Source organism: Amycolatopsis orientalis DSM 43388 (assembly GCF_000411975.1).
Classification (GTDB): domain Bacteria; phylum Actinomycetota; class Actinomycetes; order Mycobacteriales; family Pseudonocardiaceae; genus Amycolatopsis; species Amycolatopsis orientalis_D.
In genome coordinates this window covers 1-54,728 of the sequence record NZ_ASXG01000021.1, presented here as the reverse complement: position 1 = coordinate 54,728, position 54,728 = coordinate 1, and the positions used below count along the sequence as shown (strand labels likewise).

At 69.1% G+C, this 54,728-nt stretch carries 59 protein-coding genes and 1 tRNA gene (1 of these 60 running past the window's edge); 28 read left to right on the top strand and 32 right to left on the bottom strand.

What is annotated here, in order from left to right; all coding sequences use genetic code 11:
* The 6 genes from L942_RS03210 to L942_RS03185 form a co-directional block, all read right to left on the bottom strand.
* Window positions 1-130 carry the 5' end (the start) of a hypothetical protein gene (locus L942_RS03210; protein WP_037354646.1) on the bottom strand. It extends 404 nt beyond the left edge of the window, so the window shows 130 of its 534 coding nt (coding positions 1-130); the start codon lies at window positions 128-130; the stop codon falls past the left edge of the window.
* A gap of 131 nt (window positions 131-261) precedes the next feature.
* Window positions 262-2,796 carry a trehalose-phosphatase gene (otsB, locus tag L942_RS03205; RefSeq protein ID WP_037354826.1) on the bottom strand — a complete coding sequence of 845 codons (2,535 nt, stop codon included), beginning with the start codon at window positions 2,794-2,796 and terminating at the stop codon, window positions 262-264.
* A gap of 41 nt (window positions 2,797-2,837) precedes the next feature.
* Window positions 2,838-4,289 (bottom strand): alpha,alpha-trehalose-phosphate synthase (UDP-forming), encoded by a 1,452-nt coding sequence (locus L942_RS03200; protein ID WP_037354644.1) that lies wholly within the window; start codon window positions 4,287-4,289, stop codon window positions 2,838-2,840.
* An 84-nt stretch (window positions 4,290-4,373) separates the two neighbouring features.
* Window positions 4,374-5,879, bottom strand: a complete 1,506-nt coding sequence (locus tag L942_RS03195; RefSeq protein ID WP_037354641.1) for a threonine/serine ThrE exporter family protein — start codon at window positions 5,877-5,879, stop codon at window positions 4,374-4,376.
* 194 nt (window positions 5,880-6,073) lie between these two features.
* A tRNA-Thr gene (locus L942_RS03190) sits at window positions 6,074-6,149 on the bottom strand.
* A 76-nt stretch (window positions 6,150-6,225) separates the two neighbouring features.
* Window positions 6,226-6,723, bottom strand: a complete 498-nt coding sequence (locus tag L942_RS03185; RefSeq protein ID WP_037354638.1) for a flavin reductase family protein — start codon at window positions 6,721-6,723, stop codon at window positions 6,226-6,228.
* A gap of 310 nt (window positions 6,724-7,033) precedes the next feature.
* On the opposite strand from L942_RS03185, the gene L942_RS03180 reads away from it, so the two are divergent.
* Together L942_RS03180 and L942_RS03175 are read left to right on the top strand one after the other, a co-directional pair.
* Window positions 7,034-8,293: a styrene monooxygenase/indole monooxygenase family protein gene (locus L942_RS03180; protein ID WP_037354636.1), complete on the top strand. Its 1,260-nt coding sequence runs from the start codon at window positions 7,034-7,036 to the stop codon at window positions 8,291-8,293.
* Window positions 8,293-8,595, top strand: coding sequence for an EthD family reductase (locus tag L942_RS03175; protein ID WP_037354634.1), 303 nt, complete (start codon window positions 8,293-8,295; stop codon window positions 8,593-8,595). The genes L942_RS03180 and L942_RS03175 overlap by 1 nt, the downstream gene beginning before the upstream one ends.
* On the opposite strand, the gene L942_RS03170 is transcribed toward L942_RS03175, so the two are convergent.
* A complete protein-coding gene (locus tag L942_RS03170; RefSeq protein ID WP_051165682.1) occupies window positions 8,574-9,599 on the bottom strand; it encodes a helix-turn-helix domain-containing protein in 1,026 nt (341 codons plus the stop codon). The two genes, L942_RS03175 and L942_RS03170, sit on opposite strands and share 22 nt — an antisense overlap.
* A gap of 152 nt (window positions 9,600-9,751) precedes the next feature.
* Window positions 9,752-10,672: a LysR substrate-binding domain-containing protein gene (locus L942_RS03165; protein ID WP_037354632.1), complete on the bottom strand. Its 921-nt coding sequence runs from the start codon at window positions 10,670-10,672 to the stop codon at window positions 9,752-9,754.
* An 88-nt stretch (window positions 10,673-10,760) separates the two neighbouring features.
* On the opposite strand from L942_RS03165, the gene L942_RS03160 reads away from it, so the two are divergent.
* On the top strand, window positions 10,761-11,951 hold the full coding sequence (locus tag L942_RS03160; protein WP_037354823.1) for a cytochrome P450: 1,191 nt from the start codon (window positions 10,761-10,763) through the stop codon (window positions 11,949-11,951).
* Between the two features lie 13 nt (window positions 11,952-11,964).
* A complete protein-coding gene (locus L942_RS03155; RefSeq protein WP_037354629.1) occupies window positions 11,965-12,288 on the top strand; it encodes a 2Fe-2S iron-sulfur cluster-binding protein in 324 nt (107 codons plus the stop codon).
* Window positions 12,289-12,315: 27 nt separating this feature from the next.
* On the opposite strand, the gene L942_RS03150 is transcribed toward L942_RS03155, so the two are convergent.
* From L942_RS03150 to L942_RS03105, 10 genes are all read right to left on the bottom strand, one after another.
* The gene (locus tag L942_RS03150; protein ID WP_037354627.1) at window positions 12,316-12,594 is read right to left on the bottom strand and encodes a hypothetical protein; all 279 of its coding nucleotides are present in this window, start codon (window positions 12,592-12,594) and stop codon (window positions 12,316-12,318) included.
* 171 nt (window positions 12,595-12,765) lie between these two features.
* Entirely contained in the window at window positions 12,766-13,380 is a 615-nt protein-coding gene (locus L942_RS03145; protein ID WP_037354624.1) for a DUF4190 domain-containing protein, read from the bottom strand.
* A gap of 72 nt (window positions 13,381-13,452) precedes the next feature.
* A complete protein-coding gene (locus L942_RS03140; protein WP_037354622.1) occupies window positions 13,453-14,022 on the bottom strand; it encodes a helix-turn-helix domain-containing protein in 570 nt (189 codons plus the stop codon).
* A gap of 44 nt (window positions 14,023-14,066) precedes the next feature.
* Window positions 14,067-15,392 carry an MFS transporter gene (locus L942_RS03135; RefSeq protein ID WP_037354619.1) on the bottom strand — a complete coding sequence of 442 codons (1,326 nt, stop codon included), beginning with the start codon at window positions 15,390-15,392 and terminating at the stop codon, window positions 14,067-14,069.
* Between the two features lie 181 nt (window positions 15,393-15,573).
* Complete coding sequence (locus L942_RS03130; RefSeq protein WP_037354617.1) at window positions 15,574-16,530, bottom strand: PDR/VanB family oxidoreductase; 957 nt, start codon at window positions 16,528-16,530, stop codon at window positions 15,574-15,576.
* A gap of 21 nt (window positions 16,531-16,551) precedes the next feature.
* Entirely contained in the window at window positions 16,552-17,295 is a 744-nt protein-coding gene (locus L942_RS03125) for an SDR family NAD(P)-dependent oxidoreductase (RefSeq protein WP_037354614.1), read from the bottom strand.
* On the bottom strand, window positions 17,292-17,795 hold the full coding sequence (locus L942_RS03120) for an aromatic-ring-hydroxylating dioxygenase subunit beta (RefSeq protein WP_037354612.1): 504 nt from the start codon (window positions 17,793-17,795) through the stop codon (window positions 17,292-17,294). The genes L942_RS03125 and L942_RS03120 overlap by 4 nt, the downstream gene beginning before the upstream one ends.
* Window positions 17,788-19,053 carry an aromatic ring-hydroxylating oxygenase subunit alpha gene (locus tag L942_RS03115; RefSeq protein ID WP_037354610.1) on the bottom strand — a complete coding sequence of 422 codons (1,266 nt, stop codon included), beginning with the start codon at window positions 19,051-19,053 and terminating at the stop codon, window positions 17,788-17,790. Before L942_RS03115 ends, L942_RS03120 begins: the two co-directional genes overlap by 8 nt.
* Before the next feature lie 12 nt (window positions 19,054-19,065).
* The gene (locus tag L942_RS03110; RefSeq protein WP_037354607.1) at window positions 19,066-19,446 is read right to left on the bottom strand and encodes a hypothetical protein; all 381 of its coding nucleotides are present in this window, start codon (window positions 19,444-19,446) and stop codon (window positions 19,066-19,068) included.
* Between the two features lie 32 nt (window positions 19,447-19,478).
* Window positions 19,479-20,600 (bottom strand): acyl-CoA dehydrogenase family protein, encoded by a 1,122-nt coding sequence (locus tag L942_RS03105; protein WP_037354604.1) that lies wholly within the window; start codon window positions 20,598-20,600, stop codon window positions 19,479-19,481.
* 136 nt (window positions 20,601-20,736) lie between these two features.
* On the opposite strand from L942_RS03105, the gene L942_RS03100 reads away from it, so the two are divergent.
* From L942_RS03100 to L942_RS03085, 4 genes are all read left to right on the top strand, one after another.
* Window positions 20,737-22,194: a PAS domain-containing sensor histidine kinase gene (locus L942_RS03100; protein WP_037354602.1), complete on the top strand. Its 1,458-nt coding sequence runs from the start codon at window positions 20,737-20,739 to the stop codon at window positions 22,192-22,194.
* Between the two features lie 96 nt (window positions 22,195-22,290).
* Window positions 22,291-22,797, top strand: a complete 507-nt coding sequence (locus tag L942_RS03095; protein ID WP_037354601.1) for a flavin reductase — start codon at window positions 22,291-22,293, stop codon at window positions 22,795-22,797.
* Between the two features lie 22 nt (window positions 22,798-22,819).
* Entirely contained in the window at window positions 22,820-23,068 is a 249-nt protein-coding gene (locus L942_RS03090) for a hypothetical protein (RefSeq protein WP_051165686.1), read from the top strand.
* A complete protein-coding gene (locus L942_RS03085) occupies window positions 23,065-24,279 on the top strand; it encodes an amidase (protein WP_037354596.1) in 1,215 nt (404 codons plus the stop codon). Before L942_RS03090 ends, L942_RS03085 begins: the two co-directional genes overlap by 4 nt.
* Here L942_RS03085 and L942_RS03080 read toward each other — a convergent pair.
* Window positions 24,269-24,883, bottom strand: coding sequence for a response regulator transcription factor (locus tag L942_RS03080; protein ID WP_037354593.1), 615 nt, complete (start codon window positions 24,881-24,883; stop codon window positions 24,269-24,271). The two genes, L942_RS03085 and L942_RS03080, sit on opposite strands and share 11 nt — an antisense overlap.
* The gene (locus tag L942_RS03075; RefSeq protein ID WP_200862688.1) at window positions 24,880-25,497 is read right to left on the bottom strand and encodes a nuclear transport factor 2 family protein; all 618 of its coding nucleotides are present in this window, start codon (window positions 25,495-25,497) and stop codon (window positions 24,880-24,882) included. The genes L942_RS03080 and L942_RS03075 overlap by 4 nt, the downstream gene beginning before the upstream one ends.
* Before the next feature lie 1,166 nt (window positions 25,498-26,663).
* On the opposite strand from L942_RS03075, the gene L942_RS03070 reads away from it, so the two are divergent.
* Window positions 26,664-27,209: a TetR/AcrR family transcriptional regulator gene (locus L942_RS03070; protein ID WP_037354591.1), complete on the top strand. Its 546-nt coding sequence runs from the start codon at window positions 26,664-26,666 to the stop codon at window positions 27,207-27,209.
* 414 nt (window positions 27,210-27,623) lie between these two features.
* Here the strand turns inward: L942_RS03070 and L942_RS03065 are convergent, their stop codons facing one another.
* Complete coding sequence (locus tag L942_RS03065) at window positions 27,624-27,836, bottom strand: hypothetical protein (RefSeq protein ID WP_037354589.1); 213 nt, start codon at window positions 27,834-27,836, stop codon at window positions 27,624-27,626.
* 326 nt (window positions 27,837-28,162) lie between these two features.
* Here L942_RS03065 and L942_RS03060 point away from each other — a divergent pair, with 326 nt between their 5' ends.
* A complete protein-coding gene (locus L942_RS03060; protein ID WP_037354587.1) occupies window positions 28,163-28,717 on the top strand; it encodes a hypothetical protein in 555 nt (184 codons plus the stop codon).
* A 20-nt stretch (window positions 28,718-28,737) separates the two neighbouring features.
* Here the strand turns inward: L942_RS03060 and L942_RS03055 are convergent, their stop codons facing one another.
* Window positions 28,738-29,562: an acyl-CoA thioesterase gene (locus tag L942_RS03055; RefSeq protein ID WP_037354583.1), complete on the bottom strand. Its 825-nt coding sequence runs from the start codon at window positions 29,560-29,562 to the stop codon at window positions 28,738-28,740.
* 21 nt (window positions 29,563-29,583) lie between these two features.
* Window positions 29,584-30,312: an alpha/beta fold hydrolase gene (locus L942_RS03050; protein WP_037354582.1), complete on the bottom strand. Its 729-nt coding sequence runs from the start codon at window positions 30,310-30,312 to the stop codon at window positions 29,584-29,586.
* Between the two features lie 47 nt (window positions 30,313-30,359).
* Between L942_RS03050 and L942_RS03045 the strand changes: the two genes are divergently transcribed.
* Window positions 30,360-31,631 (top strand): cytochrome P450, encoded by a 1,272-nt coding sequence (locus L942_RS03045; RefSeq protein ID WP_037354580.1) that lies wholly within the window; start codon window positions 30,360-30,362, stop codon window positions 31,629-31,631.
* 5 nt (window positions 31,632-31,636) lie between these two features.
* On the opposite strand, the gene L942_RS03040 is transcribed toward L942_RS03045, so the two are convergent.
* Both L942_RS03040 and L942_RS03035 read right to left on the bottom strand, forming a co-directional pair.
* Window positions 31,637-32,395 (bottom strand): maleylpyruvate isomerase family mycothiol-dependent enzyme, encoded by a 759-nt coding sequence (locus tag L942_RS03040; RefSeq protein WP_037354578.1) that lies wholly within the window; start codon window positions 32,393-32,395, stop codon window positions 31,637-31,639.
* 86 nt (window positions 32,396-32,481) lie between these two features.
* Window positions 32,482-33,480, bottom strand: coding sequence for a small ribosomal subunit Rsm22 family protein (locus L942_RS03035; RefSeq protein ID WP_037354575.1), 999 nt, complete (start codon window positions 33,478-33,480; stop codon window positions 32,482-32,484).
* 135 nt (window positions 33,481-33,615) lie between these two features.
* On the opposite strand from L942_RS03035, the gene L942_RS03030 reads away from it, so the two are divergent.
* The 3 genes from L942_RS03030 to L942_RS03020 are packed head-to-tail and all read left to right on the top strand — an operon-like array spanning window position 33,616 to window position 35,729.
* Window positions 33,616-34,041, top strand: coding sequence for a YciI family protein (locus L942_RS03030; protein ID WP_037354572.1), 426 nt, complete (start codon window positions 33,616-33,618; stop codon window positions 34,039-34,041).
* On the top strand, window positions 34,041-34,397 hold the full coding sequence (locus L942_RS03025; protein ID WP_037354570.1) for a YciI family protein: 357 nt from the start codon (window positions 34,041-34,043) through the stop codon (window positions 34,395-34,397). Before L942_RS03030 ends, L942_RS03025 begins: the two co-directional genes overlap by 1 nt.
* Before the next feature lie 54 nt (window positions 34,398-34,451).
* On the top strand, window positions 34,452-35,729 hold the full coding sequence (locus L942_RS03020) for an RNA polymerase sigma factor (protein WP_037354568.1): 1,278 nt from the start codon (window positions 34,452-34,454) through the stop codon (window positions 35,727-35,729).
* Between the two features lie 231 nt (window positions 35,730-35,960).
* Here the strand turns inward: L942_RS03020 and L942_RS03015 are convergent, their stop codons facing one another.
* The gene (locus L942_RS03015) at window positions 35,961-36,740 is read right to left on the bottom strand and encodes an IclR family transcriptional regulator (protein WP_081654918.1); all 780 of its coding nucleotides are present in this window, start codon (window positions 36,738-36,740) and stop codon (window positions 35,961-35,963) included.
* A 242-nt stretch (window positions 36,741-36,982) separates the two neighbouring features.
* On the opposite strand from L942_RS03015, the gene L942_RS03010 reads away from it, so the two are divergent.
* Genes L942_RS03010 through L942_RS02995 form a run of 4 tightly spaced genes read left to right on the top strand, consistent with a single transcriptional unit; the run spans window position 36,983 to window position 40,998 of the window.
* Window positions 36,983-38,209 carry a MurT ligase domain-containing protein gene (locus L942_RS03010; RefSeq protein WP_037354566.1) on the top strand — a complete coding sequence of 409 codons (1,227 nt, stop codon included), beginning with the start codon at window positions 36,983-36,985 and terminating at the stop codon, window positions 38,207-38,209.
* Complete coding sequence (locus L942_RS03005) at window positions 38,202-38,909, top strand: type 1 glutamine amidotransferase (RefSeq protein WP_037354564.1); 708 nt, start codon at window positions 38,202-38,204, stop codon at window positions 38,907-38,909. Before L942_RS03010 ends, L942_RS03005 begins: the two co-directional genes overlap by 8 nt.
* Window positions 38,910-38,968: 59 nt before the next feature.
* Window positions 38,969-40,327, top strand: coding sequence for a HAMP domain-containing sensor histidine kinase (locus L942_RS03000; RefSeq protein WP_037354561.1), 1,359 nt, complete (start codon window positions 38,969-38,971; stop codon window positions 40,325-40,327).
* Window positions 40,328-40,329: 2 nt separating this feature from the next.
* Entirely contained in the window at window positions 40,330-40,998 is a 669-nt protein-coding gene (locus tag L942_RS02995) for a response regulator transcription factor (RefSeq protein WP_037354559.1), read from the top strand.
* A gap of 111 nt (window positions 40,999-41,109) precedes the next feature.
* On the opposite strand, the gene L942_RS02990 is transcribed toward L942_RS02995, so the two are convergent.
* The 3 genes from L942_RS02990 to L942_RS02980 are packed head-to-tail and all read right to left on the bottom strand — an operon-like array spanning window position 41,110 to window position 42,665.
* On the bottom strand, window positions 41,110-41,511 hold the full coding sequence (locus tag L942_RS02990) for a CoA-binding protein (RefSeq protein ID WP_037354557.1): 402 nt from the start codon (window positions 41,509-41,511) through the stop codon (window positions 41,110-41,112).
* 41 nt (window positions 41,512-41,552) lie between these two features.
* Window positions 41,553-42,119 carry a hypothetical protein gene (locus L942_RS02985; protein WP_037354555.1) on the bottom strand — a complete coding sequence of 189 codons (567 nt, stop codon included), beginning with the start codon at window positions 42,117-42,119 and terminating at the stop codon, window positions 41,553-41,555.
* Between the two features lie 42 nt (window positions 42,120-42,161).
* Window positions 42,162-42,665, bottom strand: coding sequence for a VOC family protein (locus tag L942_RS02980; RefSeq protein WP_037354553.1), 504 nt, complete (start codon window positions 42,663-42,665; stop codon window positions 42,162-42,164).
* A 152-nt stretch (window positions 42,666-42,817) separates the two neighbouring features.
* On the opposite strand from L942_RS02980, the gene L942_RS02975 reads away from it, so the two are divergent.
* Window positions 42,818-43,615, top strand: a complete 798-nt coding sequence (locus L942_RS02975; RefSeq protein ID WP_037354551.1) for a 2-keto-4-pentenoate hydratase — start codon at window positions 42,818-42,820, stop codon at window positions 43,613-43,615.
* Window positions 43,612-44,373 carry a 2-keto-4-pentenoate hydratase gene (locus L942_RS02970; RefSeq protein ID WP_051165680.1) on the top strand — a complete coding sequence of 254 codons (762 nt, stop codon included), beginning with the start codon at window positions 43,612-43,614 and terminating at the stop codon, window positions 44,371-44,373. Before L942_RS02975 ends, L942_RS02970 begins: the two co-directional genes overlap by 4 nt.
* Here the strand turns inward: L942_RS02970 and L942_RS02965 are convergent.
* Both L942_RS02965 and L942_RS02960 read right to left on the bottom strand, forming a co-directional pair.
* Entirely contained in the window at window positions 44,363-45,220 is an 858-nt protein-coding gene (locus L942_RS02965) for an alpha/beta fold hydrolase (protein WP_037354549.1), read from the bottom strand. The two genes, L942_RS02970 and L942_RS02965, sit on opposite strands and share 11 nt — an antisense overlap.
* Before the next feature lie 4 nt (window positions 45,221-45,224).
* On the bottom strand, window positions 45,225-45,695 hold the full coding sequence (locus L942_RS02960; protein ID WP_037354547.1) for a DUF1579 family protein: 471 nt from the start codon (window positions 45,693-45,695) through the stop codon (window positions 45,225-45,227).
* A 52-nt stretch (window positions 45,696-45,747) separates the two neighbouring features.
* Here L942_RS02960 and L942_RS02955 point away from each other — a divergent pair, with 52 nt between their 5' ends.
* From L942_RS02955 to L942_RS02930, 6 genes are all read left to right on the top strand, one after another.
* Window positions 45,748-46,182 (top strand): MarR family winged helix-turn-helix transcriptional regulator, encoded by a 435-nt coding sequence (locus L942_RS02955; RefSeq protein WP_037354545.1) that lies wholly within the window; start codon window positions 45,748-45,750, stop codon window positions 46,180-46,182.
* A 62-nt stretch (window positions 46,183-46,244) separates the two neighbouring features.
* Window positions 46,245-46,682 carry a hypothetical protein gene (locus tag L942_RS02950; RefSeq protein WP_051165679.1) on the top strand — a complete coding sequence of 146 codons (438 nt, stop codon included), beginning with the start codon at window positions 46,245-46,247 and terminating at the stop codon, window positions 46,680-46,682.
* Window positions 46,683-46,714: 32 nt separating this feature from the next.
* The gene (gene boxC / locus L942_RS02945; protein WP_037354543.1) at window positions 46,715-48,352 is read left to right on the top strand and encodes a 2,3-epoxybenzoyl-CoA dihydrolase; all 1,638 of its coding nucleotides are present in this window, start codon (window positions 46,715-46,717) and stop codon (window positions 48,350-48,352) included.
* 4 nt (window positions 48,353-48,356) lie between these two features.
* Entirely contained in the window at window positions 48,357-49,778 is a 1,422-nt protein-coding gene (boxB, locus tag L942_RS02940; RefSeq protein WP_037354541.1) for a benzoyl-CoA 2,3-epoxidase subunit BoxB, read from the top strand.
* A 10-nt stretch (window positions 49,779-49,788) separates the two neighbouring features.
* Window positions 49,789-51,351 carry a benzoate-CoA ligase family protein gene (locus L942_RS02935; RefSeq protein WP_037354537.1) on the top strand — a complete coding sequence of 521 codons (1,563 nt, stop codon included), beginning with the start codon at window positions 49,789-49,791 and terminating at the stop codon, window positions 51,349-51,351.
* Between the two features lie 13 nt (window positions 51,352-51,364).
* Window positions 51,365-52,219 (top strand): amidohydrolase family protein, encoded by an 855-nt coding sequence (locus tag L942_RS02930; RefSeq protein ID WP_037354534.1) that lies wholly within the window; start codon window positions 51,365-51,367, stop codon window positions 52,217-52,219.
* A 1-nt stretch (window position 52,220) separates the two neighbouring features.
* Here the strand turns inward: L942_RS02930 and L942_RS02925 are convergent, their stop codons facing one another.
* Window positions 52,221-52,862: a dihydrofolate reductase family protein gene (locus L942_RS02925; RefSeq protein WP_037354532.1), complete on the bottom strand. Its 642-nt coding sequence runs from the start codon at window positions 52,860-52,862 to the stop codon at window positions 52,221-52,223.
* Window positions 52,863-52,939: 77 nt separating this feature from the next.
* Here L942_RS02925 and L942_RS02920 point away from each other — a divergent pair, with 77 nt between their 5' ends.
* Together L942_RS02920 and L942_RS02915 are read left to right on the top strand one after the other, a co-directional pair.
* On the top strand, window positions 52,940-53,434 hold the full coding sequence (locus L942_RS02920; RefSeq protein WP_037354530.1) for a winged helix-turn-helix transcriptional regulator: 495 nt from the start codon (window positions 52,940-52,942) through the stop codon (window positions 53,432-53,434).
* A 253-nt stretch (window positions 53,435-53,687) separates the two neighbouring features.
* Complete coding sequence (locus tag L942_RS02915) at window positions 53,688-54,191, top strand: sigma-70 family RNA polymerase sigma factor (RefSeq protein WP_037354810.1); 504 nt, start codon at window positions 53,688-53,690, stop codon at window positions 54,189-54,191.
* The last annotated feature ends 537 nt before the right edge of the window (window positions 54,192-54,728 follow it).

Genomic DNA, 54,728 nt, shown 5'->3' with positions numbered 1-54,728 from the left:
TCCCGAAAATGAGCAGCGTGCCGATCGCCAGCGAAATCCCGACGACTACGGAGGCGGTGCGTACCCGGGCGGCGAACAGCCTTGGTAACGGGGCGTATTCCGTGGCCTGCTGCCCGTAGTACTGCTTCACCGCACCACCTCCGCGCCGGCAAACCCGAACGAACGTGCAAATGCTCGTGAAGACCACCTTAACGGAATGCGATTCCGGCAAGGCGGCCTTCACGGCACTTGTCACCGAGGCGTGCTAATGGGCTTGCCTGATCAAGCCTTCTCGGCCAGGAGATTCGCGCACCGGATCAGGCCGATGTGCGAGTACGCCTGCGGGTGGTTGCCGAGCGAGCGCTCCGCGACCGGGTCGAACTGCTCGGGCAGCAGCCCGGTCGGGCCCGCCGCGTTGACGATCTGCGCGAACAGCTCCTCGGCCTCGTTGCGCCGCCCGGTGCACAGGTACGCCTCGATCAGCCAGGCCGCGCAGATGTGGAAGCCGCCCTCGCCGCCGGGCAGCCCGTCGTCGCGCCGGTAGCGGTACACCGTCGACCCGCTGCGCAGTTCGGCCTCGATCGCCGTCACCGTCTTCTGGAACCGTTCGTCCGCCGGGTCGATGAGGCCGGTCAGGCCCACGAACAGGGACGCCGCGTCGAGGTCGGTGCCGTCGTAGGCGGTGGTGAACGCCTGCACCTCTTCGTTCCAGCCGTGCTCCAGCACGTCGGCCTTGATCTCGTCGCGCAGCTTCGGCCAGGCTCCCGGGACGTCGCGGCCGTACTCGTCGCCGAGCCGGACCGCGCGGTCGATGGTGACCCAGCACATCACCCGCGAGTAGACCCGGTGGCGCGGCACGTGCCGCTCTTCCCAGATGCCGTGGTCCGGCTCGTTCCAGCGCCGCGTGACGGCCTCGGCCATCGCGCGCACCAGCTGCCAGTCCTCGTCGCGCAGTTCGCCGCGCACCTGCGCCAGCGTGGCGACCAGTTCCACGACCGGACCGAACACGTCGAGCTGCACCTGGTGGTTGGCCAGGTTGCCGACGCGCACCGGCCGCGAACCGGCGTACCCGGGCAGCGATTCGATGACCGCCTCCGCGCCGATGACGCTTCCGGCCAGCGTGTACAGCGGGTGCAGCCGCTCCGGGCCGGCCAGCGTGGCGAGCACGCCGTGCAGCCACTTCAGGTAGCCCTCGGCCTCCTCGTGCGAACCGAGGTGCACCAGTTCGCGCACGGTCATCGCGGCGTCGCGGATCCAGCAGTAGCGGTAGTCCCAGTTGCGGACGCCGCCGATCTCCTCCGGCAGCGACGACGTCGCCGCGGCCAGCACGCCGCCGGTGTCGGTGTTGACCAGTCCGCGCAGGGTGAGCGCGGAACGGCGCACCAGTTCGGTCTGCACGGTCGGAAGCTTGAGCTTCGCCGCCCAGTCGCTCCAGTACCGGCCCGCCCGGTCGCGACGGTCCACTTCGGACAGTTCGTGCGCGGAGAGATCCGTGGTGCCGCACCGCAATTCGAGCACGACCGGCTCCTCCGGCGTCGGCTGGACGAGTGCGGTCGCGGTGTCCTGCAGGCCGTCGGAGGCGATCGACCATTCGACGCCCGGCGAGCGCAGCACGAACGGCTCCGACGTGCCCAGCACGCGCAGGCCCTCGTCCTCGGCGACCAGTTTCACCGGCACGCCGCCGAATTCCGGCCGCGGCGCGAACACGACCTGCGCCACCGCCTCGCCGGAGATCACGCGCACGAGGTCGGTGCGGTGCCCGGGGCTTTCCGGTTCGAGGTAGTCCGTGACGAGCAGCCGCGACCAGCGCGTCTCGACCGTCATCGTGTTCGGCAGGTACCGCTGCCCGAGCGGGAGCCCGTTGCGGTGCGGTTTGATCGAGAAGTGCCCGGCTCCCGGGCCGCCGAGCAGGTCGGCGAACACCGCGGGGGCGTCCGGGCCGGGGTGGCACAGCCAGGTCAGCTTCGCGTCCGGCGTCACCAGCGCGACCGAGCGCTCGTTGGCCAGCAGCGACAGCCGCTCGATCGGCGGCGCGGACTCGCCGTAAAGCCAGTTGCGCCGCTCTTCCAGGAGGAACGCGAGCACCATCGCGACGTCGACGGTGTCGGGCACGCGGTATTCGGCCAGCGATTCGCCGTCGCCGACCTTGATGCCGAGGTCCGGGCCGGCGAGCCGGGCGAACGCCTTCTCGTCGGTGACGTCGTCGCCGAGGAACACCGCCGCGGTGGCCCCGACCTGGTGGCGCAGCGTGTCCAGCGCGTTGCCCTTGTCGGTCTTGACGACCGCCAGCTCGACGACCTCCTTGCCGTCGGTGGTCGTGACGCCTTCCCAGGTCGCCGGGCCCTCGTGCACGGCGGCGAGAACGCGCCGGCCGGCGTTGTGCTCGGCGCGGCGCACGTGCACCGCGATGCTCGCCGGCTTGACCTCGAGCGACACTCCGGGCACGTCGAGCACCAGCTGTTCCAGCTCGTGCTCGAGCCGCCGGTGCAGTGCCTTCGCGTTCTCGTCGAGGGCGTGGATGAAGCCGATGTCGAACTCGGACCCGTGGCTGCCGACCAGGTTCACCTCGGACGGCAGCCGCGACAGGGTCGCGAGGTCGCGCAGGGCCCGGCCGGAGATCACGGCGGTGGTCGTTTCGTGCAGGCCGGCGAGAGATCTCAACGCACCCACGGACTCGGGCAGCGGCCGCGCCTCGTCCGGGTTCGCCGTGATGGGGGCCAACGTGCCGTCGTAGTCGCAGGCGACCAGCAGGCGCGGGGTACGGGCGATCTGCACGATCGCGCGCCGTAGCTCCGCGGGCAACGCCTCGGCGGTCAACACTCCTCCTCAGGAGGTCCAGCGCGGTACGGGGGAGGGGGTCAGTCGGCCGGTTCGGCACCCAGCGCCTGGAGGAACGAACGCGCCCACCGGTCGACGTCGTGGGTGAGGACCTGGCGACGCATGGCGCGCATCCTGCGTCGGCCCTCGGCGGGGTCGAGCGTAATGGCAGCCTCCAACGCGTTCTTCACCCCGTCCAGGTCGTGCGGGTTGACCAGGAAAGCGCTGGTCAGTTCGGCCGCCGCGCCGGCGAACTCGCTGAGCACCAGCGCGCCGCCGAGATCCGGCCGGCACGCGACGTACTCCTTGCAGACGAGATTCATCCCGTCGCGCAGCGGAGTCACCACCATGACGTCGGCCGCGGAGAAGAAGGCGGCCAGCTCGGTGCGGTTCACGGATTGGTGCAAATAGTGCACGACCGGGTGGCCGACTCGGGAGAACTCGCCGTTGATCCGGCCGACCATCTGCTCGATCTCGCCGCGCATCCGCTGGTAGTGCTCGACGCGCTCGCGGCTCGGGGTGGCCAGCTGCACGAACGTGACGTCGTCCGGTTCGAGGCGGCCCTCGTGCAGCAGCTCGTGCAGGGCCTGCAGCCGCAGGTCGATGCCCTTGGTGTAGTCGAGCCGGTCGACGCCGAGCAGGACCGCTTTCGGGTTGCCGAGGTCGCGGCGGATCTGCTTGGCGCGTTCCGCGACGCCCTTGCTGCGGGCGAGCGAGTCGAGCCCGGTCGCGTCGATCGAGATCGGGAACGCGCCGACGCGCACGGTGCGGTCGCCGACCTGCACCATGCCCGGCCGGGACCGGACGCCGACCGCGCCGCGGGTCGGTTCGAGGCCGACCAGCTGCCGGGCCAGCCACAGGAAGTTCTGCGCGCCGCCGGGCCGGTGGAAGCCGATCAGGTCCGCGCCGATCAGGCCGCGCACGATCTCCGCGCGCCACGGGAGCTGCATGAACAGCTCGACCGGCGGGAACGGGATGTGCAGGAAGAACCCGATCCGCAGGTCAGGACGCAGTTCGCGGAGCATCCGGGGCACCAGCTGCAGCTGGTAGTCCTGGATCCACACGGTCGCCCCGTGCGCCGCGACGGCGGCGCTGGCCTCGGCGAACCGGCGGTTGACCTTCACGTAGCTGTCCCACCACGACCGGTCGAAGACCGGCCGGGCGACGACGTCGTGGTACAGCGGCCAGAGCGTGGCGTTGGAGAAGCCCTCGTAGTAGTCGCGGACCTCGGCCGAGGTGAGCGACACCGGGTGCAGGACGAGCCCGTCGTCGTCGAACTCGTCCACCTCGACGTCCGGCACGCCCGGCCAGCCGACCCACGCGCCCTTGCGGGACCGCAGGAACGGCTCGAGCGCCGAGACCAGTCCGCCGGGACTCGCGGTCCAGCGTTGTCCCCCGTCCGCGGTCCGTTCGAGGTCGACGGGCAGCCGGTTGGCCACCACGACGAAATCCGCGGACGGTGCGCTGTTCCGGTCGGCGATCGCGTCAGTCACTCCAGCTGCTCCCTCGTCATCGGCGGGTCGCGGCCCCAAGAGAAACCCTAGCGCGCGCGGAGTGACCGGCAGGTGTTCAGCCAGTTACTCCAAACGCCGTTCGGTCGGTTCCATCGGCCCGGCGAGCCGGGGCCCGGACAGCCTGCGCTCGAGCCTGCCGAGCCCGGTGCGGACCGGCTGGGCGAGGTATTCGCCCAGTACAACGCCCGCCGCGAGGGCGAGCCCGATGGCGACCGCGGTCATCAGGGTCGAGATGTTCCCGCCTGGCGAAACCGCTAATTGGTATAGACCACGATAGGTGGAGAGGCCGGGGAGCAGCGGAGTGATCCCGGACACGGCGACCACGAGCGGGGTAACCTTCAGCCGCCGGGCCATCACACCGCCGCAGAACCCGACCAGCGTCGCCGCGATCGCCGAAGCACTTACCGCGTCCAGCTGCGCGATGATCAGCGCGCCGTACACGAGCGCCCCGATCGCCCCGGCCGCCGCGGCGACGAGCATCGCGCGCAGTTTCGAGTACGACGCGAGCGCGAAGCAGGCGGCCGCGCCGGCCCCGCCGACGACGATGATCGGCAGGTGCTGCGCGGTCGAGGCCGGAACGTCGGGCAACGGGGTGCGCGGCAGTTCGAGCATCACCGCGATCCGCAGCGCGAGCACGACGCCCGCGATCAGCCCGGCACTCATCAACGCGGTTTCCATCGTGCGGCCGGACGCGGTGACGTAATACCCGGTGATCCCGTCCTGCACCGCGGAAACCGTGGAGAGCCCGGACAGCAGCACGGTGACCGCCGCGGCGACCACCAGCGTCGGCCGGTCGGTGGTGAGGATGTTGCTGCTGACGATGATCATCGCCGACAGCGTCGCGAACAGCCCGCCGACCACCTGCTGGAAGAAGAACGGCAGGTTGACCTTGTTGAGCAGCCTGCCGATCCGGTCGACCGCGGCGGAGATGACCAGCGCGACGAGCGCGATGTCCAGGCCGCCGCCGAGCAGCAGCGTGATGAACCCGGCCAGCCCGCCCCAGGCCGCGGTCGCGGTCCAGCGCGCGTACGGGTGCGGCGCGGACGTGATCCGGTCCAGTTCGGTGACGGCTTCCTCGGCTCCGGTGCGGCCGCGGACGATCTGGCGCACGAGCGCCTCGGTCTCGGTCAGCCGGGTGTAGTCGAGGCTGCGCGAACGGACCACTCGCAACGCGGTCACCGGCGCGAGGTCGGTGCCGCGGTGACAGGTGACGGTGATCGACGTGAAGATGACGTCGACCTCGCAGTGCGGCAGCCCGAGCGCGGACGTGAGCGCGAGGATGGTAGCGGTGACGTCGGAGGCCCCGGCGCCGCTGGCCATCTGCACTTCGCCGATCCGCAGGGTGAGGTCCAGAACGAAGTTGACGGTCGCGTCGTCCGGCGGCTTGGGCCCGATCGCCTCCTCGGACTCGACGGCGGGCTGTTCGGCCGTCGGCGCCTCGAGAATGTGCCAAGCGCGGCGGCGCAAGAGATTGGGCCGGTGCCGCTGGTTCGACCGCGGCTGCGGGGGCTCGAGAATCGGCCACCGTCTGCGCGCTGCCCCCTGGCCGGCACGCTCGTTGATCTTCATGATCGATCCCCACCTCCTCGCTCGTTCCCGGGGACCATCGGCCGCGCCGCCCCAGCTGTTGCAGTGGTGTCCGACACACCTGGGCACGATCGTGCCGCACTCTCGTCGATCTTGCCAAAATCCGGCTTCGACCTGGGGTTTTGGGAACGGATCGCACGCCGTGGGCGGTGCGGATAAGGGAGGGGGTAACCGCGTGGAGCCGGCAAGGGGACTTGAACCCCTGACCTACCGCTTACAAGGCGGTTGCTCTACCAACTGAGCTATGCCGGCGTCGCCTGTACCAGGCACCGGGAAGTGTATCCGGGCGGCGGGGCGTCCGGGCTTTCGGGCACGGGCCGGGCCGGGGCTATCGAGCGCTGTCGATGGTCACGAACGAACCGTCCACGAAGCCGAGGCAGGCGCCGTCCCGCTGGCTGAAGCGTTCCACCGCGCCGACGAACAGCGTGTGGTCGCCGCCGTCGTATTCCTTCCACGGGGTGCATTCGAACCACGCCGCGGTATTCGCCAGCCGAGGGGCGTATTCGCCTTCCACCCATTCCGGCTCCACCGCCGGCTTGCCCGCGAAGTGCAACGCCACCGCGCGTTGTTCGGCGCCGAGCACGTTCACGGTGAACGGCCTTCCGGCGAGCAGGGCGTGCGCCCGGACCGAACGCTGGATCGCGACCAGCACGAGCGGCGGATCCAGGGAAACCGAGGTGAAGGAGTTCACCGTGAGCCCGTGCCGCTTCGCCGCGCCGGTGTCGTCGACGCCATCGAAGGTCACCACGGCGACACCGGTCGCGAACCGGCCGAGACAGCCGCGGAACTGCGCGGGAAGCCGGGGGAAGTCGTTGGTCACGGTCATCTCCGAACGCTCCTGTGTCACGTCGTCGGGGCCGGCCGCCGTGCGGGCCAGGCGAGTGCGGACGACGGTAGGAACTGCCAGAAACCCGCGGCAACGGCCTGACCAGGCAAACCATGCGCTGTGCGGGGATTGCACAGACTCCTGCGCGCCTTGGCCATTCGCGGTCTCCGCCGAGTTGACACCCAGCGCAACGGTTCTGGAACCACAGCGAACAGCGGCGCCGCGCGCTACCGCCGGTCCGCGCGCCGGGTCACCATGACCGGGCCGACCGCGCTGTCGGCACGTCGCACGCCTCAACGAGGAGACGCAGATGCCAGACATCGGGATCATCGGAGCCGGCACCGCGGGCCTGCACCTCGCGCTCCTGCTCCAGCAGGCCGGGATCCCCACCCGGATCTACTCGAACCAGACCGCCGAGCAGGTGGCGGCGGGGCGCCCGCAGAACAGCGTCTCGCACCACGCGCCGACGATCGCGCGGGAGAGCGCGATGGGGGTCAACTTCTGGCCCGCCGAGGAATACGGCTACCAGGTGCACTTCCACCACCTCAACGTGCCGGACGGGCCGCCGGTCTTCCGCGGCGATTTCCTGCGTCCCTCGCGCGTGCTGGACTACCGGATCTACCTGCCGCGGCTGATGGCCGAGTACGAGGACCGGGGCGGGACGATCGAGCAGCGCGCGGTCGAGCCGGGCGATTTCGAGCAGCTCGCGCGCCGGCACGACCTGATCGTGGTGGCGGCCGGGAAGCGGTCGTTCGCCGAGTATTTCGGGGAACGACCGGAGATTTCCCCGTACGCGAAGCCGCAACGGCATCTGGCGGTCGGGTTCTGGGACGGCGTCGCGCAGACCGATCCGCGCGCGGTGACCATGAGCATCTCGCCCGGCCACGGCGAACTGCTCGACCTGCCGATCACGACGTTCGACGGCTGGGCGAGCGCGCTGCTGTGCGAGAACGTGCCCGGCGGCGACCTGGAAGTGCTGATGACGCAACGGGAATCCGACGATCCCGAGGCCTATCGCCTGCTGATGCTGGAGAAACTCAAACAACACCATCCGACCGTCTACGAACGCATCGACCAGTCCCGGTTCCGGCTGATGCGTCCCGGAGACATCCTGCAGGGCGCGGTCCGGCCGGTGGTGCGGGAGGACTACCGGCTGCTCGACGACGGAACCGTGGTGCTGGCACTCGGCGACGCGCATTCCACGGTCGACCCGATCACCGGACAGGGTGCCAACTCCGCGTCCTTCGAAGCACAGGTGACCGCGGACGCGGTGATCGAGGACGGCGTGGTCGACGAGCGCTTCGCGCAGAAAGTCGCGCTGCGCCGCCGTGAACGGGTCGACGGGCTGAGCACGTGGGTCAACACGATGATCGCCACGCCGACTCCGCCGCACGTCCAGGAACTCCTCGGCGCGATGTCCGGAATGCGGACGCTGTGCGACGAGTTCACGGAGAATTTCAGCTATCCGCACCGCAACGGAGATATGCTCGCCACTCCGGAACGGGTCGCCGCGGCGATCGCCCGGCACGCCGCGATCGGAGCCGATCCCACCGAGCTCAAGGGAGAATGATGCACAAACTCCTCGTCCTCTACCCGCCTCCGGTGGACCCCGCGGCCTTTTCCGCCCATTACGAAAATCAGCATCTGCCCTTGGTCCGGCAATTGCCGGGGCTGCTCGGCTGGCGATACAGCCTGCGGGTGCACGCTGAACCGGAAAGCCCGTATTTCGCGGTGTTCGAAGCGGAATTCGCCGACGCGGACGCCTATGCCGCGGCGATGGCTTCCCCGCAGGGCGTCGCGGTCCGCGAGGACGTGCCGAACTACGCCACCGGCGGCGCGCTCGTGCTCGACTACCCGGTCGCCGAGGCCTGACCCCGCCGCCTTTCGCCGCGCCGCGCGTTTTCCAGCGAGGCGCGGCGAAACGCGCTCGGCGCCATGCCGACTTGCTGCCGGAACGTGCGGGAGAAATGCGAGGCCTCCGGGTATCCCCAGGCCGCGGCGATTTCCGCGATGGCCCGGTGCGCGTGCAGCGGATCGCTCAGTTCCCGGCGGATCGCCTCGATGCGCCGCTCCCGGATCCAGGCCGACACGGTGGTCCCCTGGTGCTGGAACAATCCGTGCAAATGCCGGGTGGAAATGAACACCGCGCGGGCGATGCGGTCCGGATTCAGGTCGCTGTCGCCGAGGTGGTCCAGAATGTACTCCCGGATGCACAGCATCAAGGACAAATGTTCGCGGTCGCCTTCGGTGGTGCGCGCCAGCGCGGCGGTGCTCAGCAGCGCGGAAATCAAGTCCACCGCGGTGTGCACCACGCGTGCGGCCGCGGGGCCTTCCAGGGACGCGAAATCGTGCGAGATCTCGGTGAGCAACGGCGTGACGAGCCGGGTCAGCGATTCCTCCGGGCCCAGCGAGATCGCGGTGATCGTCTTGATCTGGTCCGGGCTCGGGCTGACCAGGTCGCGCGGGAACATGATCACGACGGTGTCGACGGGACTGGCGAAGCGCAGGTCGTAGGGGCGCGCGGTGTCGTACACGCTGATGCTGCCGGGCAGCATCAGCGCGGTGCGATTGTCCTGCACCAGCTCGCCGGTGCCTTCGATCATCAAGGTGATCTTGTAGAACAGCCGGCGGGACACGTCGATGAGCGCCTGGGTCCGGTGCACCTCGTGCGGGGTGACGCGCAGCCGCGAGAAGAACACGTCGTCGAGGACGCGGCCGCGGATGGTGCCCGCGAACTGGCCGTCGCTGAGGTCGTCGACCATCAGCGGCACGAACGAGGACGACACCACGCGCTGCCAGGCAAGCGCGGATTCGGTCGCGAACGCGACCGGCGGCAGGAGGGTGGCGCTCCGTTTCCTGGTCGCCGGGGTTGCCATGGATCCTCCTCCGACTTCAGTGTCGAATGGCCTGCTTAAGAAGGTAAACGGCGGGCGGAAGCCGCGCACGGACGCCGCGTGCTGATTCTCGCCAGCGAAGCGGGTGCCTCGCTTGTCCGGGCGCGCACAGCACTGCACTCCGCCCGCAGGATTCAGCCGCGGCGGCGCGGGTCCAGCAGCTCGGCGTTGCGGGTGGCGAAGGCGGCCAGCGCCGCGGCGCGATCGTTGAGCCGGACCTCGCGGGGCCACATCATCAGCACGTTCGCGACCGGGTCCGCCGGCGTGATCTCGCACAACGCGAGCGGCAGGTCCTCGTAGGACCGGTTCACCGTGGGGCGCTGGATCAGCACCGAATAGCCGAAGCCGCGCGCGACGAGCGAGCGGGTCAGCTCGAAATCGGTGGTCCGCTGCTCCACCCGGGGCTCGGTGCCGGCTCGCTCGAACAGCATCCGGGTGTGCTTCGCGGCGGGCGGCAGATCGAGCATGATCATGGGTTCGTCGGCCAGTTCGGCGACGGACACGGTCTCGCGGTCCGCCAGCCGGTGTCCGGCGGGCAGCAGCGCATACGGCGGCGCGCTGTAGAGCCGCACGGAATGCAGGCCGTCGGGCAAGGCGATGTCGTAGCCGATCGCCAGGTCCAGTCCGCCGGCGAGAAGCCGGTGCGGCAGTTCGGCCTGATTGCCGGTGACGACGGACAGGTCCACGCGCGGGTGGTGGTCGCGGACCCATTTCATCAGGATCGGGACCACTGTCGGGGCCACCGTCGAATAGCAGCCCAGCACCAGCGGCCCGGCGAGTTCGCCGTCGCCGCCCGCGGCCGACCGTTCGAGCTCGTCGGCCTCGCGCAGCAGCGCGGCGATCCGTCTCCGCAGGTGCTGGCCGGTCGGCGTGAGCGTGATGCCGTGGGCCTTGCGGCGGACCACGAGCTGGCTGCGCAGCACGCGTTCCAGTTCGGTGAGCGCGGAGGCCACCGCGGTCGGCGTGACGTGCAGGGCGGCGGCTGCCGACGAGATCGATTTCGCCTCCGCGACGGCGGCGAAGTACTCGAGCTGGCGCAGGGTGTAGCGAGGCATAACCAACCTCTGCTGTGGTTATTGGCAGGTTATTTGAACTTTACCTGCGGTGGTGGGCTGGATCACGCTGATCGGCGAGGAGGTCGAGATGACAACCGACAGCACGACGGCCCAGGAGATCCCGACCGCGGAGTGGGTGGAGATCCCCGCCCTCTACGCCGATCCGTACCCGATCTACCGGCGATTGCGCGAACTCTCGCCCGTCCACTGGATTCCGGCGGTCGGCCGTTGCCTGGTCGTGGGCTACGAAGCCTGCCACGAGATCGAGGTGGACCAGGAACGCTTTTCCGCCGACGAGGACCAGTCGCTGATGAAGCGGTCCATGGGGCACAGCATGCTGCGCAAGGACGATCCCGAACACGCGACGGACCGGAAGGCTTACGGCGGCGTACTCCGGCCGAAAGCGATCAAGCAACAGTGGGAAGCGGTCTTCGAACGCAACTACCGCACCTGCGCGGAACGGTTGCGTGCGGCGGGCCCCGGCGCGGACCTGGTGGCCGAGTTCGCCGCGCCGTACGCCGCGGAAAACCTTCGGGATGTTCTCGGTTTCGCCAACGCCGCCCCGGAGGATTTGCAGCGCTGGTCGCAAACCCTCATCGACGGCACCGGAAACTACGCCGATGATCCGCAAGTGTGGGCCGCTGCGGAGCGTTCGTCCCGCGAGGTCGACGAGGCAGTGGACGAAATGCTGCCGGTGTTGCGCGACCAGCCCGACGGCTCCCTGTTGTCCGCCCTCGGAGCTTCCGGGATGCCGCTGGAAGCCTTGCGGGCCAACGTGAAGATGACCATCGGCGGCGGCCTCAACGAGCCACGGGACGCACTCGCGACCACCGCGTGGGCATTGCTGACCCACCCCGATCAACTGGCCGCGGTGCGGGAACAGGACCGTTGGCAGGACGCCTTCGAGGAATCGATCCGCTGGATCGCGCCGATCGGCATGTACCCGCGGCAGACGACGCGGGACACCGAGGTGGCCGGAGTGGCGATTCCGCGCGGCACCCGGCTCGGCGTCGTGGTCGGCGCGGCGAACCGTGATCCGGCGGTGTTCGCCGACCCGGAGTCCTACGACATCGACCGGCCCCGCAAACCGCATCTCGCCTTCGGCGGCGGCAACCACTTCTGCGCCGGCGCCTGGGTCGCGAGGACGTCGGTGGTCCGGGTGGCGTTGCCGCGCCTGTTCGCCGAGTTCCCAGAACTGCGCCCGGATCCGGTCCATCCCGCGACGGTCGGCGGCTGGGTCTTCCGCGGGGTGTTGAGCCTGCCCGTGCACTGGAACTGACGAGGAGCTTCGGATGCCCAAGGTCACTTTCCACTACGACGGCGCCGCCAGCACGGTCGTCGCGAAGGACGGCAGCAACGTGATGCGCGCTGCCGTGGAGAACGGGGTCGACGGGATCGTCGGCGAATGCGGTGGGCAAGCGATGTGCGCGACTTGCCACGTGTACGTCCGCGCGCCGTATCTGTCTGTGTTGCCGCCGCTGTCGGAGGAGGAAGACGAGATGCTGGAGTGCACCGCGGCGGAGAGAGACGGGGAACGGAGCCGGCTGGGGTGCCAGCTCACGTTAGGCGGGGCGCTTGAGGAGATTGAGGTGGACTTGCCGGAGACGCAGATCTGAATCGTCCGTTGTCGCCGAGCACGGTGGTTAGGCCGCGGACCGCGGGACGTCGGCGGCGGGCAAATCGATCGCGGCTCGACCGGCGTCGGTCAGGAGCGCCGGGACGCGTTCACCGCGTCGGCCCGCGCGCTGCGGGACCACCAGGGCGAATCGGGCGAGGCGGTGGGCGGTGAACTGGTCACAGCACGGGACGCCGTCGATGTAGAGGTCGGGTTCGCAGCTGCAGGTCATTTCGGCGCGGCCGAGGCCGACGGCGGTGAGAGTGGCTCGCTCGCGGTGGTTCAGCGGGAGGATCTGGGCCGACATGACTGCCTCGCTGGTGGGTTCGCTCAGTGCTTCCCTTCACTGTCCGAGATCAATCTGGTGCCAGCCAGATCCAGTTTCCGGCCAATTTCGTGGTACCAGCAGCGGTGCTCGCGGCGGCGCCGGACGTTCCCTCAGTCCGGGGTGCGCCGCCGCGAGCGGGCGGTCTCGGGATCAGAAACCGTCACACGAGGCGGTCGCGAAGTTGCCCGACGCCTTCGCTGTCTTGGCTTCCTTGCCGTCCACGATGACCTTGCAGGTCACCTCTCCGCCCTCGGTGCCGGTGGTCACCATGAGGCTGCCGCCCTTGAACAGGCCCTTCGTGGAGATGTCTTTCGACCACGGGAGGGCCTGCGGGTGCTCCTGGTTGGTGGACGTGCTGCCGTCGCCGAAGGTGGTGTAGGTGATCGAGGCGTCCTTCGCGGTGCCGGTGACCTCGTAGTGGACCGTCACGGAGCGGTTGGCCTCGTTGTTGACGTCGTTGACCACCTTGGCGGCCGTCGCGAGCCACACGATGCAGATCACCAGGCCGATCACCGACAGCACGAGACCGGCGATCGAGAGGCCCTTGTTCGTGGCCTTTCCGGAACGGGTCCGGACGAAGCCGAGTGCGGAGAAGATGATCCCGAGGATCACCAGCGGCCACGCGACCAGCCCGACGACCGGGATGAACGAGAAAATCAGGCCGATCAGTCCGAGCACGAACCCGGCGGTGCCGAGACCGTTCTTCGGCGGGGCGGGCGGGGCCGGATACGGCGCGGGCGGCGGAGGATAGTCAGGGGCGGACATGCGAGCCTTTCGTGATCGAACGTGCACAAGCAGGTCGCGCAAATCGCCGCCGGTGTTACGCGATGTCCGAAATCACTGTGCGCGCGGCGCCACGTGCACCCGCTCGCCCTGCAGTCCGAAGAGGATCAGCAGCTCGACCGCGCCACCGTCGGCCGAGCCGAGCCAATGCGGTTCGGTCGTGTCGAACTCCGCGGCTTCGCCGGGCGGGACGGTCAGGTCCTTCGCGCCCACGATCAGCCGGAGACGGCCATTGAGGACGTACAACCATTCGTAACCGTTATGCGTTTTCAGCGCGGGTTCGGCGAGGCAGCCGGGGATCAGCATCTTGTACGCGTGCACCCCGCCCGGCCGGCGGGTGAGCGGCACGTAGGTCATCCCGTGCTGGTGGATCGGGCGCAGGTGCACCCGCGGGTCGCCGGCCCGGGGCGCGCCCACCAGGTCGTCGATCGGCACGTCGTAGGCGCGGGAGAGCGGGAGCAGCAGTTCCAGGTTCGCTCGGCGCTGACCGTTTTCCAGCCGGGACAGAGTGCTTTCCGAGATGCCGGTCTCCGCCGACAGATCGGCCAAAGTGATGCCGCGCCGGTTGCGCAGGGCTCGCAGCCGGGGGCCGACCGCGTCCAGGACTTCGTCGATATCCCGCATGCGCCCCAGTCTCGCCGAAGCGGCGGGACTGGGGCGCGTCCGCGTCAGCTGACCAGTTCGGCAGCCGGTTTCGCGGCACGGCGCGCGGGGGCGGTTTCCGGGAGAAGGAGCAGGCAGACCAGGCTCAGCACGAGCAGCGCGGCCAGGTAGTAGCCGACCGCGATCGCGTCTCCGGTCGCGGCCACGATCCGGTTGGCGATCATCGGCGACAGGCCGCCGCCCAGCACCGCGCCGACGTGGTAGCCCACGCCGAGGCCGGACTGGCGCTGCTCCCGGGGGAACAGTTCGGCGAACCAGGTGTACATCGGTCCGAAGAGGATCCCGGTGGCGGTGAAACCCAAGAGCAGCGCGAGGAAAACCGAGCTGATGGCGCCTGCCGACGCGATCGGGAACATCACGAGCGCGGCGACGATCGACAGGGCCGAGCCGGTCAGCATCACCGGTTTGCGGCCGATTCGGTCGGACAGCCAGGCGGATCCGACGTTCGCGGCGGCGTGGCAGAGCAGGGTGATCGTCGAAATGGTGACGATCGGGGCGCGGGGGAGGCCGAGCCCTTCGGGAGCGGCCGCGGTCGCGTAGGACAGCATGAACGTGACGAGCGCGAAAGTGCTGGCGGTGAGGCCGAGGTTCGCGCCGGCGATCAGCAGCAGGCGTCGCCAATTCGAACGGAGGACGTCGGCGAGCGGCTTTTTCGCCCGAGTTTCCGCGGCGGCCATTTTCTCGAATTCCGGGCTTTCCGAAACGCCCCGGCGGACCCAGATGCCGATCGCGAGCACGACGCCGCCGGCCAGGAACGGGAGACGCCAGCCCCAGTTCAGGACGTCGTCGTTGGGCAGCAGGAGGACCAACGCGAAAGCCAGGTTCGCCAGCACGACGCCGATCGGCGAGCCGAGTGCGACGAAGGAACCGTAGAGGCCGCGTCGTTTTTCCGGCGCGTGTTCGACGGCGAATACGGCCGCGCCGGCGCTTTCCCCGCCGCGGGCAGCGCCGTGCAACAGGCGCAGCCCGACGAGCAGCAGCGGCGCGGCGATGCCGAGCACCGCGTACGGCGGGAGCACGCCCATGCCCAGCGTCGCGAAGCCCATCAGCAGGAACGCGGCGTACAGGGCGGTCCGGCGGCCGCGCCGGTCGCCGAGCCAGCCGAAAAGCGCCGCGCCGAGCGGGGCCATCACGAAACCGATGGCGAAGGTCGCGAGGCTCATGAAGGTGCCGAACCAGGCATTGCCGGTTTTGAAGAACACCGATCCGAATACCAGCGCCGCCGCGGTGCCGTAGATCGAGAAGTCGTACATTTCCAGGGAAGTGCCGACGCCGGCGGCGAATCCGAGCCGCAGCACGCCGGGAGAATGCGCTTCGTCGCGCTTGGCCATAGCCGGCCTTTCGTCTTCTCGCGCCAACTGCGCGGAGTGTCCGGTGGGGATAAATGGTGGACACAGTTTAGGGAAAACGTGACGAAGGAGGCAAAGCCTGATTTACGGCGGATTGATAAACAAAATCTATCAATTAATCGACGCCGCGGCCGGAATCGTGAGGATTCCGGCCGCGGAAGACTCAGTACAGTTCGATCACCAGTTTTTCCGAACGGGCCCGCGACACGCACAGCGCCATCTGGTCGCCGGAAGCCTTGTCACTGGCCGAAAGGCACTGGTCGCGGTGCTCCGGCGTGCCCTCCAGCACTCCGGAAACGCACGAACCGCAGATGCCTTCCTCGCACGATTTGAACACCTCGATCCCGTTTTCGGTCAGCACCGACAGGATCGACCGGTCGGCCGGGATCTCGAACACTTCGCCGGTGTCGAGTTCGACGGTGAACGCCCGGTCGCCACTCGGGTCGACCTCGGCCGCGGTGAAATGTTCGACGTGCACCTGCGATTCGCCGACCACCGGCGCGAACACGCCGGTGACCTGCTCCATGAACCCTTCCGGACCGCACGTGTACACGTGTGCGGAGGAACCGAGCCCCGCCGCCACCTCGGTGAGCACCGCGGGCTGTGCACCGCGCGGCACGCCGAAATACAGCAGTACCCGATCCCGGAATTCCGCGTGTTCTTCCAGCAGTGAAACAAAAGCCGCCGAGTCCCGGTTGCGCGCGAAGTAGTGCAGTTCGAATTGCGCGCCGTCCGCGTGCAGCTGATAAGCCAGGCTCAGCAGCGGAGTGATGCCGATGCCGCCCGCGATCAGCACGTGCCGATCAGCGTCCGGAGCGAGCGAAAGCAGGTTCCGGAACTCGCCGATCTCGAGCTTGTCGTTCTCCGCGACGGTGTGCAGCGCCTCGGAGCCGCCGCGCGAGCCCGGCTCCCGTTTCACCGCGATGAGCAGCGACGACGTGTCGTCCGGCCGCCCGCACAGCGAATACTGACGCAGGATCCCGGTCGGGCCGGTGACGTCGACGTGCGCGCCGGCGGGATGCGGATCGAACGGCAGGCCGTCGGCGCGCACGAGGCGAAGCGCCCGGATCCCGGGCGCTTCCTCGACGACCTCGGCCACGCGGACCACGGTGTTCGGCATCGGCTCTCCGTTTCAAGCGGTTCAGCGCAGGTAAAGGCCGCCGTTGGCGTCCCAGCAGGCCCCGGTGACCGAGGCCGCGCCTGGCGAGGCGAGCAGCGACACCATCCGCGCGATGAACGCCGGGTCGCCGAGCCGTCCGACGGGGATGTTCTTCGTGAAGGCCTCGAGGTTGTCCTCGCCGACGATCGACCGCACCATCGGGCTGTCCTGCGGCCCGGGCGACACGGCGTTCACGGTGACGCCGCGCGGCGCGAGTTCCCGCGCGAACACCTTCGTCGCGGACATGATCGCGCCCTTGGACGACGCGTAGTGCCCGCCGGTCGCGGTGCCGCCGTTCTGGCCGGCCAGCGACGCCATGTTCACGATCCGCCCGTAGCCCTGTTCGGCGAAGTACGCGCCAAAAATCTGGCAGGCGGTGAACGTGCCGGTGAAGTTGACCGCGAGGACCTCGTCGAGGTCTTCCGGCGTGATCTCCATCAGCGGCCGCGCTTGCGTGCGGGCCGCGTTGTTGACCAGCACCTGGACGCTGCCGAAATCGCGGACGACGTCGTCCTTCAGCCGCGCCAGCGCCGCTCGGTCCCGCACGTCGACCGCGTAACCGCGGCAGTTGCGCAGTTCCGCGGCAAGCCTCTCGGCCGCTTCGCCGTCGACGTCCACGATCGCGACGCGGTACCCCTCGTCGTGCAGCTGACGCACGATCGCTTCGCCAAGCCCGTTCGCGCCGCCGGTGACTACCGCGACGTGCGGTTCCGCGGGCGCGCTCACAGCAGGAATCCCGCGGCCGGAACGGCGTCGTCGCTGTTGACCAGCCGGACGACCTTCAGCGCGATCCGGTCGCCTTCCGGACCGTCGGGGGAGAACCGGATGCGGTGCACCAGATCTGCCGCCCACAGGTCGTGGTTCCCGCGCTTGTACGCGACCAGGATCTGTGCCGAGCGCAGCACGACTTCTTCGTCGGTAACGGTTTCCGGCACGAATCGGGACACGGTGCGGACCGTGCGAGCGGAATCGACGGCGGCGAGCGCGTAGCCCTCGGTCATCCGCGCGACGCGCATCTGCCGCATCCGCGCGTCGTCGTAGACCATGTTCAGCGAGCCGGCGAAATCGTCGGTTTCCCGGTCGATCGGGATGACGTAGATCCCATCCTCGGCGAACAGCTTTTCCCACTCGTGGTATTCGGTGCGGTCCAGCAATTCCGCTTCGCGGTTGACGAGGTCGACCGCACGCGCGACCCGGGGGTCAGTGGTGGGGATGGTTTCAGTCATCGCCCATCATCTCCTTCCACTGGGCGTACGCGGCGCGCATGCCGGTTTCGTCGGTGACGTGCGAGGTCGGCCAGCCTTCCGGGCTCGCCTTTTCCCGCGCCAGCCCGCGGTTGACCAGGATCGGCAGGTCTGGACCGCCGTGCGCCCCGCGCTGCACCCGGTCCCAGCCCTCGGCGTCGTCCGGCGTGCCGAAGCCGAACGGGCCCTGGAAATGTTCGTGGATGCGCAGCCGTTCGCGGTTGACCACGTCCAGTTCCGGCGGTCCGTCCGGGCCGATCGCGACGTGTTCGATCAAGGTTTCGTTGACCGAAATCGGCCGCAGCACCCGGAAAAACGCCGCGGACATCGAGACGTTCGGGAACAGGTTCAGGTTGAACCCGGTGCCGTGCATGGCCCGGACCACCTTGCGCACCTGGGCTTCGTCGAGCGTCTTCGACAACTCGGCCACGACGTGGTCGAACCGGGCCTGCAGCGGTTCGGTGCCGTCGTCGACGTCCAAATCGGAGTGTTCCGGCACCATCTGCATGACACTGTGGCCGTTGCCGAGCGCGTGCGTGATCGCCGACGGATCGGTCATGAACGACATCATGTCGGCCGTTTCCGCGTCCACCGACGCCATCCACGACCGGTGCACGATCGGGAAGTGGTAGCCGTCGGTGGTGTTTTCCAGCTGGATTTTCCAGTTGCCGCGGAACTTGAACTGGTGCTTGCCCAGCACCTTGATCGGGTAGCCGCCGCCCTGCTTCATGAACCGGTCGATCCACAGTTTCGCGTCGCCGAGGAAGTCCTCCAGCGATTCGCCGTCCTCGACGAAGGTCGCGAAAACCATGCCGCCGTACGACTCGGTGCGCAGCTTCTTCAGCGACAGTTCGCCCTTTTCCAGCACGCCTTCATAGCCGTCCGGGTAAGGGATGCCGCGCAGCTTGCCGTCGAGGCCGTAGCTCCAAGCGTGGTACGGGCAGGTGAAGCCATTGACCTTGCCGCTCGGCTTCTCGCACAGGCTCGCGCCGCGGTGGCGGCAGCGGTTGAGCATCGTGTGCAGCGTGCCTTTGCGGTCCCGCGTCACGATGACCGGCTGGCGGCCGACGTAAGTGGACTTGAAGTTCCCCGGCTGGGCCAATTCGCTTTCGTGCGCGACCCACACCCACGAACGTTCGAAGATCTGCGTCATCTCGCGTTCGAAGATGTCCGGGTCGGTGTAGAGCCGGGCGGCGACGCGGTCGCTTTCGGCGAAATCGGCGGGCACTGTCTCAGTCATGAGGTCTCCGGTTCAGTCGGGCAGTTCGACGTCTTCGCGGACGGTCAGCGGACGGCCGATCCGGGCTTCGATCTTGGCGAAGCGCCACAGCTTGACGCCATTGCTGCCGACCTCCGTGGTGCGCAGCAGGTTGCACCCGGCCTTGACGGTTTCCTGGCTGTCGGCGTCGGCGAGGATGTAGCAGGTCCACGGCCAGCCGTCGGACGGCCCGACCATGTGCGAGTCGTCGTCGATGTCGCCGATGAAAGTGATGCCCGGCAACGCTTTCAGCTGGTCCATCATGGACACGAACGCCTGCCAGACGTCGCCGATGGCGATGCCGTCGGCGGGCAGGTCGAAGAAGTTCTGGTTGATGCCGATGCAGAAAAGCACCCGCAGGGGCTGCGTGCTCACGGTCGGAGACTCCTCGTCGTGGTGGTGGCTGGTCAGCGGAATCCGGGGCTGGTCGGCGGCTGTCCCATCAGCACCGCGCCGGCGGCGTCGTGGATGGCCGGTCCCAGGAACGCATGCTGCTTGGGTACCAGTGCGTCGCCCTGAAGTCCACGCAGCGGGTGGGTCGAGTAGATCGGCGCGGTGCCGGAAATCTCGACGAGCTTCGAGACGACCTCGGACGCCGTCTTCGCCAAGTGCGCGGACGAAAGCCGCAGCTGGGCGTTCTGCTCGTCGCTGGCCTCGGCGCCGGAAACGACGGTGTCCCAGACCTCGTGGCTGACCTCGTAGAACCAGGCGCGGGCGGACCGCAGCGCGGCCTCGGCTTCCGCGTACCCGGTGCGGTAGTAGCCGCGGTCGGCGAGCCTCGGCGCCCCGGTGACGCCGGTGTAGCCCGCTCCGACCTCCCGGGCGTGGTCGAGCGCAGCGCGTGCGACGCCCGCGCCGACCACGGCGAGAACCTGTGCGGCGTAAGCGATTGTCGGGTAGTGGTAGAGCGGTTCGTCCACCGTGGGCGCGCCACCGCGGATGAAGGTCCACTCGCGCGGAACCTCGACGTCGCGCACCACCAGGTCGAACGAACCGGTGCCGCGCATGCCGACGACGTCCCAGTCCTGCACGATTTCGACCTGCTCGGGCCGCAGCAGCGCGGTGCGCGGTTTCCCGCCGGTCGATTCGTCGCCGGGGATGCCGACGCCGAGGATGTCCGCGCCCATGCAGCCGCTGGCGAACTTCCACCGGCCGTCCACGCGGAAGCCGGTTTCGGTCGCCGGGGCGGGCTGGACCGGGAAGAGCCCGCCGGCGAACGCGACGTCCGGACCGTCCTGGTACAGCTCGGCCTGCGTGTCCAGCGGAAGCGCGGCGAGGTAGATCAGCGACGAGCCGAAGCTGGCGACCCAGCCGGTCGAACCGTCCACAGTGGAAATCCGCTCGATCAGGCGGAGGAACTCGGCGGGCGGGAGCGGGTTGCCGCCGAACTTCGCCGGCGTGCTGGCCCGGTAGATGCCGAGCTGCTTGAGCCGGTCGATGAAGTCGCGCGGAACGTAGCGCCGCTGCTGGAACTCGTCCTTGCGCTGGGCGAGCTCGGCGAGCACCTCCTCCATGGTGACTTCGCTCATCGCTGCTCCTCGAGAATGCCGGTGCGGTCGGTCCGACGGTACGAACCTCGGCGCCGTGCGGGAATTGGTAGTGCCTGAGCGGGCGTAGGGGATTTCTTCAGTGCGAGCCGCCAGCCAGGGGCTTTACCCTGAGCCGATGGAGGCAGACCCGCGCGCGCCCGAGCTGACGACGCACGATTTCGTCGCGATGCTCAACGCCAGCCGCACGTGCGTGCTCGTGCACGACGGCGCGACGAAGAACATCCTGTGGGCCAATCCGGCGGCCTGCGAGATGCTCGAATGGAGCGTCACCGAGCTGCGGCCGCTCAAGGCGAACCACATGAGCAGCTCCGCGCAGCAGTACGACCGGGTGATCGGCCGGGCCTGGCTGCAGGAGGCGGTCGACAAGGGCGTCAGCCGGATCGAATGGCACTACCGCACGAAATCCGGCCGGGTGATCCCGACCGACGCCGTGGCCACGCGGGTCGAGCTGGCCCAGGGCCCGGCGGTGATGGTGCAGTTCCGCGACATCGAACGCGAGCAGGAAATCGAGCGTGAGCTGCGGTTGACCACGTCGTGGGTCGACGCGCTGGCCCGGCAGACCTCAGCGGTCGCGTTGATGCTCGACGGCTCGGGCGAGCTGCGGTTCGCCACGGACTCCGCGGTCGAGCTGTTCGGCGCGACGCCGGACGAACCGCTCGGCCGCCTGACCGACTACGCCGGCCTCCGCCTCGACGACCGTCCGGCCACCTGGGACGAAGTCCGCGAACGCGCCGCGCCGGCCACGCAGGTGCGGCTGGAAATCCAGGGTCGCGTGTGGCTGGAGGGCAGTGTCGAACGGCTTCGAGAGCCTGCTGGGGACGCGTTTCTGCTGCTGCTCCACGACGTGTCCGAGCGAGTCCGCGGCGAGGTCCGGCGCGAGCAGGAGCTGCACCGGGAGAACTACCTGGCGCGCTACACCGCGATGGGCGACATGGCGATGGCGATCGCGCACGAGCTGAGCCAGCCGCTCGCCGCCGCGGGCAACTTCCTGGCCGGGGTCCGGTCCCGGACGCTCGATGCCGCGCCGGTCGTCTACGGCATCGACAGCGCCGTCCGGCAGATCGAGCGGGCGAGCCAGATCGTGTCGTCCGTGCGGGCGTTCGTCGGGCATCTGGAGCACGTGGAGCAGGTGGCCGACCTGAACGAGATCGTCGAGGAATGCCTGTATTTCGTGCGGTTGCGGGCTGAACCGGCGGCGATCGAGGTGACCTTCGAGCGAGCGGGCGAGCCGGTCCCGGTGCACTGCGAACGCGTGCTGACCGGCCAGGTCGTGCTGAACCTGTGCTTCAACGCGATCGAGGAAATGGCGCAGTGTCCGCCGCAGCGGCGCAGCCTGGTGCTCACTACGCGCCGCGACGGCGACACCGGCGTGGTCACCGTGGACGATCGCGGCCGCGGTTTCCCGCGCAACCCGTTCGACGAGTCGTTCACCGCGAAGGAGCGCGGCAGCGGCATTGGACTGGCGCTGAGCCACCGCATCATCACGCGTCAGCACGGGACGATCTGGGCCGAACACCGCGCCGGCGGAGGTTCGCGCTTCGGGTTCGCACTGCCCGCGACCGGCCCGGGTTAGGAATTCTTCAGCTACGCCGGGGAAGTTCTCGATATCCCGCGCCCGGTGCGGCTTTGTACGGTCGAGGCAGCCCCGGCCCCAGTACTAGGAGGCACCGTGTCCGAGCTGACCCGGACCCAGCGCGAATTCCGCACCGCGATGGCCAACCTCTCCGCGGCCGTCAACGTCGTGACCACCGCGGGTCCGCACGGCCTCGCCGGGATGACGGTGAGCGCCGCCTGCTCGGTCACCGACAGCCCGCCGACCGTGCTCGTGTGCGTCAACCGGTCGAGCCGGTCGCACGCGATCCTGGTCGGCAACGGACGGGTCTGCGTCAACGTCCTCGGCCCCGGCCAGGAGGACCTGGCCATGCACTTCGCCGGCGCGACGAAGGTGCCGACCGCCGAACGCTTCGACCAGGACTGCTGGGACCTCGACAGCGAGGACGCGCCGGTGCTGCGCGGCGCGGCCGCCTCGCTGGTCGGCCGGATCGTCGCCGAACAGGAGCATGGCTCGCATTCGGTGCTGTTCGTCGAGATCGAGAAGGTGCTGACCGCGCCGGACCGCGGTGCCTTGGTGTACTTCCAGCGCCGCTTCCACCGGCTTGCCGCACTCAGCGCCTGATCGAGGAGAACCCGTGGAACGGATGACCCTGACCTGCTACAACGACACGCACGGCTACGGCTGGCGGCACGTCGATCTCTTCGTGCACGACGAGCACGGCCGCGAGCTGGACTGGGTGCACTGGCAGGTGTCGGCCGACGGTCCGGAGGCCGCCGACGAAGCGACCGCGCGCGTCGAACCGCTGCTGCGCCGGACGTCGGAGTGGCGGCACGCGGTCAGCGCGAGCGGCATGGACTACTGGACCGCCGACGCCGCCTGGACCCAGCCGTGACCGGGCCGTGGTCGCTGCGCGCACTGGTCGCCGATCTGTCTGCGGGCCGGACGACACCCGAAGCCGCCGTCGCGGAGGCACGCTCGCGGATCGCGGCGGGCTCTTTCGACGCTTGGGTTTCCTCGGCTTACCTGCCTCTCTCGACGGGCCTGCTGGGCGGAGTTCCATTGGGAGTCAAGGACATCATCGACTTGGCCGGGCTGCCGACCCGCTGCGGCTCCGTCCTGCGCGCGGATGCCCCACCGGCCACTGTGGACGCTTCGATCGTCCGCGAATGGCGTCGAGCGGGAGCGGTGCCGATCGGCAAGACCGTGACCACGGAGTTCGCTTTCTTCGCACCCGGTCCCACGGACAACCCCGCTGCGCCCGGCCACACGCCCGGTGGTTCCTCCAGCGGTTCCGCCGCTGCCGTTGCCGCCGGACACGTGCCGTTGGCGCTGGGTTCGCAGACCGCTGGCTCGGTGACCCGCCCGGCCGCGTTCTGCGGAGTCGCCTCGCTGGTGATGAGCCGGGGCCGGTACCCGGTCGACGGTGTCACCGGTCTGAGCCCGAGCCTGGACAGCCACGGCATGTTCACCGCGACGGTCTCCGATCTGGCGTTGGCCTGGTCGGCGCTGTCGGGGGAGCCGGAGGTGGCTCCTTCGGTACCGCGCTTGCTGGTGTGGTCCTCGGCCGACGTCAGCCCGGCGATGGAGAAGGCGGTCGGTACCGCGGTTTCTCGGCTGCGCGCGGCCGGTGCCGTGGTCGACGAATTCCCGGACCGGGCTTTGGTTCCTGCGTTGACCGCCGCGCATCCCGTGGTGATGGCCTACGAGGCGGCGCGGGAACGTTCCGTTGAGCTGGCCTCGGCGGACCGGCTCAGCGCCCCGCTGGCGCAACTGCTGCGTACCGGCGCGGAGATGCCGCGCGCGGAATACGAGGCCGCGCTGGACGTCGTCGCGGCTGGCGGTGCGCGACTCGCCGAGATCGCCACCGGCTACGACGCCGTCCTCGCCCCGGCCGCACTCGGTTCGGCCCCCGCTGGCTTGGCCGCGACCGGCGACCCCGTGCTCAGCCGCCCGTGGCAGGCGCTGGGCCTGCCCGTGATCGCCGTGCCGGGCCCGCGCGACGAGGCTGGCTTGCCGCTGGGATTGCAGCTGGTCGGCAGGGCTTCCGGAGAGTCCGCCCTGCTGGGCACGGGCTGCTGGGTGGAGGCCGCGCTCACACGGTGACGCGATGGGTGAGGATGTCGCGGACCAGCGTGCCCAGGCTGTCCGCCGACGTCTTCGCCTTGATCCGCGCCCGATGCACGTCGACGGTTTTGACGCTGGTGCCCAGCTGGTGCGCGATCGCCTGGCTGGGCATCCCGTCGACCACCAGCCGCAGCACCTCGCGCTCGCGCTGGGTCAAGGTGTCGAGCCGAGCCCGGACGGCCTGCCGCTCCGCGTGCTCCGCGAACCGGCGGCGTGCCTCGATGAGCTGGGTCTGGACCACCTCGACCATGCGCTGGGCCTGGTAAGGCTTCTCCAGGAAATCGACCGCCCCCGCGGTGAGCGCGCGCACGGACATCGGAATGTCGCCGTGCGCGGAACAGAAAATGAGCGGGGCCGGGCAGTCGATTTCCGCGAGCTTTTCCTGCAGCTGGAAACCGCTGATCGCGGGCATGCGCACGTCGACGATCACGACCGCGGGCTCGGCCGGATCGAACTCGTCGAGGAACGTCTGGGCGTCCGGGTACGTCAAGGCTTGGACGCCGACGCTCTCCAGCAGGAACACCAGGGACTGCCGGAGGTCTTCGTCGTCGTCCACCACGTGCACGACCGGGTCGTCGCTCATGGCTTCATCAGCACCGACGCCGAGGGATAATCGCTCGCCCAGCCTTCCGGCAACGGGGCGATGAAGACGTTTTCGGTGCGCGTACGCGTGATCCGCCACGTGTCGCCGACGCGCCGGAACGCATTGTTCAACCGGCTGGACCGCAGGAGCGCTTTCCCGTCGGAGAACAGCCACGGTTGCATGTGGATCCATTGCCCAGTGGCCTCGTCGCCGTCCACGTGAATCTGCTCGGAAGTGAGATAATGCGCGTTGAGCAGAAGCGCGGGGTCTTTTTTCTCGCCCCAGAACCGCTGAAAATGCGCCCGGATCGCCGCGGCGCCTTCCGCCCGCCCGAACTGCCCGTCGTAGTACTCGCCGACGCCCTCCCAGACCGCGTCCTCGGTGTAGAGCTCCATGATGAGGTCGATCCGCTCGTCGTCGCTCGCGACGCCGAACTCCGGGCAGGGCGTGTCGCAGAGGAACATGTAGCGCGTCTGCACCCGGCGAATCTCCGCCTCGGCCTCGAGCACCTGGACCCGCCGAACCAGCCCCGCGACGGTCTCCTCCAGCGCGGCCACCCGCCGGTCCGGACTGTCCGCGGCCGGGTCGGACGTTGCGGCGTGCTCGAGAGACATCGTTTTCCTCGTTTTCCTCACGGTCGGGGCGGGCGGCGTTCAGCGCGCCGGCTGGGCCTTTCGGCGCGGTTTTCGGCTCGTTTGGGCTCGTTTCGGCTCGTTGACAGGGTAACCGGACCGCTCCGGGCATCGGCAGCTTGTGACCACCCTCTGCTCGGGCCGGAAGGGTTGTCAATCGAATCGGGGAGTTATGCGCGGCATGTTTCAACGCGCTGGTGGTGGTTATCAATGGGCCGGGTTGCTTGGGGGACAAGGCCTTGTGGGTCGCTTCCGCGAGCGTTGTGGGGCGCTGGGTTCGGTAGGGACACGGGTGGGGCGTTGCTCCGTCATCGAGGGGGTGGGATGTCGGTGTTCCCGGCTGGCGTCGGCCGGGTAGGGACGCTGCCCGTTCTACTGGGCCGTGGTCGGCGGGCGGCGGTGCGGGTGTCCTTGGGCGCTGTTGGTGGAAGGGTTCGTTGTTGCTTCCGCTGTCGTGGTCGGCGGGCGGCGGTGCGGGTGTCCTTGGGCGCAGTTGATGGAAAGGTTCGCTGTCGCTCCCGTCGGGGCTTCGTCGCTGGTGCGCTGTGATGCGGGGTCCGCGGGTGCTGTTGGTGGCAAGGTTCGTTGTCGCTTCCGCTGGGCTGTCGTCGTTGGCGGGCGGCGGGGCGGTGTCCTTGGGGGCTGTTGATGGAAAGCTTCGCTGTCGCTTCCGCTGGGCCGTCGTCGTTGGCGGGCGGCGATGCGGGTGTCCGCGGGTGCTGTTGATAGAAAGGTCGCCGCCGCTTGCGTCGGCCATTGGCGGGCAGCGATGCAGCCGTTCCCGGACGCCGTCGATTTGACAGGAACGCTGCCCTTCCGTTGGGGTGCTGCTGTTCCGGGTGCTGGTAGCGGACGTGCCCGCTTCGCCGAGTCCTGGTTAATGACGGCGGGGAGGCGGCCGTCGCCCGGTACCGTTCTAGGGACACTGCCGCTTCCATCGGATTCCTGGTCGTCGGGCGTTCCCGGGCGTAACGGCAAGGCGTGAACGCCGTCGGCTCTCAGCGTGTCTGGTCATGGGCGGCGGGCGGCTGCCCTGGTCAGGACCGCCTGGCCACTGCCGCGCGTGCCGGGCCGCAGATTATGCAGCACTCGCCGGGTCCGCGATAACGTTGCGGTATGCGCGTTTCCACTGGTACCGGTCGCCGGCGATGAGTGCGGCCCAGCGGGCGGACGCCCGGGAGAACCGGGAGCGGATCGTCGAGATCGCTCGCGAGGCGATCGCCGCGTCGGGAGAGTTGCGGCTGAACGCGGTGGCCAAGTCGGCCGGCGTCGGGCAAGGAACGCTCTACCGGCACTTTCCCACGCGCGAGGACCTGCTCGCCGAGGTGTACCGGCAGGAAGTGGAGGACCTGGTCGCGCTGGCCCCGGAACTGCTGGCTGCCTGCGAACCGGTCGAGGCACTGTCGCGCTGGTTCGACCGGATCGCCGAATACGCCCGAGTCAAACGTGGTGTCTTCGCGGCGCTCGAAACGGCGGTGTGGAAAGGCCTGTCCGAACAAAGCCACGGCCCGATCGGCGACGCCATCACACTCCTGCTCGACGCCGGAAAGGCCCAGGGAACCATCCGCCCCGACGTCGACGCCCGCGACCTGTTCATCTTGTCGGGCTACCTGACCCGCCTCGACGAGGACGAGTGGGACGCCCGCGCTCGGCATCTCCTGGACGTCCTGCTGCAAGGAGTTCTCTCCCGCTGATCCAGTGGTCGATGCTCACGCTGGTTGGTCGGCTGCTTCCCGTGTGGGCAGCACAATCACGTCGCGCGGCAGATTCCTCAACGGACGAGGTCTGCTTGCCAGGCAACGCATTCCCGCGCGCCCGCCGATGATCGACTCGTGGTGCGCAAGGCAGTTCAGCACGATGCGCCGCTGTTGCGTGAAGTGGCTGGCGCAGAGCGACTAACCCTGCGGAAAAGTCATGGAAGTTCAGCGAGACTCGCCCGAAGCCCGAAGCCCGAAGCCCGAAGCCCGAAGCCCGAAGCCCGAAGCCCGAAGCCCGAAGCCCGAAGCCCGAAGCCCGAAGCCCGGACGTGGTGTCCATAGTGGACGGGCCGCTCGCGTGCGCGGCCGGCCCGATCCCCCAGATCTCCCCAGTAGTAGTGGTTGTGCCATTCAGGAAGCGACGGCCAGGCGAACCCGGCGGTCGCGGGCGTACGAGACCAGTTCGCGGACCTCGTCGGTGGTGATGATGCGGACCGCGTCTTCCAAAATCTCGGCCGTGGCCACCTGCAGCGGCCAGGAACGCAGGCCGGGCGCGGGTTCGTGCCAGAACCACTGGCCTTGGGCGAGATCTTCGGCGGCGACGGTTGGTTCGTCGGTGTTCATGTCCGCAGCCTAACTGGCCCCACCGACAGAAAATCGCTCTACCGGACATCCCGGGACAACCCCGAAGAGGGAGCAAGAAATGAATACGGATTCGGGGATAGTTCCTGCTGGTCGGGGAGACGCGAGCGGGCTGGCGGGTGGCGTGGGTCACGCGGTCTTGCCCAAGCGGCGAGGGGCCACCGGCCGGGTGCGAAAGTAGGTACCGGTGACCTGGTCCCGCTCAGTGGCGGGTTCCGGTGGATTTTGCACGGCCGCGCGGCCTGCCCTAGGCTTCGCCGGTCACCGCGCACACACCGGGGGTTTCCGGGACGAGAGGAACGGTGCGAATGGCTTTGCGCGACCCCGAGGCGTACCGCGACATCGATCTGCCGACGATTCTCCGGATGGAGCGGCGGCTTCCCTGGTACGGCTGGCCGCACCTGCCGTTGGGACTGCTGGTCTGCGTGGCCGCGATCCTCGCCGCCTACCGGGTCCCGGTTTCGTACCACCTGACGACCGCACTGGTCGCGGGCGGCGGCGTGGTCGGCGGGTTTTCCGGTTACGGCTGCGGGCTGGTCATGGTCAGCACCCCGGATCTGGTCCAGACCGGCTACTTGAACTGGCGGCGCACCCGGGTGCTGCGGGCCTTGCTGATCGTGCTCGGCGGGTTGTCCGCGGCGTCGATGGTGGTCGTTGTGGCGTGCCACATTTCGTTGCTGGCCGGGTCTTCCGACCAGCATCCGTTCCGGCTTTCGGTGCAGGCCGGGTTGTACTTGGTGCTCGTGGTCGCCAACACGGTGCTCGCCGGCCTTGAGGCATGGCAGTTGTCGAACGTGCTGCGCGAGCCGGTTGCCGAGACCGTCGCGGAGCCGGCCGGGCCGGTGCGGGTCCGGCTTGGCTGAATCGTCTACATCGGACTGAGTCAGCGCCTGCGCAGCAGCACTTCTTGCGTCACCGAGGCGACGAGCCGTCCGTCGGTGGTGAAGAATTCGCCGTGGGTCAGGCCCCGGGTGTTCGCGAAGCTGGGGCTTTCCATGTCGAAGAGCAGCCACTCGTCCGCGCGGAACGGGCGGTGGAACCACACCGCGTGGTCCAGCGACGTCAGCTGCGGTACGCCCGGCTCGTCCCGGTGCGGCAGCAGGGCGGTGCCCGCCAGCCGGATGTCGGAGATGTAGGTGAGCGCGCAGACGTGCGCCAGCGGGGCGTCCGGCAACGCGTCCTTCGCCCGGACCCAGATCCGCTGCCGCGGGCCGCGGCCGGTGTCGGGCAGGCCGGTTTCCGGGTTGCTGACGAAACGGACTTCGATCGCGGACAGGACGATCGGCGAGCGGTCCTGCTCGACGACGCCCGCCTCGTCCGGGGCCGGGACCTCGGGCATCCGCGCCTGGTGCGCGCTGCTCTCCGCCTCGGTCTGGAACGACGCGGACAGGCTGAAAATGCTCTCGCCGTTCTGGATCGCGACGACCCGGCGCGTGGTGAACGAACCGCCGTCCCGAGTCCGCTCGACCTCGTAGATGATCGGCATGTCGGTGCGGCCGCCGCGGATGAAATAGCCGTGCAGCGAGTGCACGTGCCGCGCCGCGGGCACGGTCGCGCCGGCCGCGGTAAGCGCCTGCGCCGCGACCTGGCCGCCGAACGCCCGCTGCGGCGAACCCTGGTGGCACCAGCCCCGGAACAGGTTCAGCTCGAGCGGCTCGAGCTTCAGCAGCTGGTCTAGCCCGGCCCGGGTCGGATCGATCGTCGTCACCCGGCCAGTCTAAGCGCCTGCTCAGTCGCGCCGCGGCGTGAGCAGCGCCGCAACCGCGGCTGGATCCTCGACGTGCGCGTTGTGCCCGAGCCCGGACAGGACCACTGCCTCGGGAACAAGGGCATGCAGCTGCTCGGGACGGCACATCGGATCGTTTTCGCCGGTGGCGAGCACCACAGGGCAGCGCGCTGACGCCAGCAGGCTCGGCATGTCCGGACGGCCGACCCCGAAGGCGGGCGGATCCAGAGTCAGTTGCCAGCCGTCCGCGGCTTCGGCGACGCCGTCCGGGTCTGCCGGAGCCAGGCCGGTCAGCCCAGCGATCTTCAGATAGGCGGTTTCGGCCTCCTCTCGAGTGGTGAACAGCCGCGGCGGGCGGGCGGCCATCGCAGCGGCCCGGGCCAGGTCGTCTTCGCTCCATTCCACTTTGACGCCCACCGCCAGCACGCTGCTGACGTCGAGCCCGTAGCGGCCACTCGCCAGTTCCAGCGCGACGACGCCGCCGAGCGAATGGCCGAGGACGGCGATCGGGCCGGACTCGTCCAGCGACTCGGCGACCGCGGCCGCGAGCGCCTCGAACGTGTACTCGGGCAGTCGAGGCGAGCCGCCGTGGCCGGGCAGGTCCGGCACGAGCAGCCGCCGGTCGAGCTGTCCGGCGAGGCCGTCCCAGACCGCGCCGGTGGCGCCGAGCCCGTGCAAGAGCAGGACGGGCGGTTCGCCTTGTCCGGTGACGCGCAGCTTCAGCTTTTCCACCGGACGGATCTTTCCGCAGGCGGCGGTCTCGGGGCTAGGGTCGGAACGTGTCGAGTGCTGTCATCGCCGACCCGGACACCTACGTCACGGGCGTGCCTTACGACCTGCTTGCCCGCCTGCGCCGGGAGACGCCGGTGACGCGGATCGGCGACTTCTGGGCGGTGCTGCGCCATTCCGACGTGCGGCACGTGCTCCGCACCCCTGCGGTGTTTTCGTCGCAGCTCGGCGGCACGCAGATCCGGGACCCGGCCACCGCCGAGGACCTGCGCTACGTGCGCCGGATGATGCTCAACATGGACCCGCCCGAGCACGGCAGGCTGCGCGGGCTGCTCACGAAAGCGTTCACCCCGCGGGCGGTCGGCCGGATCGCCGAACGGATCGAAGGCTGGGCACGGGATCTCGTCGCGGCGGTGGCCGATCGCGGCGAATGCGACTTCGCCAAGGACATCGCCGCCGACCTGCCATTGCTCACGCTCGCCGAAGTGTTCGGCGTGCCCGAGCAGGACCGGCGGCTGATGTTCGACTGGAGCAACCGCGTGATCGGCTTCCAGGACCCCGAATACGCGGTGAGCGCGACCGTCAACGCTGAGGACGTCACCGACCTCGCCCGTGCCGCGCTGGCCGTGCGCCCGGAACCCGGCCCGGACGGCCAGATGCCGGATCCGCGCAGCCGCGCCGGAATGCCGGACCTCTACGCCTACGCGCATGCGCTGGGCGAGCACAAACGCGAGCACCCCGGCGACGACGTGATGAGCAACTTGATGCACTACGTGGACGACGACGGCGGCCGCGTGTCGATTGAGGAGTTCGAGAACCTTTTCTGGCTGTTTTCCGTAGCTGGCAACGAAACTCTGCGCAACGGCCTGCCGGGCGGGATGGCCGCGTTGCTCGCGCACCCCGAGCAGTACCGCGCACTGCTCGCCGACCGGAGCCTGCTTCCCGGCGCGGTCGAAGAGATGCTGCGCTGGCACACGCCGGTGATGCACTTCCGCCGCACCGCGACGCAGGACACTCGGCTGTCCGATGTGGACATCAAGGCCGGGGACAAGGTCGTGGTGTGGTTTTCCTCGGCCAACCGCGACGAGACCGTGTTTCGCGACCCGGACGTGTTCGACGTGACGCGCGCGCCGACCGAACACCTGACGTTCGGCCACGGCCCGCATTTCTGCCTCGGTTCGCACCTCGCGCGCATGCAGATGCGGGCGTTGTTCGCGGCCGTGTTCGACCAGCTCGGCGAGGTCCGTCTCGCCGGCGAACCCCGCCGGCTGCGGTCGAACTTCCAGAACGGGATCAAAAGCCTCCCGATCCGCTGGGACTGACCGGTTCAGCCGAAGCCGACGAGCGAGAGCCAGCGATCCAGGTACGCCGTGTCGCCGGTGCGGTGCGAGACGTCCGACGGCAGCCTGCGGTAAACCATCAGCAGCAGCTCGCGCAACGGCGCGGCCGCGGTGACTGCCGCGTTCGCCGGCGGTCCCGGATGCCAGGCCAGCTGGTCGCCGGTCAGGTCGACCGTCCAGGACGCCGCGTGGTCGGTGGGCGCGAGGTGGATCGTGCGGTCCGGGCCGAGCAGTTCGCGGCGTTCCGGGACATACTCCAGCACCTGCGGCAGCGACCCGAGTTCGAGCCACTCCTCCATCGCGTCGTGCGCGACTTCCGGCGTGACGGTGAATTCCCCGCCCGCGGCCAGCGTCGCGTCGGCGCGGTGGATCAGCGTCTCGTTCATGAACCGGCGTGCGTAGAACGCCGCCCGCGGCGGACCGTCCGGGATCGGCGTGAACACCTCCGCGTCCGGACCCGCCTCGCGCAGCGTGGCCACTAACTCCTTCGCGCCGTCCACGAGCCACCACGCCGGTCGCGGGGTGTCCACCGGGTTCCGGAGCGCGTCGTCCGGCAGCCAATGGCGGGCCCGCGTCCGGACGGTTTCCTCCGCCCACCGATGCCCGGTGCTGACGTGCTCGAGCAACTGTCCGAGATTCCACTCGGGGCACGCCGCGACCCGCACCGTGCGGTCCGCGCCTTCGACGGCCGCGGCGAGCAGTTCCGTCTGCCGCACGATCTCGGCACAACGCTGGGGGAAGTCCATGGGCTGTCCTATCCGGTTCAGGTCCGCTGGCACCAGACAGTCGGAGCCGACGTGGCCATCCGGACACCGGAGGCGGAGAACCCGGGCTACTCGACGCTCCAGGCGTCTCCCCATTCCGCGTCGCGGGCGGCGCGGTATCGCACGCCGTGCCGCTTCGACACGACAGTCTTCGGCGCGAGCCCGTCGACCGTGCAGAGGTCGAGTTGCACGAACCCCTTGTGCTTGCGCGGATGCCGGATGATCCGTGCCGACGGACGGTCGACCGGTGCGGACGTGGCCGCCACGTACGAGAACTTCTCGTCCTCGAATCCCAGCGTGCCGGACTTGATCCGCCGGTGCACCCCGCTGCGGGGCAGCCGGGCGGAGAAGTGACACCAGTCCTCTCCCGGCTTGATCGGGCAGGCGTCGTCGTGCGGGCACGGTGCCACCACGCTCCGACCCATGTCGCGCAGCACCTCGCGAGCCTCGCGGATCCGCGCGAATCCAGCCGGGGTGCCGGGCTCGATGAGCACGACCGTGCCTGCTTGAGCGGCGAGCCACCGGACGACGTCGGCTCGGCCGCGTTCGGGCAGCTCGCCGAGGACGTACGAGAGGGTGACCAGATCGGCCTCTGGCGCCGCGGACGCGGAATCGACCAGCCCGCGCTGCCAGACCGCGGTGCGGACGGCAGGCTCGTCGGAGTGCGCCGCCAGCTTGCGACCCAGCGCCAGCGCGGCCGCCACCTGTTCCACGACAGTGCACTTCTCCAGCGACGGCCAGACATCGGCTGCTGCCCACACTGCCGCTCCGGTGCCGCCGCCGACGTCGACGTGCGTCTTCGGGGCGAATCCGGGCGCGGCGGCAGCCACCTCGTCCAGCACCGCGCTGACCGCCGCGTAGGTCGCTGGCATCCGGTATCCGGCGTAGGCGGCGACATCCAGCTCCGAAGAGAGGATCGGCGACGACGCCGAGTCGCCTTGTCGATAACGCTTGCTGAGCCGGTCCACGGCCTGCGCGAGCCGGGACTCGGGGAACCGGGCCAGCTCCTCGTCGAGGGCGGCGCGGAGAGCTTCGGGGAGAACTGCCACGGCCAGCGATTCTCGCATGCCCGTTTCGCCTTCCGAAGTGCGCCTGACCTGCTAGTTTCGCGACCAGGAAAAAAGTTCGAGGACCTTGTCGATCCGGCCGCGGCCCGTTCGACGCAGTGGTGAAGGCAAGCCGAGACCGAAGGGGAACCGAAGATGCGATTCATGGTGATCATGAAGGCCAGCGAAGAGAGCGAAGCGGGCCAGCTGCCCAGCACCGAGATGCTCGCCGAGATGGGCAAGTTCAACGAGGAACTCGTGCGGGCAGGCGTCATGCTGGCGGGCGAGGGGCTGGCGCCCAGCTCCGAGGGCGCTCGCGTGAAGTTCTCCGGGGACGGCGAGCCCAGCGTGGTCGACGGTCCGTTCGCCGAGACCAAGGAACTGATCGCCGGGTTCTGGATCCTGCAGGTCCGTTCGCTCGAGGAAGCCGTCGAGTGGATCAAGCGCGTGCCCAACACCGACGGCGCGCACCACGAGATCGAGATCCGGCGGATCTTCGAGGCCGACGACTTCGGCGACAACCTCACCCCGGAACTGCGGGACGCCGAGGAGAAGCTGCGCGAGCAGGCCGCACAGAACTGATGCGGTTCATGGTGCTGGTGAAAGCCAGCGAGGAATCCGAAGCGGGAGACGCGCCGAGCGCCGAATTGATCGAGCAGATGGGCCGGTTCAACGAGGAACTCGCCGAATCCGGGCACCTCGTGCAGGCCGCCGGGCTGACGCCCAGCTCGGCGGGCGCCCGGCTGCTGTGGTTCGACGGACAGGCCGAGCCCAGCGTGGTGGACGGTCCGTTCGCCGAGACCAAGGAACTTGTCGCCGGCGTGTGGATCCTGGAGGGCGAGTCGCTCGCCGAAATCGTCGAGCTGATGAAGCGGGCGCCCAATCCGGACCGGCGGCCGGGCACCGTCGAGATCCGCCCGATGGCCGGCGAGTTGTGACGCCGCGCCCGCCCGAGGGTTGCCTCGGGCGGGCCGGGCCGGTCTGATGGGCCGGTGGACACGCGAAGTGCGGTAGAGGCCGTTTGGCGGATCGAGTCGGCGCGGGTGATCGCCGGTCTCGCGCGGATGACCCGCGACGTGGGCCTCGCCGAGGAACTGGCGCAGGACGCGCTCGTCGCCGCGCTCGAGCAGTGGCCGGAGACCGGGGTGCCGCGCAACCCGGGCGCCTGGCTGATGACGATCGCGAAGCGACGGGCCATCGACCTGTTCCGGCGCAACGAGACCCTCGGCCGCAAACTGGACGAGATCGGCCGGGAGGCCGAGCAGCTCGGCGAGGGCGTGCTGCCCGACTTCGACGCGGTGCTCGACGACGAGCAGATCGAGGACGACCTGCTGCGGCTGGTCTTCACCGCCTGCCATCCGGTGCTGTCCACCCAGGCGCGGGTGGCGCTCACACTGCGCATGCTGGGCGGGCTCAGCACCGACGAGATCGCCCGCGCGTTCCTGGTGAAGGAATCCACTGTCGCGCAACGCATCGTGCGGGCGAAGAAGACGCTCGCCGAGGCCAAGGTGCCGTTCGAGACGCCGGTCGGCGACGAGCGCGTGGCGCGGGTGCCCGCCGTGCTCGAAGTGATCTACCTGATCTTCAACGAGGGCTACTCCGCTACGCGCGGCGACGACTGGATGCGGCCCGCGCTGTGCGAGGACGCCTTGCGGCTCGGCCGTGTGCTGGCCGGTCTGATGCCCGGCGAACCGGAGGTGCACGGACTGGTCGCGCTGATGGAAATCCAGGCTTCGCGCTCGGCGGCGCGCACCGGCCCGAACGGCGAACCGGTGCTGCTGATGGACCAGGACCGCAGTCGCTGGGACCGCCTGCTCATTCAGCGCGGCCTCATCGCGCTGGCTCGATCCGAACGGCTGGCGAACGGCACGTATGGGCCGTATTCCGCGCAGGCAGCGATCGCCGCCTGCCACGCCGTGGCGGTCACTCCCGAGGAGACCGACTGGGCACGGATCGCCGCGCTGTACGCGGGCTTGGCGCAGCTCACGCCGTCTCCGGTGATCGAGCTGAACCGGGCCGTCGCGGTTTCGATGGCGGAAGGGCCGGAAGCCGGGCTGGCGCTGGTGGACAAATTGCTGCGCGAGCCCGCGTTGAAGAACTACCACTTGCTCCCGAGCGTGCGCGGTGACTTTCTGTACAAGCTGGGCCGCCGGGACGAGGCACGCGCCGAATTCGAGCGCGCGGCGAAGATGACCGGCAACGAGCGCGAACGCGCGCTGCTGCTGGAGCGGGCCGAGTCGTGCAGCAAGCTGGAAGCGGGAACGAGGTAGCGGTGCGCGAGTGATCGTCATGCCGGCAACGGTCCGCCACCCGTCCGACAATTCCCGCGTCCGCCGCCCGCCATCCCCAGGGTTACCCACAAGTCGACCCGCCTGTGGATAACCTGTTTCCGCTGGTAGCGGCGGCGAAAACGGGTCGCTCGACTCGATCCGGTGAATGCTTCAGCGGGACCCCACGACGCAGGCGACGACGTCCGAGCCGACTCGACCCGGGGAAAGGCCTCAGCGGTTCCGGACGTACCCCAGCCGCATGGACAGCGCGGCCGCTGTTCCGGCCACCGTCGCACCCAATTCGTCCGCCCGGCGCAGCACCCGAGGTGCGGGTCCAGCGACGCTGATCGCCGCGATCGGACGCCCGGAATGGTCCCGCACGGCAGCCGCGACGCAGCCGACGTCCGGCTCGTTTTCCAGGTCGTCCACGGCCCAGCCACGACGTCGCGTGCGGGCCAGCTCGTCCAGCAGCCGGACCGGGTCGTTGATGGTCTTGAGGGTGAGGCTGTCGAGCTTCATCCGGCGCACGCGCTCTACCCGGTCGGCCTCGGGCAACGCGGCCAGCCAGGCCTTGCCCAGCGACGTCGCGTGCTGCGGGCGCCGGGTGCCGAGGCGACAGGAGAGCGTGACCGCGCTGGCGCTGCGTTCGGTCGCGACGTAGACCATCGCGTCGTTGTCCGGCACCGCGAGATAGGTCGTCTCTCCGGAGCGCTCGGCCAGTGCGGTGAGATACCGCGGCGCGCAGCGGTGCAGGTCGGTCGCCGCCATCGCGCGGGCGCCCAGTTCGACCAGCCGGGTGCCGAGCCGCACGCGTCCGGTGACGGTGTCCGCCTCCAGGTACTCCAGCCGCTTCAGCGTGCCGACGATGCGGTAAGCGGCGCTGCGCGACAAGCCCAGCTGCCGGGCGAGCGCGTTCGTGGAGATTTCCTGGTGCTGGCCGACGTGTTCGAGCACCGCCAGCCCGCGCTCCAGGGTGCCGCTTTGGTCCAGCCCGCGTGCTGCTGCGTCCACGTTCGCCCTCCGCCTGTCGCTCTGCGTTCCCGGTCACCGGTGCCTGGTGCCATTAAGCGGGGTTGGACGCTAACACCTCCGATGTATAGACGGAAGATCTTGACCGATCCCTGTCATACCGCAAGGTCAAGGTTGCGCCGAATGGTTCAACCTCCGATCGGTAAGACTGCTTACAAATGGTAGCGGAGACTGGAGTCACCCTCTCAGGAAAATCACAGCGCCCGTGCCGCACGGTTTGCGTGATGTCCACACGTCTGCGCACCCGGGCGTCGGTCGCTGCCGGGCGGCTGACCGCGTGGTTTTCCCGTACCGCCCGGCTGGGCCGCGGCGGCGTGATCGGCGGCCGCGTCACGCTGCGGCTCGATCCCAAGGCGCTGCGCAGGCTCGGCCGCGATCGCACGGTCGTGATCGTCACCGGCACGAACGGCAAAACCACCACGTCGCTGATGCTGACCCGCGCGCTCGAGGCGCTCGCCGAGGTCGCGCACAACAGCGACGGCGCGAACATGCCCGACGGCCTGGTGGCTGCGCTCGCTGCCCGGCCCGACGCGCCCTACGCGGTGCTCGAAGTGGACGAAACGTACGTTCCGTGGGTGGCCGAGCAGGTGCAGCCCGCGGCGCTCGTGCTGCTCAACCTCAGCCGCGACCAGCTCGACCGCGTCGGCGAGGTCCGGATGATGGAGCGCGACCTGCGTGCCGCGTTCGCCGGGCTGTCGCGCACGGTCGTGGTCGCGAACTGTGACGACGTCCTGGTCACGTCGGCGGCCGCGGCGGCGGCCCGCCCGGTGTGGGTCGGCACCGGGCGGCGCTGGTCGGGCGATTCCGTCTCCTGCCCGCGTTGCGGCGGCGCGATCACCCACACCGACCGCGAATGGCGCTGCGCGGTCTGCGCGTTCGCGCGCCCGGAGCCGACCTGGACCCTCGACGGCGACCTGGTGCACACGCCCGGCGGCCGGCAGGTGGACCTCGACCTGCGGCTGCCCGGCGAGGCCAATCGGGCGAACGCCGCCCTCGCGCTCGCCGCCGCGCACTGCGTGGGCGTGCCGCCGCACACCGCCGCGGCCCGGCTGCGCACGATCACCGATATCGGCGGGCGGTACCGCACGATTCGCCGCACCAGGCACTCGGTGCGACTGATGCTTGCGAAAAACCCGGCTGGATGGGCCGAAACGTTGCGTGTGCTCGACGAGGACACCCCGGTCGTCGTCGCGGTCAACGCGCACGAGGCGGACGGCCGCGACCTGTCCTGGCTCTGGGACGTGCACTTCGAGCGACTGCGCGGCCGTCAGGTCGTCGTCGCCGGCGAGAGATCCGCGGACCTCGCGGTGCGGCTTTGCTACGCGGAGGTGCCGCACTGGTCGGAGCCGGACCCGGTCGCCGCGATCGACACCCTGCCGCCGGGCGGGGTCGAACTCGTCGCGAACTACACTGCTTTCCGTGACCTGGTGGACCGGTTGCCAGATGTCTGATTCGACCGTCGGCATCGGCCTCCTGCTGCCCGAGGTGCTGGGGACGTACGGAGATTCCGGCAACGCACAAGTGCTCTGCAAACGCTTGCAGTGGCGCGGTTACGACGCCGAGGTGGTGCCGGTTTCGCTGGACTCCTCGGTGCCGTCCACATTGGACCTCTACCTGCTCGGCGGCGGCGAGGACATGGCACAGGTGCTGGCCGCGGACTTCCTGCGCAACTCGCCGGGCCTGCGGAGCGCGGCGAATGCCGGGCGTCCGGTGTTCGGCGTGTGCGCCGGCCTGCAGATCCTGGGCACGCGCTTCCGCGGCGTCGACGGCGTCGAACACGCCGGGCTGGGGTTGCTCGACCTGGTCACCGAGCCGGCGCAGCAGCGCGCGGTGGCCGAACTGATCGCCGAACCGGACCTGCTCGAGACGCCGTTGACCGGCTTCGAGAACCACCAGGGCGCGAGCGTGCTCGGGCCGGGCAGCGCACCGCTGGGCCGCGTCGTCCGGGGCACCGGCAACGGCGACGGCACCGAGGGCGCGGTCACCGACCACATCGTCGGCACGTACCTCCACGGCCCGGCGCTGGCGCGCAATCCCGAGCTGGCTGACCTCCTGTTGTCGTGGGTGATGGGCCACGCGCTGAAGCCGTTGGACCTGGCCGAGGTGGAGACACTGCGCTCGGAGAGGCTGGCCGCACGCCGCGCCCGATGACGTCACTCGCTGCTCGTTACGCTGCGTGCGTGAGACTTGTCGCTGCAGCAGGCGTACGAATGCGGACCACGGCGGTTGCCGTGCTGGCGCTCGCGCTGGCCATCGCGACCGCGTGCGTGGTCGTGGTGCTCTTGCTGCAGCAGTCACTCGATCGAAGCGTCACCGAAAGCGCGCGCAGTACCGCGCGGCAGGTCGCCGTCCAACTCGTACGCGCGGGCGCGCGGGACCTGTCGCCGAGCGATGTCGCGAGCACTGGCGACACTGAAGCCGTGACGCAGGTGCTCGGACCGCGAAGCACGCCTATCGCGAGCGACCCGTCGATCGTCGGCCGTCCGGCCATCACGGCCGCGCGCCCGGCCCCGGGCCAGGAAACCGTCGAGACGCTGCCGCTCGGCTTAGACGGGGACGGCAGTGAGTACCGGTTGGTTTCGGAAGGCGTCAACGGGCCGGGTGGCCCGTTCACCGTCATCTCCGCACGTTCGCTTGAGCCAGTCACCGAAGCCTCGACGCGGCTTACGCTGCTGCTCGGGCTGATCTCGCTGCCCCTGCTCGGTATCGCTGGCTTCGCGGTGTACCGCTCGGTCGGCTCCGCGCTGCGTCCAGTGGAGCGGATGCGGCGTACCGTCGCCGAGATCTCGACGCGCGACCTCGCGTTGCGCGTACCGCTGCCCCCGGGCGGCGACGAGGTGCACCGACTCGCTGTCACGTTGAACGAGATGCTCGAACGGCTTGGGTCCGCGCAGGCCGCGCAACGCCGCTTCGTCGCCGACGCGAGCCATGAGCTGCGCTCGCCGCTCTCGACCATCAGTACCGCGCTCGACGTCTCGAACCAGCACCCCGAGACAACCAACGAATTGGTACCGGTGATTACTCGCGAGACCGCGCGCCTGCGAGAGCTGGTTGACGACCTTCTCATGCTCGCGCGCACCGACGACGCCACCGACCGGCCCGCGCGCACTGAAGTCGATCTGGACGACATCGTGCGCGCCGAAGCCGAACGCGTACGCGGCGAAGCGGCTGTCGAGATCGAAGTGCGCGCGCAACCGGCGAAGGTGCGTGGCAGTGAGGCGCAGCTGCGTCGCGCCGTACGCAACCTCGTCGACAACGCATGCGGGCATGCCCGCGGGCGGATCCGAATTGCGAGTTCGGTGCAAAATGACATGGTCGTGGTGGAGGTGAGCGACGACGGCCCGGGCGTCGCCGAGGACGACCGGGAGCGAGTGTTCGAGAGGTTTGTGCGGCTGGACGCGTCGCGCCGGCGCGGCGGCACCGGACTGGGCCTGTCGATCGTGGCCGGCATCGCGGCCCGGCACGGCGGCCGCGCGCGGTACGTCGACGTGGCCGACCCGAGCTATCCGGGCGCGCATTTCGTGATCGAACTGCCGAGCATCGAACTGCCCCGGATCGAGGAGGACTGAGCGTGCGGTTGCTGATCGTGGAGGACGAGCTGGAGTTCGCCGAAACCCTTCGCCGCGGCCTGGTCGCCGAGGGATTCACGGTGAACGTGGCGCACACCGGCCGGGACGGGCTCTGGTCGGCGATGGAGCACGATTACGACGCCGTGGTGCTCGACATCATGCTGCCCGAGCTTTCCGGCTATGAGGTGCTGAAACGCTTGCGGGCCGCGGAGAATTGGACGCCGGTGCTGATGCTCACCGCGAAGGACGGCGAGTACGACGAGGCGGACGCATTCGATCTCGGTGCGGACGACTATTTGTCGAAGCCGTTCTCGTTCGTGGTTTTGCTGGCGCGGCTGCGGGCATTGCTTCGGAGGGGCGCACCGGCTCGTCCGGCCGTGTTGACTGCCGGGGACCTGCGGCTCGACCCGGCTGCGCGCACCGTCCACCGGGGAGAGACGCGAATCGAGTTGACCGCGCGCGAGTTCGGTTTGCTGGAGTTTTTGCTGCGTCGGCAGGGGGCGGCGTTGACGAAGAACGAGATTCTCGGCCACGTGTGGGACGCGCATTACGAGGGGGACGAGAACGTGGTCGAGGTTTATGTGGGGTATTTGCGGCGGAAGATCGACGCGCCGTTCGGAACGCGGACAATCGAGACGGTGCGCGGGGTGGGGTATCGGCTCGTCGGATGAGCGGGCGGGTCGGTTTTTCTTAATGGCGCGCCCGGCCGATTCTGTGGAGAATCGACGCTCTCGGTCGCCTACGCTTTTCGGACCGGGAATTCGGATTAGCGTCTCGCCCGGCTAAGCCACTGAAATCCCCGCCACCGCCCGAACCACGGCCGTGCACCGGTCCTCGACATACTCCAGCCCGGCCTCCTCCGCGATCCTCCGGGCCTCCGCGGACACGATTCCTTGCTGCAGCCACAGCGCCTTGGCCCCGATCGCCACTGCGGAGCGGGCGATGTCCGGTGCTTCCTCGGCGGGGCGGAAGACGTCGACCAGGTCCACCGGCTCCGGAATGTCTTCCAGCGACCGGTACACCTTCTCCCCGAGCAGTTCGGTCGCCGACGGATGCACCGGGATGATCCGGAAACCGTGCGCCTGCAGCGAAGCCGGTACGCCGTGTGCGGCCTTGCCCGGGTCGCGGCTCAGGCCGACCACCGCGATCGTGCGCGCGCTGGCGAGGATCTCTTCAGGCTTCATACTCTCCTCAACATCCCGCTACCGCGAACGATTCCGCTCGGTCACAACCGCCACAATCGCAGGCCGCGGACGCGATACACCGGCCACAGCACGTGCCACGGCGACCGGCGCAGGAACGCTGAACTGCACGTCAACACATTGCGCGCGACCGTGGACGCGACCTCGTGCCGGTCCGGCCACGCTTCGCCGCGGGCGCCGAGCGCTAGGCGGAAGACCGTCAGCAGACCGCGTCCTTGCAGGTCATAGCGAGCGCCGGTGTCGCCCGCGTCCGGAAGGAGGCGGGCGATTTCCAGGCGAAAAGCGCCAGTGACCGGCTCGCCCGGCGGCACGTCGGCGACGCTGTCCACGATCGCGCGGCCGTGCAGCCGACGCGCGAATCGCGTGAGCAGCCGTCGTTCCCACCAGGGAAGCAAACGACGGCGAGCCAGCAGCGCGGCACATTCGCGGTGCCCGAGGGAGAACACCTCGGCGAGATCGTCGTACCTGCTGATCGCAGTGGGCTCCGCTAGGTGCAGCCGCACCTCGTAGCGGACCCGCGCGATCAGCTCGTCGATCGCTTCCCGCCGGTCGAGCCGTGCTTTCTGCCGCGAAGCCGCCCAGTCGCCCATGGGGCCACACTCTGAACCCGGCGGCGCACCGAGTCCAGGGGGTCAGCCGATCTTCGACCCGTACATCTCGCCGAGGTCGTCCGCGATCAGCTCGATCCGGGCGCCGTCCGGGTCGGCGAAGTAAATCGACGTGCCGCTTTCTTCCTGGTACTGCACGCCGGCGGCGTCGAGCCGGGAGCGCGCCTCCGCCCAGGCTTCCGGGGTGAGCGACAGGGCCAGGTGATGCAGGCCGCCGAGCACCTCCGCGTACGGGCCGAGGTCGAGGCCGGGCAGGTCGAAGAACGCGACCGCGTTGCCGTTGCCGACGTCGAAGAAGAAGTGGCTCGACCCGGGGTAGTCGCGGTTCTCGATCAGCTCGGTGAGCGGGAAGCCGAGAATGTCCTGGTAGAAGGTGATCGTCCGCTCGACGTCGCTGGACAGCAGCGCGGTGTGGTGAATGCCGCGCCCGACCGTCGCGGGGCGTTCCGCCGCGGGGCGCAGGTACTGCTCCCGCAGCCGGTCGCGGGCCTGGGCGAGCTGGGCGACTTCGGTCTCGGTGGGTGCCATTTCGGGTCACGTCCTCTCGGGAAGCCAGTACGGCGAACAGTACGCCGAAAAACTCTCGCGCGCAAGACATTAGCGAGCAAGAGAACTTGGTCGTACCGCTGAATGGAACGGCCGGGTTGGCTCCGGCGACCGGGTCAGGCAGAGTTCCGCCCGTGGAACCCGCTGAGCTGCAGGACGCCGTCGCGCTGCTGACGAGCGCGTACGAGCGCCACGAGCCGATCGATCCGCTCGTGAAGACCTTCCCCGACGCGACCATCGAAGACGCCTACCGCGTGCAGCAGGAGCAAGTCCGCGCCTGGGTGGCGGGCGGCGACGTGGTGCGCGGCCACAAGGTCGGCCTCGCCTCCGCGGCGATGCAGCGCCAGATGGGCGTGAATCAGCCCGACTTCGGGCACCTGACCAGTTCGATGTTCCTGCTCGAACACCAGCCGATCCCGACGACGCGGTTCCTGCAGCCGCGCATCGAACCGGAGATCGCGTTCGTGCTCGGCGCGCCGCTGCGCGGTCCGGGCGTGACTGTCGCCGACGCCGTCCGCGCGGTCGACTTCGTGCTGCCGTCGCTGGAGATCGTCGATTCGCGCGTCCGCGACTGGAAGATCTCGATCTTCGACACCGTCGCGGACAACGCGTCGTCCGGCGGGGTCATCCTGGGCAGCAGCCCGACCAATCTGCGCGACGTCGACCTGCGGCTCGCTGGCTGCACCCTGCACGTCAACGGCCAGCTGGCGGCCACCGGCGCGGGTGGAGCGGTGCTGGGCTCGCCGATCAACGCCTTGGTCTGGCTGGCCAACACGGTCGGGCCGCTCGGCGTGACGCTCGAGCCCGGCCATGTCGTACTGCCCGGTTCGATGACCGCCGCGCAGACCGTCCGCCCCGGCGACACCGTCGTGGCGACCATGGCCGGCCTCGGCAGTGTGACCGCGGTGTTCGCGCCGGAGGAGGACAAGTGACCGTCGACATCGCTGCCGCAGCGCAGGACTTGCTCAACCGGACGGAAGAAAGCGCGCAGCTCACCGACACCTGGCCGGACCTCGATCTCGCCACGGCGTACGCGATTCAGGACGAGGCTCTGCGGCTGCGTCAGGAACGCGGCGAGACGCTGATCGGGGTGAAACTCGGACTCACGTCGCGTGCGAAACAGCAGCGGATGGGCGTCCAGGAACCTCTGCTCGCGTGGCTGACCGACGCGATGGTGCTGCCCGCGGGCGCGCCGACGCCGCAGCTCATCCACCCGCGCGCGGAGCCGGAATTGGTGTTCGTGCTCGGTGAGCGGCTCGCCGGTCCGGGCGTGACCGCGGCGACCGCACTCGCCGCGGTTTCCCAGGTGTACGGCGGAATCGAGATCATCGACAGCCGCTATCGCGACTACCGGTTCACCTTGCCGGACGTCGTCGCGGACAACGGTTCCTCGGCGCTGTTCGGGCTCGGCTCGGTCGGCCGCCCACCGTCCTCTTTGGACCTGTCGCTGGAGGCCGCGCTGCTCGAAGTGGACGGTCAGATCGTCGACACCGCGACCGGTGCCGCGGTGCAGGGCCATCCGGCCGAGGCGCTGGCGCTGGCGGCGAATTCCCTGGCTGCCCGCGGTTTGGCGCTCGAACCGGGTTGGCTCGTGCTGACCGGCGGGATGACCGACGCCGTCGAACTGCGCCCCGGCTCCCGCGTCGCCGCGCACTTCTCGAACCTGGGGTCGGTGACGATCAGCGGGTAGCGAGCCGTTTGATCCCGGCGATCACGCGCGGCCACACCTCGCGCGGCAGGTCGTGGCCCATCCCGGGGATGAGGTCGAGGTCAGCGCCCAGCGCACGGGCGGTCGCGCGGCCGCCGGACACGTGCACCAGCGGATCGGCCGTACCGTGGATCACCAGCGACGGCACGGAAAGCCGGCGCAGATCGGCGGTCCGGTCGCGGGAGGACAGGATCGCGGCGAGCTGCCGGAACACGCCCGCCGGGTTGAGGCCCCGGTCGTAGGTTCGTTCCGCGCGCTCGCGGAAATGGTTCTCGTCGAACACGTAACCGGGCGAGCCGATCAGCTTGGACGTGCGCACGAGTTGCGTCACGTAGTCCTCGCGTGTGCGCGGTCCCGGGGCCAGCATCGCGAGCGCGGCCCGCGGGCTCGGCAGTCCGACGTGCCGCGCGCCGGTGGTCGACATGATCGAGGTCAGCGTCCGCACTCGCCGCGGATGCCGGATGGCGAACTCCTGCGCGATCATCCCGCCCATCGACGTGCCGACGACGTGCGCGCTTTCGATGCCGAGCGCGTCGAGCAGTTTGCCCGCGTCGTCGGCCAGGTCGCCGAGGGAGTACGGCGCGGACCGCAGGAAGTACGCGAGCGGCAGGCTGGCCCGGCCGGTCCACCACTGCGAGCGCCCGACGTCGCGGTTGTCGAACCGGTGCACGTGGAAGCCGGCCTCGGCGAGCTGGACGCAGAACTCGTCGTCCCACCAGATCATCGGCGCGGCCAGGCCCATCACCAGCAGCAGCGGCGGCGCGGACGGATCGCCGAACGACTCGTGGCACAGCGTGATGCCGTCGGCTTCGATGGTCTGCTCGGTCATGCCGTCAGTCTCGCGCACTCCGCGAGTAGTGGGCGCGAAGGAACGGGCGGAAGTCTTCGTCAGCACCGAGCCGGACGTCGATTTCGTGTGTGAGGACGTCGCCTTCCGGGGTGATCCGGTGGGCCGCGACGCCGCGTTCGGTGTGCTTTTCGAGGTGCAGTGTGCCGTCGCGCCAGCCGCCGCGGGCCGGGGCGCTGGGCGGGAAACCGTAGCTGTCGAAGCCGAACCACAGCGTGTCGCCGGTGGCCGGGTCGACGGTGAAGACGTGGTGTCCCAGCATTCGCGTGCCGTCCTCGCGGGTCTGGACGTAGTCCTCCAGCACCGCGAATCCGTCGAGCGCGCGGCGATAACTGCACGTGGCCGTGGCGGTCGCGGCGGGTGCCCAGGGCGCGGCGGCGAGGTCTTCGGTGCCCGACCAGTCTCCGACGAGTGCGGCCAGGGCTTCGTGCGCGGCGCCGACAACGGGCATTTCCATCGGGTCCCCCTTGAGCTCGACAGGTACCTGTCGAACTGGAACAGTAGCAGACATGTCGTCGAGGACGTCCCGAGCAGAACGCCTGACCCAGCTCGTCAACGAGATCTTCGTGGCCAACGGCGCGCTGCTGGCCGCCGGTGACGCGCTCACCGCGGAAGTGGGGCTGACCGCCGCCCAATGGCAGGTCGTCGGCTTCCTCGAAGACGGACCGGCGACTGCCGCGGAGCTGGCCCGGCGGCGGGGGCTGCGCCGGCAGAGCGTCCAGGAAACGGTGAACCGGCTGCTGCGGGACGGCATGCTCACCCGGGCCGACAATCCCGCGGACGCCCGGGCCCCGTTGCTGCAGCTGAGCGACCAGGCTCGGGCGGCGCTGCGAGTTCTGGGCGCCAAGCAAGCCGCCTGGGCGGATGGCGTTGCCGCGGGCCTGCCTTCGGAGGACCTCGAAACGACCCTGCGCACTCTTCGTGCCTTGCGCGGTCTGGTCTGAGGAACGGCTTGCGAGTACCCTCACGCTAGAGCGTTCTATCAAATCGCAAGGGGGCGAGCGGCATGGACGTTCTGCGCGAGAAGGGGCTTGGCCCGCTGCGGGCGATTCTGGTGTTCACCCTGGTCAGCACCGTGTTGCACTACGCCCACAACGTCGTGCGCGCGGCGGACTACCCGCAGGTCCCGGGCATCAGCGTGCCGGTCACGCAGGTCGTGGTGGCGATCAGCTGGGTGGCCTTCGCCGTGTTCGGCGCGTTCGGCTATCGCGCCTACGTCCGCGGCCAGTACTGGCGTTCGCTGGCGTTTCTGCTGGTCTGTTCGCTGTCCGGGTTGGCGAGCGCGGGGCATTTCCTGGTCGGCGTCCCGCGTATCCCGGCGTTCTGGTTCGCGACGATCTTCACCGACTCGCTCGCGGCCGTCGCGCTGTGGGTATTCGTCTGCTGGGTGGCGATGCGGCTCAACCGGGTGAGCGTCGCCGGGCAAATGTCTACACAACATTGACGTTCGTTGAAACCATGTAGACAATCGAGGACGTGACCACCACCACACCTGTCACGTTCGAGCGGCATCCGGACACCTACCGGCACTGGCGGCTGACCGTCGACGGCGAGGTCGCCTGGCTGGAGATGGACGTCGACGAACAAGGCGGCCTCGTGCCCGGGTACGAGCTGAAGCTCAACTCGTACGACCTTGGCGTCGACATCGAGTTCTACGACGCCACGCAGCGGCTGCGGTTCGAACATCCGCAGGTGCGCGCGGTGATCGTGACGAGCGCGAAGGACAAGGTGTTCTGCGCCGGGGCCAATATCCGGATGCTCGCCGCGTCGCCGCACGAGTGGAAGGTGAACTTCTGCAAGTTCACCAACGAGACGCGCAACGGCATCGAGGACGCCACCGAGTTCTCCGGCCAGACCTATCTCGCCGCGGTGAACGGCAGCTGCGCCGGCGGCGGCTACGAGATCGCACTGGCCTGCGAAAAGATCCTGCTGGTCGACGACAACTCGTCCACCGTCGCGTTGCCCGAGGTGCCGCTGCTCGGCGTGCTGCCCGGCACCGGCGGGCTGACCCGGGTGGTCGACAAACGGCGGGTCCGCCGCGATCTCGCGGACGTGTTCGCCACGCGACCGGACGGCGTCAAAGGCCGGACCGCGGTCGACTGGCGACTGGTGGACGAGCTGGTGCCGCGCGTCGGCTTCCGTGAAAAGGTGCTGGAGCGGGCGCGGGAACTGGCCGCCGAATCCGACCGGCTGCCCGCGGAGCAGGGGATCGAACTGGCCCCGCTGGAGCCGTCGGTGACCGAGGACGGAATCGAATACCGGCACGTCCGCGTCGCATATGACCGGCCGAACTCGCTGGTCACGCTCACCGTGCTCGGTCCGGAGGGCGAACCGCGGCTCGACGGCTGGCTGCTGCGGCTGACCCGCGAGCTGGACGACGCGATCCTGCGGCTGCGCACGAACGAACCGGAACTCGGCACCTGGGTACTGCGGACCGAGGGCGATCCGGAGCAGGTGCTCGCGCACGAAGAGGTCGTGCTCAGCGGAAAAGACTGGCTGAGCAACGAAATCCTGCATTACTACAAGCGCACGCTGAAGCGGCTGGACGTCACCAGCCGCACCTTGATCGCGTTGATCGAGCCGGGCAGCTGCTTCGCGGGCACCCTGCTGGAGCTGGCCTTCGCGGCGGATCGGCAGTACCTGCTGGACGGGCCGCCGATCGACGACGAGGATTCGCCGGAACGCGCGTCGATCACGTTGTCCGAAGCCAATTTCGGCGTCTTTCCGATGGGCAACGGGCTGTCCCGGCTCCAGTCGCGGTTCTACGGCGACGACGACCACCTGACGTGGCTGGCCCGCGAACGCGACCGTCCGCTCAGCGCCGCGGAAGCCGTCGAACTCGGCCTGGTCACCGACGCGCCGGACGACCTCGACTGGGAGGACGAGATCCGGATCGCGCTGGAAGGCCGGGCGTCGCTGTCGCCGGACGCGCTCACCGGGATGGAGGCGAACCACCGGTTCGTCGGCCCGGAAACGATCGAAACCAAGATCTTCGGCCGGCTGACCGCCTGGCAGAACTGGATCTTCACCCGACCGAACGCCTCCGGCCCGGACGGCGCGCTGCGTCGCTACGGCACCGGGCAGAAGGCGGTCTTCGACAGGAAGCGGGTCTGAACCGATGCCCGAAAAGATCGACTACGACGCCAAAATCCCGAACAACGTCCAGCTCGCCGACGACCGCAGGCTGCAGCGCGCGCTGGAGGGCTGGCAGCCGAAATTCATGAACTGGTGGGGCGAGATGGGCCCCACGCTCGAGACCGAGGGCGTCTACCTGCGCACCGCGGTGAGCGTCGGCCGCGACGGCTGGGCGCACTTCGACCACGTCAACGTGCCGGACTACCGCTGGGGCATTTTCCTCGCCGAGCGGGAACCGGACCGGCGGATCGCGTTCGGCGAGCACGCCGGCGAACCGGTGTGGCAGCAGGTGCCCGGCGAGTACCGCGCTGACCTGCAACGGCTGATCGTGATCCAGGGCGACACCGAACCGGCGTCGGTCGAGCAGCAGCGGTTGCTCGGGCTCACCGCGCCTTCGCTGTATGACTTGCGCAATCTCTTCCAGGTGAATGTGGAGGAGGGACGGCATCTGTGGGCGATGGTGTACCTGCTGCACGCGTACTTCGGCCGCGAAGGCCGGGACGAGGCCGAGGGGCTGCTGCTGCGCAACTCCGGCAGCCCGGACGCGCCGCGCATCCTCGGCGCGTTCAACGAGGAAACGGCCGACTGGCTCGCGTTCTACATGTTCACGTACTTCACCGACCGCGATGGGAAATACCAGCTCGGCACGTTGAAGGAAAGCTCGTTCGACCCGCTGTCGCGCACCTGCGAGTTCATGCTCAAGGAGGAGGCGCATCACATGATGGTGGGCACCACCGGCGTCGACCGGGTGGTGCAGCGCAGTGCCGAACTCATCCGCGAGCACGACACGTACGACATCGCGTCGCACGGCGGGATCCCGCTGGACATCATCCAGCGGTACCTGAACTTCCACTACACCGTGTCGCTCGACCTGTTCGGCAGTGAAACGTCGACCAACGCGGCGAATTACTACACCGCCGGGCTCAAGGGCCGCTGGCAGGAAACGCGGCGCAAGGACGACCACAAACTCACCGAGGACAGCCGGGTGCTGGAACGTCCGTGCGCGGACGGGACCTGGACGTCCGAGGAGATGCAGGCCATCCTGCTGCTGAACCTCGACCTGCGCGGCGAGTACACCGCGGATTGCCAGACCGGGGTCAACCGGTGGAACAAGATCCTCGCCGAAGCCGGCATCGACTTCCGGTTCGCGTTGCCGCACCCTGGTTTCAACCGCGAGGTGGGCATAAACTCCGGCCACCACATCACCCCGGACGGCAGCATCGTCGACGAGGCGACGTGGGAGGCAGCGCGGCACAAATGGCTGCCGACGGCCGAGGACCTGACGTTCGTCCGGTCGCTCATGCACCCGGTGTACGAGCGCGGGAAGATCGCCAGCTGGGTCGCGCCGCCGAAGCAGGGCATCAACGGCAAACCTTTCGACTACGAGTACGTGTACCTCACCTGAGGGGGCACCGATGACGGTTCCCGCGAACTTCAACGCCGCGGAGTACCTGCTCGGCCGCGGCCGTCCGGACGCGCTCGCGGTCGTCTCGCCACGGCGCACGCTCAGCTACGGCGAACTCGCGGCCGAGACCCACCGGGTCGCTTCCGGACTGGGCGCGTTGGGCGTGCGTCCGGAGGAGCGGGTGATGTTCTGCATGGTCGACGACGTCGAGCTGCTGAGCGGGATCCTCGGCGCGATGCTCATCGGCGCGGTCGCGGTGCCGGTGTCCACTATGGTCACCGGGCTCGAGCTGGGGCAGGTACTCGCCGATTCGCGGGCGCGGGTGCTGTGCGTGTCCGGGGAGTTCTCCGCGCAGGCGGCGGGCGCACTGACCGGGGCACCCGAGGTGACCGACGTGGTGCTCGACCGGGCCGACCCGGCGGAATTCCCCGCTGGGGTGCGGACGCATCGGTGGCCGCTGACGCCGGCGGACGAGGTCGTGGCCTCGCCGACGTGGGAGGATTCGCCCGCGCTGTGGCTGTACACCTCGGGGACGACCGGGAAGCCGAAGGGCGCGATGCACCGGCACGGGAGCATTCGCGCGGTGTGCTCGACCTATGCCGCCCAGGTGCTGCAAGTGTCCTCTTCGGACCGATTCCTGTCCGTGCCCAAATTGTTCTTCGCTTACGGGCTGGGCAATTCGGCGTTCTTCCCGCTCTCTTGTGGAGGGACGACGCTGCTGGAACCGGCGCGTCCGACCCCGGGGATCATCGCCGCCCGGGCGCGCGCGGACCGGCCGACGTTGTTCTTCGGGGTGCCGACGTTCTATGCCGCGCTGCTGGCCAGCGACGTGCCGGACGACTCGTTTTCCTCGGTGCGGTACGCGGTTTCGGCGGGGGAACCGTTGCCGTCGGCGTTGTTCACGCGGTTCCGGGAGCGGTTCGGGGTGGAGATCCTGGACGGCATCGGATCGACCGAGGCGTTGCATATTTTCCTGTCCAACCAGCCGGGTGCGGTGCGGCCGGGCAGTACCGGGGTGGCGGTGCCGGGGTACTCGGTCGAGATCCGGGACGAGCACGGTGCGGTCATCACCGAGGCCGGACGGCCGGGTGAGCTGTTCGTGTCCGGTCCGTCCATCGCGACCGGGTATTGGGCGCGATATGAGACCACGAAACAGGTTTTCCTGGGGCCGTGGCTGCGGACCGGCGACAGTTACGTGCGCAACTCGGACGGCACGTACACGTGTCTCGGCCGGTTCGGGGACATGCTGAAGGCGGGTGGGATCTGGGTGTCTCCGTCCGAAGTGGAGGAACGACTGCTGCAGCATCCGTCCGTCGCCGAGGTGGCGGTGGTCGCCGCCCCGGACGAGAACGGATTGGACAAACCGGTGGCGTGCGTGGTCGCCGCGCCTTCGGCCACTGTGGACGCTGACGAGCTGATCGAGTTCTGCCGCGAGGGCTTGGCGGCGTTCAAGCGGCCGCGCGGCGTGGTGGAGATGGCCGAGCTGCCGAAGACCGCGACCGGGAAGATCCGGCGGAATGTGATCCGCGAAATGGTGCGCGAGTCGCTGCTCGTGCCGCAGCCGCAATCGTGATCGACTGGCCGGCATGATCGACGAGCATTTCGTGGTGGACGCCCACGTGCACACCCCGCGGCTGCCCACGCTCAAGCCCGCGTGGCTGGACTGGGCGCGCGACTTCGCCGGCGAGTACCCATGGCGCACGGTGTACGACGCGGACGGCACGGTGATCCCCGCGGCGATGGACGACCTCATGGCGAGCGAGGGCGTCGACCGGGTGCTGTTGTTTTGCGAATACAGTCCGCGGGCTACTGGGATCCAGTCGATTGAAGACAATCTTCCGCTGGTCTCGTACAATCCGGAGCGGTTCCGCCTCGTGGCCAACGTGAACCCGCATCTGCACCACCCGCTGGTCGACGAGGTCGAACGCCAGCTCGCGCTGGGCGCGGTGGCGTTGAAGATCCACCCGGTGCACGGCGCGTTTTCCCCGGCGGACAAGGAGTTGTACCCGGTGTATGCCTTGTGTGCCGAACGCGGGGTACCGGTGATCCTCCACTCTGGACTGTCGGTTTTCCCGGGTTCCCGTGCCAGCTACGGGGATCCCGAGTTGTTGTCCGATGTGGTCGAAGACTTCCCGGCGGTGAACTTCGTGTTCGCGCACGGCGGCCGGGGCTGGTGGTACGACGTGGCGGCGTTCATGGCGCAGGCGAGGCCGAACGTGTGGCTCGACCTCGCCGGGCTGCCGCCGAAGAAACTGCCGGAGTATTACGCGCGCTTCGATCTCGTGCGGTTGGCCCGGAAGTGGATTTTCGGCACTGACTGGCCGGGGGTGCCGGGAACGGCGGTGAATGTCCGCGCGGTCGCTGATCTGGGTTTGCCCGCGGACGTCCTGGACGGTGTCCTGTCCGGCAACGCGTTGCGGCTGATGCCCGGCTTGCGCTGAGCTACTTGCGCCAGAACAAGTGGTGCACCACTCCGCTGGGACTGGGGATTTTCTCCAGGTGGTAGCGGTCGGTCAGTTCGTCCGGGCTTTCCCAAAGCCGCTCGCCGGCGCCAAGCTCGACCGGTGAGACGGCGATGTGCAGCGTGTCGACCAGACCGGCCTCGACGAACTGGCGCACTGTGTTGACGCCGCCGCCGATCCGGACGTCCTTGTCGCCAGCGGCTTTCTTGGCCTGCGCGAGCGCCTCCGCGGGCGTCGTGTTGAGGAAGTGGAAAGTGGTCTGGCCCAAGGTGATCGAGGGTCGTTCGTGGTGAGTGAGGACGAAGACCGGGGTGCGGAACGGGGGTTCGTCGCCCCACCAGCCCTGCCAGTCGTGGTTCTCCCACGGGCCGCGATGCGGGCCGAACTTGTTGCGCCCCATGATTTCCGCGCCGACGTCGCCGCGGTGCATGTCGCGCGTGAAGTAGTCGTCGAGCCCGCGGGTGCCGCCGGGTTCGCCGCGCATCGGCCAGCTGGCGGTGGCTCCCGCCCAGGCGAAGAGCGGCCCCGGGTCGGGATGGCCGAACGGCTGCTCGAGCGTTTGGTCCGGACCAGCACCGTAGCCGTCCGCGGAGACGTTGAAGCATTGGACGCGTACCAGCATCGAAACCCCCTGCTTGTCTTTTGCAAGCACTATGCCGGAGGTGATGGTAAAGTGCAAGTGGTCGGAGGAGGTATGCGATGCCGGACGGTCCGCGCTCGGGGTGCCCGATCAACGCCGCGATCGAGGTCGTCGGCGACCGCTGGAGCCTGCTGGTCCTGCGCGACGTGATGTTCGGCGATCGGCGGCATTTCCGGCAATTGCAATCGAAGTCGGAGGAAGGAATCGCGTCGAACATCCTCGCCGACCGATTGCGCACCCTGACCGAAGCCGGATTGCTGACGCGTGATTCGGCTGGTCGGGGACAGCGCGCGACGTACAGTTTGACCGAAGCGGCGATTCAGCTGGTGCCGGTTTTGGTGCACTTGGGGAGCTGGGGTTTGCGGCACCGTCCGACGACGCCGGAATTGCGGGTACGAGCGGAATTGCTGGAGGCCGGCGGGCCGCCGCTGTGGGAGGAATTCATGGCGGAATTGCGGGAACGGCATCTGGGAATTCCCCGCCCGGAGGGGAATGGTCCGACCGCGACGGAACGCTTGGCGGCGGCTTATGCGGAGGCTGTTGCCCGGGGTTGACCGGGGGTTGCCGCGGCGGGCTACGCCCCGGCGTCTTACGTCGTTTTGTCGACATCTGCCCGACCTCGGGGACGGTTCACGGCGCGGCCGTCCGACGCCCGTTGCGCTCCGGTTTCCGCCTGCCCGAGGCGCTTGCCCGGCCGTGGATACATCCGCGCGAAGTTGATCACTCGATTCGGCATTGGAGCTGCTGAAACGGATCCGCCGGGACGTCCGGTTCGTCAGCATTCCCGACCGTGGAAGGGAGCCGGGAATGCGGGACGAGGACGAAGTGCGCCGTTTGTCGACGAAAATGAACCGGGTCGTCGGCGCGAACCCAGGCTTTCGCGCCGACGTCGACGACGCGTGCCAAACGGCCTGGCTGGAATTGCTCAGCCGCCCGCCGAAGCTGCACGATTCGAATGGGTTGGCCGGTTGGCTGACGACCGTCGCGCGAAGGCACGCACTCCGCGCGGCCGAAACCCGCGCGCGAGTGAAGCCGGTTGAGGATTCGCACCTGGAGACGCACGAGCTGGCGGAATCACCTGAGGAAGAGGCCGTGGCCAGCGAACTGGCCGCCGCGTTGTGGCGCGCGGTGGAAAAGTTCCCGGAACGCCACCGGCGGATGATGGTCCTGCTGGCGCACTGCCCGGAGCTTCGGCACGACCAACTGGCTGCGGAGCTGGGGATCTCGCCGTCGAGCGTGAGCCGGATCCGGCAACGCTGCCTGACGGTGCTTCGCCGTCGGCTGGAGTCGGAGGGCTTCAGTTATCCATGAGTCAGGGTTGCGGGTCGATTTGGGGTAGTCCTCGTCGGACGTCGCCTTGCTTATCCATGGCCTGGGGTGGCAGCTCTGCCTTGTCTATTCGTGGCTGGGGTGGCAGCTCTGCCTTGTCTGCTCGTGGCTGGGGTGGCAGCTCTGCCTTGTCTGCTCGTGGCTGGGGTGGCAGGTCTGCCTTGTCTATCCGTGGCTGGGGTGGCTGCGGTGCCTTGCCTCCCCGACTGGGGTGGCTGCATCACCTTGCTTGCCCCTTGCCAGGATGCCGCGCCGCCTTGGGAGACTCGCCCGGCCGTCTTCCGGGTGCCCGGTCCAGCGCCTGCCCGATGGCCCGCCACCCGCCCCCGACGTCCCTGTTGACCTGCGACCTCCCTGGCTGTCCACAACTTCCTTGGCCTGTGGGCAGCCAGGCTCGAGCCCGCTCGTCGGTCGGACCGCGCCATTAGACTGGACAAGGGCAGCCCCCCAGAGGAGGGCGGGGGCTGTGTCGGCGGGGGCTGTGTCGGCGGGGGCTGTGTCGGCGGGGGCTGTGTCGGC

Excerpts from the sequence above, each read along its gene's own strand:
- L942_RS03195 (WP_037354641.1), bottom strand. The coding sequence starts at position 5,879 with ATGAAGATCAACGAGCGTGCCGGCCAGGGGGCAGCGCGCAGACGGTGG.
- L942_RS03185 (WP_037354638.1), bottom strand. The coding sequence starts at position 6,723 with ATGACCGTGACCAACGACTTCCCCCGGCTTCCCGCGCAGTTCCGCGGC.
- L942_RS03180 (WP_037354636.1), top strand. The coding sequence starts at position 7,034 with ATGCCAGACATCGGGATCATCGGAGCCGGCACCGCGGGCCTGCACCTC.
- L942_RS03175 (WP_037354634.1), top strand. The coding sequence starts at position 8,293 with ATGCACAAACTCCTCGTCCTCTACCCGCCTCCGGTGGACCCCGCGGCC.
- L942_RS03170 (WP_051165682.1), bottom strand. The coding sequence starts at position 9,599 with ATGGCAACCCCGGCGACCAGGAAACGGAGCGCCACCCTCCTGCCGCCG.
- L942_RS03165 (WP_037354632.1), bottom strand. The coding sequence starts at position 10,672 with ATGCCTCGCTACACCCTGCGCCAGCTCGAGTACTTCGCCGCCGTCGCG.
- L942_RS03160 (WP_037354823.1), top strand. The coding sequence starts at position 10,761 with ATGACAACCGACAGCACGACGGCCCAGGAGATCCCGACCGCGGAGTGG.
- L942_RS03155 (WP_037354629.1), top strand. The coding sequence starts at position 11,965 with ATGCCCAAGGTCACTTTCCACTACGACGGCGCCGCCAGCACGGTCGTC.
- L942_RS03150 (WP_037354627.1), bottom strand. The coding sequence starts at position 12,594 with ATGTCGGCCCAGATCCTCCCGCTGAACCACCGCGAGCGAGCCACTCTC.
- L942_RS03145 (WP_037354624.1), bottom strand. The coding sequence starts at position 13,380 with ATGTCCGCCCCTGACTATCCTCCGCCGCCCGCGCCGTATCCGGCCCCG.
- L942_RS03140 (WP_037354622.1), bottom strand. The coding sequence starts at position 14,022 with ATGCGGGATATCGACGAAGTCCTGGACGCGGTCGGCCCCCGGCTGCGA.
- L942_RS03135 (WP_037354619.1), bottom strand. The coding sequence starts at position 15,392 with ATGGCCAAGCGCGACGAAGCGCATTCTCCCGGCGTGCTGCGGCTCGGA.
- L942_RS03130 (WP_037354617.1), bottom strand. The coding sequence starts at position 16,530 with ATGCCGAACACCGTGGTCCGCGTGGCCGAGGTCGTCGAGGAAGCGCCC.
- L942_RS03120 (WP_037354612.1), bottom strand. The coding sequence starts at position 17,795 with ATGACTGAAACCATCCCCACCACTGACCCCCGGGTCGCGCGTGCGGTC.
- L942_RS03115 (WP_037354610.1), bottom strand. The coding sequence starts at position 19,053 with ATGACTGAGACAGTGCCCGCCGATTTCGCCGAAAGCGACCGCGTCGCC.
- L942_RS03105 (WP_037354604.1), bottom strand. The coding sequence starts at position 20,600 with ATGAGCGAAGTCACCATGGAGGAGGTGCTCGCCGAGCTCGCCCAGCGC.
- L942_RS03100 (WP_037354602.1), top strand. The coding sequence starts at position 20,737 with ATGGAGGCAGACCCGCGCGCGCCCGAGCTGACGACGCACGATTTCGTC.
- L942_RS03090 (WP_051165686.1), top strand. The coding sequence starts at position 22,820 with ATGACCCTGACCTGCTACAACGACACGCACGGCTACGGCTGGCGGCAC.
- L942_RS03080 (WP_037354593.1), bottom strand. The coding sequence starts at position 24,883 with ATGAGCGACGACCCGGTCGTGCACGTGGTGGACGACGACGAAGACCTC.
- L942_RS03075 (WP_200862688.1), bottom strand. The coding sequence starts at position 25,497 with ATGTCTCTCGAGCACGCCGCAACGTCCGACCCGGCCGCGGACAGTCCG.
- L942_RS03070 (WP_037354591.1), top strand. The coding sequence starts at position 26,664 with ATGAGTGCGGCCCAGCGGGCGGACGCCCGGGAGAACCGGGAGCGGATC.
- L942_RS03065 (WP_037354589.1), bottom strand. The coding sequence starts at position 27,836 with ATGAACACCGACGAACCAACCGTCGCCGCCGAAGATCTCGCCCAAGGC.
- L942_RS03060 (WP_037354587.1), top strand. The coding sequence starts at position 28,163 with ATGGCTTTGCGCGACCCCGAGGCGTACCGCGACATCGATCTGCCGACG.
- L942_RS03040 (WP_037354578.1), bottom strand. The coding sequence starts at position 32,395 with ATGGACTTCCCCCAGCGTTGTGCCGAGATCGTGCGGCAGACGGAACTG.
- L942_RS03035 (WP_037354575.1), bottom strand. The coding sequence starts at position 33,480 with ATGCGAGAATCGCTGGCCGTGGCAGTTCTCCCCGAAGCTCTCCGCGCC.
- L942_RS03030 (WP_037354572.1), top strand. The coding sequence starts at position 33,616 with ATGCGATTCATGGTGATCATGAAGGCCAGCGAAGAGAGCGAAGCGGGC.
- L942_RS03025 (WP_037354570.1), top strand. The coding sequence starts at position 34,041 with ATGCGGTTCATGGTGCTGGTGAAAGCCAGCGAGGAATCCGAAGCGGGA.
- L942_RS03010 (WP_037354566.1), top strand. The coding sequence starts at position 36,983 with ATGTCCACACGTCTGCGCACCCGGGCGTCGGTCGCTGCCGGGCGGCTG.
- L942_RS03005 (WP_037354564.1), top strand. The coding sequence starts at position 38,202 with ATGTCTGATTCGACCGTCGGCATCGGCCTCCTGCTGCCCGAGGTGCTG.
- L942_RS03000 (WP_037354561.1), top strand. The coding sequence starts at position 38,969 with ATGCGGACCACGGCGGTTGCCGTGCTGGCGCTCGCGCTGGCCATCGCG.
- L942_RS02990 (WP_037354557.1), bottom strand. The coding sequence starts at position 41,511 with ATGAAGCCTGAAGAGATCCTCGCCAGCGCGCGCACGATCGCGGTGGTC.
- L942_RS02985 (WP_037354555.1), bottom strand. The coding sequence starts at position 42,119 with ATGGGCGACTGGGCGGCTTCGCGGCAGAAAGCACGGCTCGACCGGCGG.
- L942_RS02980 (WP_037354553.1), bottom strand. The coding sequence starts at position 42,665 with ATGGCACCCACCGAGACCGAAGTCGCCCAGCTCGCCCAGGCCCGCGAC.
- L942_RS02965 (WP_037354549.1), bottom strand. The coding sequence starts at position 45,220 with ATGACCGAGCAGACCATCGAAGCCGACGGCATCACGCTGTGCCACGAG.
- L942_RS02960 (WP_037354547.1), bottom strand. The coding sequence starts at position 45,695 with ATGGAAATGCCCGTTGTCGGCGCCGCGCACGAAGCCCTGGCCGCACTC.
- L942_RS02955 (WP_037354545.1), top strand. The coding sequence starts at position 45,748 with ATGTCGTCGAGGACGTCCCGAGCAGAACGCCTGACCCAGCTCGTCAAC.
- L942_RS02950 (WP_051165679.1), top strand. The coding sequence starts at position 46,245 with ATGGACGTTCTGCGCGAGAAGGGGCTTGGCCCGCTGCGGGCGATTCTG.
- boxB (WP_037354541.1), top strand. The coding sequence starts at position 48,357 with ATGCCCGAAAAGATCGACTACGACGCCAAAATCCCGAACAACGTCCAG.
- L942_RS02935 (WP_037354537.1), top strand. The coding sequence starts at position 49,789 with ATGACGGTTCCCGCGAACTTCAACGCCGCGGAGTACCTGCTCGGCCGC.
- L942_RS02930 (WP_037354534.1), top strand. The coding sequence starts at position 51,365 with ATGATCGACGAGCATTTCGTGGTGGACGCCCACGTGCACACCCCGCGG.
- L942_RS02925 (WP_037354532.1), bottom strand. The coding sequence starts at position 52,862 with ATGCTGGTACGCGTCCAATGCTTCAACGTCTCCGCGGACGGCTACGGT.
- L942_RS02920 (WP_037354530.1), top strand. The coding sequence starts at position 52,940 with ATGCCGGACGGTCCGCGCTCGGGGTGCCCGATCAACGCCGCGATCGAG.
- L942_RS02915 (WP_037354810.1), top strand. The coding sequence starts at position 53,688 with ATGCGGGACGAGGACGAAGTGCGCCGTTTGTCGACGAAAATGAACCGG.